The sequence below is a fragment of the Brevibacterium sp. UMB1308A genome (assembly GCF_030230605.1).
Taxonomy (GTDB): domain Bacteria; phylum Actinomycetota; class Actinomycetes; order Actinomycetales; family Brevibacteriaceae; genus Brevibacterium.
In genome coordinates this window covers 1-57,477 of sequence record NZ_JASPDO010000011.1, presented here as the reverse complement: position 1 = coordinate 57,477, position 57,477 = coordinate 1, and the positions used below count along the sequence as shown (strand labels likewise).

The following is a 57,477-nucleotide window of genomic DNA, read 5'->3' as shown; positions in this document are numbered from 1 at the left end:
GGTTCGAATCCCCTTACCTCCACAGTGTGAAGTCTCGGGACATCGTTCACTCGATGTCCCGAGATTTTTGTGTTCTGGAGCGTTGGTGTGTCGGGTCATCGTTCCCCCTTTTTTGGTCCGCAACCCAGTTACCCACTACACGCGAGTAGTTTTGGACTTGCTGTGTTGGGTAAAGGCCTGTTTTTCACCCAAAAACGTGAACAAAACGAACAAAAGGGGTGTTTACCCAACACATTGGATCGAGCTGTGTTGGGTAAATGCGGTCGGAGCGTGTGGTGATGTAGCCGACCTTAGGTGGCGCAAAGCTGAGCGGTGCGGAGGTGATGGCCCAATGACGGACAGCGCAAAGCGAACAGTACGACGCATTGCATTGCGTAGTTTTGCTCACTTGGGGGTGCGGACATTTTGTTAGACAGTTTCGGTTTCATGCTACTTTAAGTGCTCGGTGTTTGGCGATGGTGAGGCCGTTGAGGCTGGTTTTGATTCGGTGGTTGTTGTAGAACTCGATGTATGCGGCGATAGCGTTTTCGAGTTCTTGTGTGGTTCGCCATTTTTTGCCGTAGTACATCTCGTTTTTCATCCGCCCGAAGAACCCTTCGCATGCCGCGTTATCAGGGGTACAACCTTTTTTCGACATTGATCGAACGATCTGGTGTTTCGAAGTCAGTTGTTGCCAGGTTTTTCCGCGGTAGTGCGCGCCTCGGTCTGAGTGGATGATTAAAGACCCATCTGCTTCTGGCCGTTCTGCTGTGATTGCGGCGTGTAAGGTTTCTTCTGCTAGTTCCATGGTGGGGTGCGTGCTTGTTTTTGCTGCTACGACTTTGCCGTCAAAACAGTCGATAATGGCAGATAGGTAGACACGGCCTTCGTTGGCTGTAAACACACTGATATCGGTAAGCCACAACCGGTTTGGACGATTGGTGTGAAACTTACGGTTAACCAGGTTAGGCGGGGCTGGCGAGATTTCTCCTTGGTAACTGGAGTACTTCCACTTACGCTTCGGAAACCGTGGGGTGATCCCTTCTTCACGCATGAGTCGTCTCACGACTTTTTCACTCATGATGATCCCTCGATGACGCAACTCCCACCAGATACGCCTGTACCCGTAGGTGTTGTATGACTGGTCACTGATCTGATGGAGCATTTCACGAACATGAGCATGCTTATCAGGCCTGCGGTGCTGCTGTAGGTGGTAATAGAAGCTTGATGGTGCAAGACCAATAACAACCAGCAGTAATGCAAGAGGGTACGTGGTGCGTAAAGCGTCAACCACACAGGTCTTGTGACTATTGCTCAGCTGACCGGGGATGACGCTGTCGTCTTTTTTTATAAGTTCCAGCTCCTTTTCCAACACAGCTTTCTCGACAAGCAGCTGCGTCATCTGCTTCTTCAGCACAGCAGGGTCATCAGGCAAGGACTTTTCAAATGAGGCACGGGTCGGTGTGCGAGCACGTTGTGCGCGTTCTTTTTTAGACATCAACCCCCATTCTCCCTCTTCTCGGTGACATCGCACCCAGGAATACACATTCGACCGTGAACGCACACCACACTGGACAACAATCTCCTCAGGTCGCCAACCAGCATGAAAAAGCTCAACAACCTGCAACTTCACCTCAACCGGGTAACTAGCCGAAGCCTTCGCTTGCTTACGCCGACGTCGGGGTGACACGCCCTCACGCACCCACCTATGCATCGTCCGCCGCCCAGGATAACCAAGCTCACGAATCGTCTTCGTTACCGACTTCGTACGCTTAAAAACCCGCAAAGCCAAACGCCGCTGCTCCTTGGTATACGACATAACGGAATCCTCCAAGAATCCGTCCGCATCCCCCTTTGCGCCGTTTCACCAGTGGGTTTAGTACCCTTTAACTGTTCCCGGACGTGAAAGAGGACCATGAGCCAAGTTGTCGCCCGCTTGGGCAAACCCCACGGCATTCGCGGTGAGATGACCGTAGAGGTCCGCACCGACGACCCCGACGAACGCTTCACGCCAGGTGCGACCTTTGGCACCGACCCCGACATCGGCCCCCTCACACTGACGCGCGCTCGCTGGCACCGCGACCGCCTCATGTTGACGTTCGACGAAGTGCCGGACCGCAACCGCGCTGAAGAAATCCGCAACACCCTGATCACTGTGGACGTGAGCGAAACTGATGACGAAGACGCGTGGTACATTGACGACCTTGTGGGCGCCGAGGTCGTCCACAGTGGATCTGTCATTGGCACTGTGAGTGCGGTGACTCCAGGGGCGGCCCAAGACCTCATCCACGTGGAGCTTGCAGATTCCGGCCGGGAAGTGATGATCCCGTTCGTTGAAGAGATCGTGCCAGTGGTGGATCTGGACAACAACCGTGTGGAGATCGATCCGCCCGCGGGCCTTCTGGACATGTGACATGCGCATTGACGTTTTCTCGATTTTCCCCGAATACCTCACACCACTTCAGCTTTCCCTGATTGGCAAAGCGCAGGTAGACGGCCTGTTGCAGGTCAATGTTCACGACCTGCGCGACTGGACATACGACCGTCACCGCACAGTAGACGACACTCCCTACGGCGGGGGAGCGGGCATGGTCATGAAACCGGAGCCCTGGGGTGAAGCGCTCGACTCCGTGTTAAACACTCGCCCTGAACCGCGTGAAGGCGAGGGACAGGAACAGGTGGGGGACACCTCGGCGACGGTCATTGTTCCCAGTCCCGCTGGAACCCCTTTCACACAAGCACACGCGCGGGCACTTGCGGAAGAAGATCACCTGGTGTTCGCGTGCGGGCGATACGAAGGTATCGACCAGCGCGTGATCGACTGGGCCGGCGAGCAGGCGCGCGTGCAGATGTTCTCGATTGGCGACTACGTGCTCAACGGCGGTGAGGTCGCCACAATGGTGATGGTCGAAGCGATCGCCAGGCTGATCCCCGGAGTCATTGGCAACCCTGGGTCACTCGAAGAGGAAAGCTACGAAGACGGCCTGCTGGAATACCCGGTTTACACCAAGCCAGCGCAATGGCGAGGACACGAAGTGCCGCCGATTCTGCTGTCAGGCAACCACGGGGCGATCGCACGGTGGCGACGCGATCAGCGTCTGGAACGCACCTTGCGGGTACGGCCAGACTTGATCGAGAAGCTGAATTCGGACGACCTCGACGCGCACGACCTGGAGGTTGTGCGGAAGGCACAGGAGGAGCGCGAGGCGGGGCAGGCACCGGAACAGCGCGACGCATAACAGCGCGCCCACCCGCATTTGCCACCGCGCCCACCCGCGACTAAACTGGTGCCTTGCGTTTGCCGACTTTCGCCTGCCTCGGAGGGCAAGAAAGTCCCAGTGAGCAGACGACTCCATCTCTCTAGGGTCCAATACCTAGACTGATCGTGCTTGAGTGATCCGGGGCACTGCAAGTAGGAGAAAAACAATGCAGAAGCTTGATGCTCTTGACTCAAAGTCAATGAAGTCGGACCTGCCGGAATTCCGCGCCGGTGACACCGTGAACGTTCACGTTCGCGTTGTTGAAGGTAACCGCGAACGTATCCAGGTGTTCAAAGGTGTCGTTATCCGACGCCAGGGCCACGGCGTTTCCGAAACCTTCACCGTCCGCAAGATTAGCTTTGGTGTAGCGGTGGAACGTATTTTCCCCATCCACTCACCTGTTGTCGACAAGATTGAAGTTCTGAGCCGCGGTATTGTCCGTCGTGCGAAGCTCTACTACATGCGCGATCTGCGCGGTAAGGCTGCTCGTATTCGCGAGAAGCGCTAATTTCTGGTCGAATGACACAAACAACCACGGGTGTGCCTTTGAGGCGGCGCCCGTGGTTTTTGTTATCCGCAGTTGTTGTGGCCGCGCTGGTGCTAGCCGGGTTGGTGCGTGGGCTGGTGGTCCAGACTTTTACGGTTCCCAGTGAGTCCATGGAGCCCACGATTTCCGCGGATGACCGGATCGCTGTGTGGCGGCCTGACGCTCTAACGGGTTCCATTGGCCGAGGTGACATTGTGGTTATCGACGGGCGCGGGTCTTTCGTGTCGGGGCAGAATTCGTCGTTGGGACAGAAGGTGGGATCGTGGTTTGGTATCGGCCCGCGCGACGTGTTTTATGTCAAGCGCGTCATTGGTGTGGCCGGTGACCGCGTGAAGTGCTGTAACGATGACGGGAAACTCCTGGTCAACGGCGAACCGTTGGACGAACCGTACCTGGCGGGCGCAGGTGAGGAAGGCGCTGGAAGTGAGCCAGGTGACGGAGGCACTCAAGCCGCCCGCGCCTCGGACGTGGACTTCGACGTTGAAGTGCCACCGGACCGCCTATGGCTCATGGGCGACAACCGAGCCAACTCCACCGACTCACGTAATCTGCTCAGCCGCCCGGGCGGGGGCATGATCCGGGTGTCAGACGCTGTGGGCGTGGTGATTGGGCACGGTTCGTCTATTGACAGAACGGAAGAAGGGTAGAATTCCCGGTGATGGAAGATACGGCGGAAGAGCAGCACGAACCCAAGAAGTCCAAGAAAGCCAAGAAGGACTCACGCACGGCGACCCAAAAGTTCCTAGCGTCACTCAGGGAAATCGCGATCATTGTGGTGATCGCGCTGATCGTGTCCACGGCGTTGAAAGCATGGGTAGTGCGGTCGTTCTACATCCCGTCGGCCTCCATGGAAGACACGCTGCAAATCGATGACCGGATCATGGTCAACCAGTTGCCGTTCGCACACCCTAAACGCGGTTCCATCGTGGTGTTCAACGACCCAGGCGGGTGGCTGCCCCCTGGGACTGCGGAAGAATACAAGCCCAACCCGTTCCTTGAGTTCGTTGGCCTGGCGCCCTCAAACGCGGGCCAGCAACTGATCAAACGCGTCATTGGTGTGGGCGGTGACCACGTCGAATGTTGCGATGACCAAGGCCGCATCATGGTTAACGGTGTCGCGATCGACGAAACGTACATCAAACCGGGCGCCCCACCATCGGAAGTGGAATTCTCCGTCGACGTGCCGCAGGGCCACTACTGGGTCATGGGGGATAACCGAAGCAACAGCGCTGACTCACGCTTCAACGGCGACTCCGAAGGTGGCCCGTTTGTGCCAGAAGACGAAGTTGTTGGCACAGTGTTCGTGATTTCGTGGCCCACCAACCGGTTCTCGTGGGTGACAGCTCCTGACACTTTCGACAAGGTCCCCGACCCATCGTGACCAACTCGCCAGCACCTCGGGGCCGGGGGACACCTCGGGGAGGGCTTTCTGACGTAAGCGAGGAACGCGCGCTGTTAGACGCCGGGGTTACCAGCGTCGTGGGCATGGACGAAGTGGGTCGCGGTTGCATTGCCGGGCCAGTGGGCGTGGGAGGCGTGTGGTGCGACCTGGAGGCGCTGTGCGCCGGCGGGTTCCCAGCCGGGTTGCGGGATTCGAAGAAGTTATCCCCACGGCCGAGGTCGTTAGCAGCTGAGAGCGTCCGTGCCACCTGGGAGCATGCGGTGGTTGCGTACGCGAGTCCGCAGGAGATCGACGCGATGGGGATTTCTGCCGCGTTGAGCCTGGCGGGACGGCGGGCGCTCGCCCAGTTGCCAGCGGCTGATCTGGTGATGCTGGACGGGAAGTTCAACTGGTTGGGCACCGAACCGGGCCTGCTGGGCGGCGACGTGAGCCATATGGAGGTGCCCCCGGTGCGCATGTATGTGGGTGGGGATGACCAGCGGATTCCAATAGCTGCGGCCAGTTTGATCGCCAAAGTCGATAGGGACGCGGTGATGAGTTCGCTGGACCGTGAACACCCCGGGTACGGATGGGTGAACAATGTGGGGTACCCGTCGCCTGCGCACAAGCAAGCGATTGCGGACCTGGGCGTGACCTCGTGGCACCGGAAGTCGTTTCGCTTGGGGAAGTAGCTTGCGGGCGGCCAATTCGCTGACGCAGTGGGTAAGCTGAAGGCATGAGCACGGAGGACCTCGAAGAGTACGAAGCCGAACTCGAACTGGCGCTCTACCGGGAATACAGGGACGTTGTTGGGCTCTTTACGTACGTGGTGGAGACGGAACGGCGTTTTTATTTGGCCAATCAGGTGGATCTCAAGGCTCATCAGAGTGACGGTGAAGTCTATTTTGAACTGACGTTGCGCGACGCGTGGGTGTGGGACACATGGAGGTCCGCCCGGTTCGTCAAGACCGTTCATGTTCTGACGTTCAAGGACGTCAACATTGAAGAGATCGCGAAATCCGACTTTGAACCACCCCGTGGAATCCGGTAGCAGTCCAGTAAGAATCCGGTAGGTAACCGGGTAACTGAAGGCGAGCCTGGGGCGCGTCACTGGCGCAAGTAGTGCAACCGCGGTAATTTTTGTAGGCACACCTCTGTGTTGATGACCTAACCCCCAGTCGCAAGGAGCACCACGTATGACTGCGCAACCAGGTGGATGGAAGAACTACCGGTTCCCGATTCTGATCCTCACCGGCGTGGTCGTTGGTGCGATCGTGGGACTCATCATGGGCGAAAGCGCCACGGTTTTGAAGCCGTTTGGGACCGTGTTCATCAACATGATGTTCACCCTGGTGGTGCCCATGGTGTTCTTTTCAATCGCATCTGCCGTTGCGAACATGAACTCTGCTACCCGCCTAGGGCGCATCATGGGGTCCATGATGGCGGTGTTCATTGCCACAGGGATTGTCGCTTCGAGCGTCATGCTGCTGGCGTTGGGGATTTTCCGACCGCTCGACAACGTGCAGGTCAGCATGGACGAAATGCCTGAAGAGCAGGAAGAACTGTCTATTGGCGATCAGATCGTGGGTGCTTTCACGGTGGAGGATTTCAGCGACGTGATCTCCACGAAGCACATGTTGCCGCTGATCGTGTTCGCTGTTCTGGTGGGGCTGTCAGCCAACTTGGTCAAGGAAAAAGGCGCGGTGTTCCGCAGTTTCCTCGACTCCGGTAACGAAGTGTTCATGAAGATGACCGGACTGGTCATGTACTACGCACCTATTGGTTTGGGTGCGTACTTTGCGGCGTTGATCGGTGAACTGGGCAGCCAGCTGGTTGGCGGTTACGTCCGTGCCTTCGCCGTGTACTACCCCGTGGCGATCGTGTACTTCTTCGCGGCGTTCACACTGTATTCGTGGCTCGCGGGCGGCGTGGCAGGTATGCGTCGCATGTGGGCAAACATTTTGGCGCCAACCGCCGTGTCCTTGGGAACCGGAAGCTCTGTTGCGTCGATTCCAAGCAACTTGCGTGCGGCAAAGCGCATTGGTGTTCCGGCCGATATTCGCGAAACGATCATTCCGATTGGTGCGACAATCCACATGGAAGGGTCGTGCCTGTCTGCGATTTTGAAGATCGCGTTCTTGTTCGCTGTTTTCGAGCGTGACATTTTCACCCCTCAAGCGCTCGCGATCGCGGTGCTGATTGCGTTGCTTTCGGGAATGGTGATGTCCGGGATTCCGTCCGGTGGGTTCCTTGGTGAGCTCATGATCGTTTCCATGTACGGGTTCCCGCCAGCGGCCCTGCCCATCATTTCGGTGATCGGTACTCTGGTTGACCCGCCTGCGACCACCATCAACGCTGCCGGTGACACCGTGTCGTCGATGATGGTTGCCCGCGCGGTTGACGGCAAGGACTGGATGAAGAAAGAAACCCAGGCGTCTGACGGCACTGAACTTGGGGAAAGCGCCTGAAACAGGGGATGTTTCCCTGTGGATAGTGAGTTTTGCCTGGTAGCGGGGTTGCGTTGAGGTGGCGCCGTTCCTGTGGATGCCCGCGGTGTTTCCACAGCTAGCTGAGTGCGTCTAGGCGTGAGTGCGTTGTGCGTTCAGTGTTGAAGCATGGAACGCAATCAGACTCTTGGCGCGCTGGGTGAACAGTTCGCAACGGACCATTTAACAGGTCTGGGGTGGCACATCCTGGACCGTAATTGGCGGTGCCGGCGAGGCGAGATCGACATCATCGCCCGCGACGGTGACTCCGTTGTTTTTGTCGAGGTCAAAACCCGCAACACTGTGCGCGCTGGCCACCCGCTTGAGCACGTCAGTTATTTCAAGATGCGCACGTTGCGTGGGTTGGCGATTGCGTGGTTATCTGCTCAACCCGAATGGGTGCCTGAGTTCCGTGTCGATGTGATTGGCATTGTGTGGAACTCCGGTCAGCCTGTTCTCACTCACGTGAGGAATGCCCAATGAGTTTGCACGTCGGACGGTCTACCGCGGTCGCGTTGTGGGGAACACAAGGCACACCTATAGCCATTGAAGCCAGCATCAACAGTGGTCTGCCCGGAATTGACGTAGTGGGTTTGCCTGATACGTCCGTGAATGAGGCAAAGAAACGCGTGCGCGCCTCGGTGGCGAACCTGGGATTTGCGATGAGTGCTCAACGCATCACCGTGAACCTTTCACCAGCCAGCGTGAAGAAGTACGGGACCAATTTTGACCTAGGAATCGCGGTGGCGATCCTTCAAGCAGAACGCAGAATCCCGCAAGAAACAGACCGGGTGGTGTTTTGCGCTGAGCTGGGTTTGGACTCACGGCTCCACCCCGTCAACGGTGTCGTGCCCACGCTCATCGCGGCTAAACAAGCCGGGCTCACAACAGTGGTCGTGTCACAGGCGAACGAAAAAGAGGCGCGGATGTTGACGGGTCTTAACGTGATCGCCGCTAACTCGCTAGGCGAAGTGGTGAACCACTTTGGTGGGGACGTCCAAGTCCCTCAACTGCCGCCAGTGGAGCGGCACACGACTAAGGGACGAAAACCGCTGTCCGTAAACGACTTATCAGAGGTGCAAGGCCAGGACGAAGCACGATACGCGCTCGAAGTCGCGGCAGCAGGTGGCCACCACATTCTCATGATCGGGTCACCGGGTGCGGGAAAAACCATGCTCGCCGGTTGCTTGCCTGGCCTTTTGCCAGCGCTCAGTGAAGAGCAAGCCATCGAAACCTTCTCACTGCGATCCATCGACGGGACGTTAAACCCGGAATTCGGACTGGACACAACGCCACCGTTTGAAGCTCCGCACCACTCAACGACCTCGGCGGCCATGGTGGGCGGTTCCAAACCCACCTCGATAGGCGTGTTTTCCCGTGCTCACCGGGGCGTACTTTTCATGGACGAGGCCCCGGAGTTTCACCGCGACGTGCTTGAGGCGTTGCGGCAGCCGTTGGAGAACAGCCGGTGTGAGATTGGCCGGGCGTGGGGGACGGTGACGCTACCGGCGGAGTTTCAGCTGGTGTTGGCGGCGAATCCGTGTCCGTGTGGTTCGGCGGTGGGCGATGGGAAGGCATGCCGGTGTACGCCGATTGCCAAGAGGCGGTACCGGGATCGGTTGTCGGGGCCACTGTTGGACCGGATCGACATTCAGATGGATATGTTGCCGTTGTCCGCTGCAGACGTTCATGCGCGTGAAGTGCGGGAGTCTACGGCGGATGTGGCTGCTCGGGTAGCTGAGGCCAGGCGGATCCAGGTCAGTAGGTATGAGGGTCAGGCGTGGACGACGAATGCTCGGGCGCCCGGCAGTTGGTTGCGTGCTTTGTTCGCGTTTACGCCGCAGGAGACTGCGCCGTTGGATGTGGCGATGGACCGAGGTGATCTGACTATGCGGGGCTATGACCGGATTGTGCGGATTGCAACGACGGTGGCGGACTTGGCCGGCCGGGAACGCCCAACGGGTGACGACTTAGCGCACGCGTACACGTTACGGACCAGGGAAGGGTGAGCGTTGTGGATGATGTGGTTTTGGCGATGGCCGATGTCATGCGTCTGTCTGAACCGGGGGACCGGTTGTTGAGCGTGTGCGTGGACGTGGTGGGGCCTGAACAGGTGTTGGCGTGCGTGCGGGGCGAGGTCGCTGAGTCCCGGGTGGTGAGGGCCTTGCACGATGCCGGTGTCGAGGTTTCCTCGGCTGATTTTGCGACGGCTGTTGAGCGGTGGTCTGCGCGGGTGAACATGCTGGATGCTACAAGGGATGTGCGGGTGATGGGCAAGCTGGGGTGCAGGCTCATTGTCCGAGGTGGCAACGAGTGGGCGCCTGCGTTGGATGATCTGGGTGATGAGCGTCCGTTGGGTGTGTGGGTGCGCGGTGCTGGGTCGTTGAAGGTGATGGCGTCGAAAGCGATTGCGCTTGTGGGGGCGCGGGCGCCGTCTGACTACGGGGTGAGTGTGGCGAGGTCGTTGGGGTTTGAGTTGGCCCGGGATGGGGTCACGGTTGTGTCTGGTGGGGCGTACGGGATTGACTCGGCGGCACACGAGGGTGCGATGCGAGGTGCGAATGGGCCAGCGACAGTGGCGTTTATGGCTGGGGGAGTGGATTCGTTGTATCCCAAGGGCAATGTTGATTTGTTGCGCGCTGTTGCTGACGCGGGGTTAATTGTGTCGGAGTGCCCGCCTGGTGCAACTGCGATGAGGCACAGGTTTCTTGCGAGGAATCGGCTGATTGCTGCGTTGTCTGGTGCGACTGTGGTGGTGCAGGCGGGGTTTAGGTCGGGTGCGATCAATACGGCGCATCGGGCGGCCGAGTTGGGGCGCCCGGTGGGGGCTGTTCCGGGGCGGGTGACTGATCCTCAGTCGAGTGGTTGTCACCGGCTGTTGCGTGATGGGGCGGCGGTTGTGGTGACGTCGACCGAGGAGGTCAAAGAGCTTGTCGGTGGTTTGGACGCGGTGCGTGAGGGGGATTCGTATGCAACGCAGGCGGAGTTGAGGATCACGGATGATTTGGATGAGCGTGAGTTGCGGGTGTTCGCCGCGTTGCCCACGGTGCGGGGTGCAGGTTTGGATTCGGTGGCCAGCAAAGCTGGGGTGACGGTGAACGAAGCACGGTCGGTGGTTGGTGTGCTCATGATGAAAGGACGAGCGGCTAAAGATGCTCGCGGCTGGAAGAAGAGCAGCTAGAGGCGCCGTAACGCTTGATGATTCCGGGTGGTGTTGCGAGTTACCGTCACCCTCTTTTGTTTCTAACTGTTTACACATACACTTGATGTGTGTACATGTAGGAGGTGACCGACGTGACGACTATTAACCTGGCGCCGGTGTTCACACTCGAACAGGCACGTATGGCGGGACTGCGCAAGGACGAGGTATACGACCTGCTCGCGGCTGAGGAGATCGAGCGTGTGGGACGTGGCGTGTATCTGTACCCCGGCATGCTTGATGAGCGCTTTGTTTCTCTCGCCTCCGCGACCGCTGTGCGATCGGAGGCGACAATGTGTCTGACTAGCGCGCTCGCGCATCATGACCTCACCGACGTTATCCCGTTCGACACCGACATCGCCTTACCTCGCGGAACCAGGCATCCGGCCGGGTTCGACCACGTGACATGGCACAGCTTCGCCCCCGACACCTTCACCCTCGGACGTGAAACACACCGTGTTGCTCCGGGTGTGACGATGGCGATCTACTCGCCCGAGCGGACCATCATCGACTGTTTCCGACTCATGCATCACGAGGGCAGCGAGACTGCCTACGATGCACTCCGGCGGTGGTTGCCCCGCACCGGGTCAACGCCGGCGAGGTTGCTGCGCATGGCCGATGCCTTCCCCAAGGCGAAGCCGAGGCTGCGCCTGGCGTTGGAGGTGCTGCTGTGACTCCGGCGCCGAACCGTAACACCCGCGCCGGTCAGGTGTATAACGACTTGCGCAACATCGCCCGCGCCCACCGTCGCGATCCGGCAGAGTACTTCACCCTGTACGCCCTCGAAGGATTCCTCGTCCGCCTGGTTGCTTCAAAGGTTTCGAACGACTTCGTTCTCAAAGGTGGCGTGCTCATGGCTGCGTTCGCCGCGCGCCGACCCACCCGAGACATCGACCTCGCCGCCACCGGGTTCCCCAACTACATCCTCGACGTTGAGGCTCGTGTCCGGGAGATCATCGTTCAACAACCCGATGACGGCTTGGTCTTCGAACTCGGCTCTGTCTCCGGTGAGTCGATCCGTGATGACGCGGTCTATACCGGCGTCCGTGTCAAACTCAACGTTCGTCTGGCCACCGCACGTATTGCTTTGCACGTTGACGTTAACTTTGGCGATCCGATCTGGCCCGCACCGGTCGAGCAGGAACTGCCATGCTTACTTGGTGGAACGCTCCGCTTGCGCGGGTACCCCGACCACATGGTTCTTGCAGAGAAGATCGTCACCGCTCTCGAGCGCGGCGAGGTGAACACCCGCTGGCGCGACTTCGTCGACATTGCTTGGATTGTCGGCACACGCCGCATCACCTACGCCGACCAACGCGCCGCTCTCGAAGCCGTCGCAGACCACCGCCACACGCAGTTGGACTCAATGCGACCGCTACTGGAGACCATGCCCGACCTGGCCGAGCGGAGGTGGCAGAACTGGCGGCGTAAACAGCGCCTTGCAGCCACTACGCCAGAGCATTTCGCCGACCTCCTCGCCGAGTGCCTCGCATACGCCGAACCCGTGCTGGACCGCAGAGCAACGGGCACGACCTGGGATCCGCGGTCGCGGTCCTGGGAAATCCCACTGTGAGGGGCGCGGGTTTGGATTCGGTGGCCAGCAAAGCTGGGGTGACGGTCAACGAAGCACGGTCGGTGGTTGGTGTGCTCATGATGAAAGGCCGAGCTGCAAAGGACACCCACGGGTGGAAGAAGACTGGTTAGAGGCTCTGTTCTGTGCGTGGTGAGAGCGGCATCATGACAGCGCGTCGTACCCCGCAGTCGGTTGGCAACAAACCATCAAGAGCGCATCGACGCAGTAACTCGTATCATCCGCGTTTGACTTCCACAATTACAGTGCCATTGGTGCAAGTTGCGCGTGTTGCTTCGACCATGAGCACAGCAATTGTTGATGCCAGTGATAAAGACCATTCAGGAGCAGAAAATACTGCAGTACACAAGCTTTGCGCTTGTCGGAGCGCCCACCGGTTGTCAAGATTCACACGGTCCTGCGCCATTTCTAAGTTTTGCAAGGCTAGTGGCACCAGGTAGGTACTGTCGAACCATGTCGTAGCTTCTGAGGTCCACCGTTTGTGGTGCCTTCGGCACAGTAATTGCGCATGTACTTCAACAGCAGACCGCACATTGGCTAGCGCTGAAAACTGGTCCACGAGCTGCTGGATTGCTTCCTCACCAAAGCCGCCTCTCGCATGTGGCACTTGAACGCGGATGCTGTCGAAGCTGGAAGTGCCTAGCTGTTTGACAGCCTCTCCTGCAGCATGGACCAGTAGAGGGACGGATTGCAGTGCGACCGATGAGGTGTAAACGCCTGTTTGGAACCAGGCCAGTTCACCGCTGATTGTCTGGTCGATTTGTGCACCATCATCGAAGCACCAAAACGCTTCATGCGCCTGAAGCTGGTTTGAATCAAACCACTGCGGAGCCAAGGCGTGACACGTGCCAGAAAAACGTGCGAACGCTCCTTCTGGTTCCAACTCGCCTGACTCGATTGCAGACACGATCGGAGCAGAGAGTGTAACCGATCCAGTGAGGCTAACAATTAGAGGGTCTAGGTCATTCATGTGGTGCATCTAAGGGTTCTCGCAGGGCTGTAGTACTTGTTGGGAGTATCAATGTATCCGATCAGGTCGACGTCGACCTCTTCGCCGCGCGTCATAACAGTGTCTCCAAGGCGCGGATGATCGGAGTCTTGGCCCGGGGGAGCTGCAAGGCGATCTGAATCAGGTTGTTGGGCTTCCCTCCACGACGCAATCACTCCCTGAGTGAGTCTCGTGCGATCTCGTAGCCGAGCTGGCCGCGGAGACGGAACGCGTCGGCGATGCAACGTTCGGGGGAGTAGAGCCCGATCGATAGGTCTGCGCCTCTGACCGGCACTTCGTCGCGTCCGAGGTCGAAGGTCTCGGTGTCAAACTGGTGCCAGGTGATCGCCTGCTCGGTAATGGCCGGCGCGGAGTGGAAAGTGCACCTCCTTGAACAAGGAGAGAGCGCATGAACACATCGCGACACCAGCCAGGCGTCAATGCTCGTCCGGGCCGTACAAGTCGATCGATGGTCTATCCAGCCTACAAACAGAGCGGTCCCAAATCCCCTATGAGTCTCGAAGTGTTGCGCGTATGCAGGAAGTGCGGTGTGCTCTGAGGTTCGTAAGTCTCGGGTTTTCAAGCGACGTTGAGAATGATGTCTTTGTTCGCTCTCCACTCGATGATGCCCTCATCCATCGCTTTCGCATCGATGCCTCGTTCACGCAACCACACGGCGGCTTTGCTCAGCCCAGACATATTCTTCTCTTTCATGGAAAAGGGTAACGCTCTCGTGGTGGGAAGCAGTGAGCTTTCGCCTCAGCGCTGTTCGTTCCGTGCCCAGAAGAGAACGGAGATTAGGAGGGTAACGAGGGTGCCGCCGCCAATGGACAGCACCTGGTAGCTCGTGGCGTGCAAGACGGCCCCGGATGCCACCCCGCCGGCGGCGCCGGCGAGCGCGATGAGCACATCGATGGTGCCCTGTGTCTTAGGTCGGTTCTGCGGCACTGTTGCATCGACCACGAGCGCTGTGCCTGCGATTAGGCCAAAGTTCCATCCGAGGCCGAGCAGTACGAGCGCAAGGATTAGCAGTCCGAGAGAATCGGCAGGAGCAAGTGCTGCCAAGAGCCCGGCGAGCAACAGTGTGACTCCGGACGCGATCACCATTGGGGTGCGACCAAGTTTGTCGACGAGGGTGCCGGTGAATAGTGAGGGTAGCCACATCGCTCCGATATGGAGTCCGATCACGAGACCAATCGCGTCCATTCCGTAGTTGTGGGCTCTCATGTGTACCGGAGTCATCGACATGATCGCGATCATGACGATCTGCGTGAGCACCATTACCGTCGCGCCGACGTATGCGCTCACCCCGACTTTCGGTAGTGTCGTGGCCTGATCACTCTGGGCGACTTGGGTTGTTTCGTGTTGGGCTATGTCTCGTGCAAGCAGGTAGGGGTCGGGGCGGAGGAATGCGAACAGGAAGAGACCAGCCACGGTATAGGCAACCGCTGCCAGGATGAACGGACCCGCCAGAGTTGGCACGCCTATCGCGTCAGCGAAAACGCCCATTGGCTCGATGAGGTTGGGGCCTGCGACGGCACCGATCGTGGTGGCGACCATCGCCATGCTCGCTCCGAACCCGCGCCTGCTGGGCAGTGCCAGGTCTGTGCCAGCATAGCGGGCTTGCAGGTTCGTCGCAGTGCCTGAGCCGTAGACGAACAAAGCAACGAACAACAGTGGAGCGTTGTCTGCGATTGCGGCGATCACGACGCCGAGAGCGCCGATCCCACCGGTGATGAACCCGCAGGCCAAGCCCATGCGGCGACCGAATCGCTGTGTGGAGCGGCCCACAAGGTAGGCGGCGAGGGCCGAGCCAAGCGTGAATAGGCCAGTCGGCAAGCCGGAGAGAGCATCGGAGCCGAGCATGTCTTGCGCAAGCAGCGCTCCTACAGCGATCCCGGCAGCCAGGCCAGCACCCCCAAGGATCTGGCTCAGGATCACAACTGTGAGCGTGCGTTTGTGCACGCGGGCACGTTCGTGTTCACTAATCGGTGCGTGGAGTTTAGAACCGGTATTCATTCGGTATCTTTCGTGGTGAGTGACGAGCGTGGGTGCAAAGTCCAGTTGGTGCCGACGCAAGTCGGAATGTCTCTGCAAGCTGAATTAGCGATTCGAGGTCAGTGACGTTTCGTCCCGGGGCGGTGTGGTGCTTGACGGCTCAGAACACCAGTGTCTTGTCAGAAGCGAAAGTGAGGTCGGCGAGTTCGTTTATCGTTGAGCGGCATACGCCGGAGGTTAGCATGTCTTCACTCATACCCCGCGCATCGCCTCGACCGTGCAGCGGGGCGTGGGCATGAGCTGGGATCCGCGATCTAGGTCCTGGGAAATCCCACTGTGAGGGGCGCGGGTTTGGATTCGGTGGCCAGCAAAGCTGGCGTGACGGTCAACGAAGCACGGTCGGTAGTTGGTGTGCACATGATGAAAGACCGACCTGCAAAGGACACCCGCGGGTGGAAGAAGAGTGGTTAGGGGCGCCAGAAAGACGGCGGTTTGATCGTGCTCTTCCGTGCTAGCCTGTCACCCGTAGTTAATGATTCAAACAGGTGGGAGTTCCTGCTGGACCGAGGCGGTAGTGCAAAGGGGGCGCCAGAGTTGAAGACACTTTTAGCTGTGGAGGCGATGACCCTCGGCGTCAACAGGATGGCGGAGCACGCGCAGAAACGTGGTTACAAACTCAGGCTTCTTGCCTCGGACCCTTCGATTTATTCTGATACAGAAGGTGCTGACGTACTCACATTCCCCACAAACGATCACGAACAATTGCGCGCATACATTAGAGCCGAGCGAAATAACATAGGTGCCGTTTTTAGCTCTACTGACACATGGGGTGTGATTGCGGCTGAGTTACGTGAAGAGTTTGATTTTCCACGTCGATTTTCAAGCTCTCGTCTCAAGAATTTCCGTGACAAGGAGTGGGTGCAACGGGAACTCTCCGCGTATTCCGCCACGCCTGTCAGTGATTTTCCTAAAATAGTCAAGCCACGTAATGGAACTGGATCACTCGGCATTGACCTTGTTCACACCGAGCACGAACTGGAAGAACTTCGCGCTTCTGCGGGAGACCAGGACGCTTTCGTAACCGAACCCTACTATCGTGGACCGCTGTATTCGGCCGAGTTCTGGTCAAACGGCAACTCCACTGTTTTCTTCGGCATCACAAACCGAATTTTGACGGCCCCACCAGTCTTTCTCGAAAACGTCAAAACCTTTCCCCACGAGTATGGGACACCGTGGGAAGCTGAGGTCGAACAATGGGGGAAGAGCCTCCTTGCGAAGCTACAGTACGACGTTGGGTTCGCACACGTAGAGTTCATTGAGACTGCCACCGGGTTTGCGCTGGTCGAACTTAACGCGCGGATGCCCGGCGCTTTGATCACACCTGCAATTGACACATGCACCAACTTTGACCCGTACGCTCTGGCTGTCGCTGATGCCCTCAACATGGAACCTCACCTCCCTGAGATCCGTGAAGTTTGTGCAGGCCATAGTCATGTGAGCATCTATTCCACTCAAACTGGCCAACTTCGCGGTATAGAGAGGCTTGATAATCTGCGGTTTTATCCGGGGCAGCCCGGGTGGATTCCGTCAAAGTCGATAGGTGACCACATCACGGACACCACGTCGTACAAGGCGCGCATCGGAAACGTGTACGCCACAGCAGCAACTCCTGCCCTGGCGCAAGACAGAGCTCTTGCGGCCTCGCAAGCGCTAACGGTGGATGTCCAATGATGCCTGACCCTTCCAAAAATGGTTCAATAGAATCAGTTGATGCAGCGACATCATCCACCTGGGTGTTTCTCGTTGCAATTGTGATCAGCGGGATCACGACATTCATGTTCTACCCGCTGATCACTCTTGAACTCATCGATCGTGGTGTTGGTGCTGGCGCTACTGGATTGATTCTTGGCCTTCTCTCAGGCACCGGGCAAATTCTCTCTGGACTGATAGGGGCAGTCAACGCCAGATTAGGATCGAGAACACTGGCAATAGGTGGTTTGGCTCTTCGCAGCGTGGGCCTCCTCGTTTTTGCGTTTGACAGCAACGTACTGACGTACGCGGTTGGCGCCGTTGTTGCAAGCCTTGGGAGTTCTTCGACAGCTCTCGCATTGAAAACTGAACTCATGAGGGCTTCGTCTGACCGCCGAACGATCACAATGCGATCTATCGCCGTTAACCTTGGCGCGCTCGTAGGGCCGTCGATCGGCGGCGTCGTTTTTGTGGTTGCCTCGTTCTCCGTCATTGTTTTGTCGGTTGTTACTTCATATGTGTTGCTTGGTTTGGGTTTACTGTTTGTGAAGTTCAAACCACCGGAAGAAAGCGGCCAAGACACGAAAACTCGCATGCGAAGCGACAGGCGTCGGCTTGACCGACTGTTTTTCGTTTTGATTGGATGCACACTGGCGTACTGGGGGATTTATTCTCAGTGGCCACTCGTCGTGCCACTCTATGCGGAAAGTGGCTTTGGCACGCCACTTGGATCTCCATGGGTGTATACCGGAAACGCGATTCTCATCCTTGTTCTGCAATACCCACTGTTAGTGAAACTCCTCAAACCCGTTCGATCTTCTTATGTTTTGGCCATCGGGTTTCTGTTGTTCGTCGGAAGCTTTCTGGTTCTACCAATTCCAGCGGGGCCAGCGACAGTGATCCTCTTTGCAACACTCTTTAGTCTGGCTGAACTTCTTGTGAGTCCCACACTGGACGAAGTCACAGCTCAGCTCCGTAGAGAAGGAACTGGTTTGACACGTGCCTACGGAGCCACAGCCACCGCAGCAGGCGTGTCATCACTCATAGGTGCGAGCGCAGGCGGTGCTTTGATCGAACACTTCGATTCTCCTGCGTCAGTGATGTATTTGGCGGTCCCTTTAGCTGTATTGGGCTTTACCGGAGCAGTTGTTCTTTCACGTCGAAAGGCTGGATCATGAATTTCTATACTCTCACTCCGCGCCAGGAAGTGATTGATGCTGCCCACAATGCTGGTGCGGAGATTGTTCCTGTCGCGAACGCTCAGTTTTTGTCATCGCTCGAAAACTTCGACGGCGAAACAGTCGAGGTACATGACCCTCTCGACGCCCTCAGCGTGGTTAGGGCGCTCGAACCTTTCATTAGTGCAAAAGGTGAGCAGGGTGATGCACTGTGTGTTGGCCTAGGTGACGACACGTCTCAAGTAGCCGCACTTATAAACAGTGCATTGGGGCTTGCAGAAGGAAAGTTTGCTTCGTTTACAAGTCTTGAAATTATGCGCGATAAGCATCGGCTACGCGAAGCTCTTCCCGAGCGGTCACCTATAAACGGGCTGCATTCGATGCTCGACCTGACAACAGGCACAGACTCCAGACTTCAGGATTTTTTCCGACAGACACAGCACGGCCTCGTCCTTAAACCCAACTCGGGTTCTGGTAGTCGAGATGTCCGTAGCGTCGTTTCAGAAGTAGAACTCCAAGACCTGGCGGTTGAGCCCGGTCAATACCTAGTCGAACAACGGTTTGTCGGGCCGGAGTTTTCAGTCGAAACTATTTCGTGGGCAGGCCAACATAGCCCGCTGGTCGTGACCGAGAAAGTAACTGGCGGAATAACTGGTCTCGTTGAGACTGGACATCATCAGCCAGCTCGTATTTCTGAAGAGTCGCGTGATCGCTTGTTCGATGCTACACGAACCGTCCTCGATTCTGCCAACTATCAGTTCGGGCTCTCACACATCGAATTCATACTGGAAGATGGTCAGCCCCGTTTGATCGAAGCACATGGACGCGTTGGGGGAGATCATATTGCTGACCTCATGGAGTGGAGCGTCGGAGCAACAGCATTCAACATACTGTTCAGCGCTTACCAGCACCAGCGATTGCCAAACGATGCGCCGCGTGGCGAACAGTCAGCCGTATTCTTCCCGGACCTGAGTGAGTGCCCACATACCGACGAACAGTGGTTAGCCTGCGTTCGCCAACATGAGGATGTAAAAGATGCAGGGATCATGAAAGCCGCAGGTGACCGTGGTCCCATCACGTGCTCAGCGGACAGACATGCATACGTCATCCTTTCCGGCCAAAACATTTCTCGAACCGTACAGACCCTTCAAAGTCAGAAGGTACTGCCATAAACATGGAGCGCTGTCGCTAGAGATGCGAACCTGGCGTACCCTTAAAGAATGGCGACTTCCCCCCACAACGCCAACGCAACTGGCGAACCTCAGCATGACCGGTTGAGTGCCGAATACCTCGACGCACTCGACCGCTTTCACAACGAACTGACGGTACACAAGAACGCATCGGAACACACCGTGCGCAACTACATCGCCGACGCCACCAACCTCATGCAATTCCTCACCCACGACGGCAACGGTGACCCCATCCCTTTGGCCGACGTTGAAATCGGCAACCTCCGCCAGTGGCTCCTACACCTATCTGCTCAAGGTGCCTCGTCCGGAACCCTCGCCCGTCGCATCGCCGGTATCCGGTCGTTCTTCACCTTCACCACCCGGGCCGGCATCACCGCCACCAACCCGGCCAGCAGACTATCCACGCCCAAAAAAGCCACCCGCCTGCCCACCGTTTTACAGCAGTCCCACACAGAAGACGTGCTCACACAACCTTTTGAGCCACCCGCCGACGACGCGAACCTCAACAAGACCCAACGCGCTACACGTACACGCGACATCGCACTCGTCGAACTGCTGTACGCCACCGGCATGCGCGTATCCGAACTCGTCAATCTCGACACCACCGACGTCGACTGGACCGCCGGACTCATCACGGTTCTAGGAAAAGGAAACAAACAACGCCGAATCCCATTCGGTGGCCCCTCGCAACGAGCCCTCACCGAATGGTTAGAAGTCAGAAACCACCTGGCCAGTGAAGGTCAAGAAGCCCTGTTTGTAGGCGTCCGAGGTGGCAGAATCAACCAGCGCCAAGTACGCGATGTGGTCCACAAGGCGACGGCCAAACGAGCCAACTCACCGGAAATCTCGCCCCACGGTCTACGCCACTCGGCTGCCACCCACATGGTTGAAAACGGGGCCGACATCCGCCAAGTGCAAGAGTTCCTGGGCCACGCCACCCTGAGCTCAACCCAGATATACACGCACGTGAGCCTGGGCAAACTTAAAGATTCCTACACGCAGGCCCACCCACGCGCCTAAATTCACTTACTGTGCCAAGTACGCGTCCAAAGACTCAGCAAATGGGGTGTCACCGTCGAGGATGTCCAGGTCCTTCCCGTACGTGCGCTCATCGGTCACGATGTGCAGAATGAAGTTCGCTACATCGGCACGCGCCGTAGTCGAACCCTTACGCACCTCACCCTGGGAAACCGAAAGCTTCCCGGTCTCGGGCTCATCTGTCAGAAGCCCAGGCTTGACAATCGTGAAGTCCAAGTCAGATGCCCGAAGCGAGTCATCAGCAATACGTTTTGCATCCCAGTACGCGGCAAAGACCGGGTCAGTGCCTTCCGCAGTTGGGTGCTCGGCCCCAACGAACGACACCTGTACGAACCGGCTCACGCCCGCTTCCTTGGCTGCCTGCTGGGAAGTGATCGCGGCTTTCAAGTCCGAGGTGTATTTCCGGAACACACCCGAACCTCCGCCCGCACCAGCGAGGAACACAACGGCGTCGTGACCTTTAACGACCTGGGCCAGTTCTGAAACCGCCGCTGTCTCCACATCGAGAACTACTGGGTGAGCGCCCATAGCGTTGAGCTCATCGACATGATCAGGGTTTCTCACCACGCTGGTGATACTGACGTCACCTTTGCGTTCAGTGACCAGACGAGCAATTTTTCCGTGTCCACCAATGATTGCAATACGTGTGCTCATACTCGCGAAACACACACTTCGCGCGAACTATTCCATGTAGTCCATGGTCACTTTCTGTACCGAATCAGGGTATTCCTCACTCAGCCCGCCCGTTTAGCCCATGAATTCCCAGTGCCACGGCTCGGGCAATGACCCGCCTTGGCGTGCCCAGCCCGGGTGATCCCACCCGTACTTGGGGCCGTTCGCACGCAACCACCGGTGCTCCGCTGTTCCAAAGCGGTTGATGCCACCGCCGAGGTCCACGGCAAGGCCCCACCCGTGGTTCGACCTGCCCGGGGTGGCAGCCATCCTGCCTTTGCGCTTCTTCAAAATCACCTGCTGCTCATACGTGCGATAGGAGTCAGTGACCGAAATCGGCCGGCCAAATTTGGCCTTGAACGCTGCCGATAACTCATCGAAGGCCCGTGCTGCGTCACATCTGAGCATGTGCCCAGGCGCAGACTTCACAGCGCACATCGCGACTGAGGGGATTCGCCCGTTTTGGTGCCCACCCCACGGGCCTGCTCCTTTACCTTTGCCTTTATAACTCGGCTGTTGGTCGACCGCCACGGGCTTAGGCGCTTGTGCCTCTGGCAACAGGATCGATGCGCCTGAGGCGAAGAAATTCACCGGGTTGAGGTAATCCTTTGCCCGGTCCTTACGCCACACACCCACATGTACACACCCCTGCGGGCAGTGAGACGGTGAGGACACCTTAGCCATGTGCATCCCCGGAGTAATGTCGTCGCCCTTCTTCAAATCGCTGTCCACCGACTCATAACTCACCACATAGTTACCCACCTCGACACTCATCACGCGCTTCCCCGCGATCACTCCCACGAACCGCACCACGCCAAAACCTGGGGCACGCACGGGCTCACCGGGCAGCGCCAGGACATCGACACCTCGGTGCCCGGACTGCCAATTCTTGTCTGGCTTATCGAAACCACGGATCACTTCAAACCCAGGCACCGGAGTCATCCACGTGCCGGACGGTTCATCTGAGCGCTCACCGGGTGACGCATGCACCACGGAATCTGGAACATATGTGGCACTCATCAGCGTCAGTGCTAATACGAGCCACGAAACTACAGTCAAAATTCGAGAAATCATGTACTCATCGCACTATGTGATCAGCGCTGACAAAAGACCCGAACCCAACGCTGTGGAAACCGCGAAATCTTCCACAGTGCCTCTGCCACGAGAACGAAAAACAATCCACACGAGCTGTGCCTCAAGTAACTATTTGGCTACTCGCGCGTGACCTGCATAAAATAGGGCCAGCAGGAGTGTCAGAACTCTTGACTACGCGTATCCGACACACGAGCGGTGCCTCAGGTGCGTTTTATCCACACATAATCCTCCAGCAGGACACGTGGGTGAAGCGTGGGCTCCCGCCACGGATACCAGGAACAAACCGAAATCCGCACAGGGTCAACCCAGTTGGAACCTGTGCCCGAACGCGCGTAAGCGCCATGAAAGGAGGGCGTCGGCATGGCCGTCGTCACCACTCGCCAGTTGCTCGACTCCGGTGTTCACTTTGGTCACCAGACTCGTCGCTGGAACCCCAAGATGAAGCGTTTCATTTTCACGGAACGTAACGGCATCTACATCATTGACCTGCAGCAGACGCTGGGCTACATCGACACCGCATTTGAGTTCATCAAAGAAACCGTTGCGCACGGCGGATCGATCATGTTTGTCGGAACCAAGAAGCAGGCCCAGGAAGCTATTGCCGAACAGGCACAGCGCGTTGGTCAGCCATACGTGAACCAGCGCTGGTTGGGCGGTATGCTCACCAACTTCCAGACCATCTCCGGTCGTCTGCGCCGTCTGAAGGAACTCGAAGAAATCGACTTCGACGACGTAGCTGGTTCAGGTCACACCAAGAAGGAACTGCTCATCCTGTCGCGCGAAAAGGAAAAGCTTGAGCGCACCCTGGGCGGTATCCGCGACATGCAGCGCACCCCTTCAGCAGTGTGGATCGTTGACACCAAGAAGGAACACCTGGCTGTTGACGAAGCTAAGAAGCTGGGTATCCCAATCGTGGGTATCCTCGACACCAACTGCGACCCTGACGAAGTTGACTACCCAATCCCAGGTAACGACGACTCGATCCGCTCCGTAGCCCTTCTGACCCGCGTCGTTGCAGACGCAGTTGCCGAAGGTCTGCTCAAGCGCCACTCGTCTGACGAAGGTGAAAAGAACGTTTCCGCTGTTGACGTTGAACCAATGCCAGAGTGGGAGCGCGAACTCCTCGAAGGTAAGGGCGAAGACAACGCTAAGGCTGACGAAGCCAGGGCAGAAGAAACCAAGGAAGCCAAGGACGAAACCAAGGCTGCTGACGCTCAGGAAGAACCCAAGGCTGAAGCAGCTCAGGCAGAATCCAAGGAAGAAGCCGCCGCTGACGCCGACAACAAGTCGACTGAAGCCTGACACGTTAGTGCTGTAACCCTAAGCACATAAATCCTCTCGACTTTAGGAGATCACATGGCAAACTACACCGCCGCTGACATCAAGGCTCTGCGCGAAAAGACCGGTGCAGGCATGATGGACGTGAAGAAGGCTCTTGACGAAGCTCAGGGCGACCAGGCTAAGGCTATTGAAATCCTGCGCGTTAAAGGCCTCAAGGGTGCCACCAAGCGCGAAGGACGTTCCACCTCGGACGGTCTTGTTGCTATCAAGACCGACGGTGGCGTCGGAACCATGATCGAATTCAACTCCGAAACCGACTTCGTTGCTAAGTCCGACAAGTTCATCAGCCTGGCTGATGAAATTCTGGAACTGGCAGTTGCGAACAACGCTTCGGACGCTGAAGAGTTCAAGAACGTGGAAATCGACGGCAAGCCTGTCTCCCAGATCATCACCGAAGGTGGTGCCTCCCTGGGTGAAAAGGTTGACCTCAAGAAGGTTGTACGCCTCGAAGGTGCCAAGCTCGCTTCCTACCTGCACCGCACCAACAAGGACCTGCCTCCGCAGGTTGGTGTGTTGCTGGCTTACGAAGGTGACAACGACCAGGCTGCACACGACGTAGCTGTGCACATTGCTGCTCTTGCACCTAAGTACTTCAGCCGCGAAGACGTCCCAGCTGACCTGGTTGAAAAGGAGCGCGAAATCGCTCTGGAAACCGCAAAGAACGAAGGCAAGCCAGAAGCTGCTCTGCCAAAAATCGTTGAAGGTCGCGTGAACGGATTCTTCAAGGAAAACGTTCTGCTGGACCAGGGCTTTGCCAAGGAGCCAAAGAAGTCGGTTCAGTCCGTTCTGGACGAAGCTGGCATCAAGGCAACCGGTTTCGCTCGCGTGCGTGTTGGATCCTAATCTAAGCGCTAGCTAACGCAACGTGCCACCACATTTTTGTGGTGGCACGTTCTGTTTTGCCGGGTGCCCTGTAGGGACGTGCCACGTTGGGATGAAGCCCCCAAGTTCACGTGGTCTTTACCCAAGCGGGACCTGATCTTTACCGCGCCGCGAGCCCAAAGTCACACCCAGCGCATAGCCTGTAAGGAACACCCGCAATCGAAAGGACCAACGATGACCCTCATGCTCGGTGACGTAGCCCCTGATTTCACCACCGAAACCTCGGCCGGTGAGATCTCCTTCCACGACTGGGCTGGTGATAGCTGGGTGGTGTTCTTCTCACACCCCGCAGACTTCACCCCCGTATGCACCACCGAACTGGGTCGCGTTGCGCAACTGAGCGAGGAATGGGCAATGCGTGGCGTTAAGCCAATCGCCCTGTCCGTGGACTCCAATGAAGAACACACCAGCTGGATCCCGGACATCAACTCCTACAACAACACCACCGTGGAGTACCCCATCATCGCGGACCCAGACAAGACGGTCGCTGAACTTTACGGCATGATCCACCCCAACGAGGGGGACACGTCGTCCGTGCGTTCGGTGTTCGTCATTGACCCGGCCAAGCAGATCCGCCTGACCATGACCTACCCCAAGTCAACCGGGCGTAACTTTGACGAAATCCTGCGCGTGATCGACGCCCTCCAAACCGCTGAGCGCGCTGAAGTCGCAACCCCAGTGGACTGGAAAGACGGCGACAAGATCATCGTCCCAACAGGCATCACAACTGACGAAGCCCGCGAACGTTTTGACGACGTCGAAGAGGCCTTCCCTTATCTGCGCACGGCTCGGATCCGCGAAAACTAGAACGACCTCGGCGGCGCTTACACAAAGACCGCTGGCGAACGTTAGTATTAGAGGTGGCCCGCAAGTTCTGACGTGAGGATCCCATGGAATCGCCTGTTCATTTTTCTAGCCACGCAATGCATCCGGTTCGTACTGATCGCAGGCGAGTGCTTCTGAAACTGTCAGGTGAAGTTTTCGGTGGGGGATCCGTCGGGGTGAACCCAGATATTGTTGCGTCAATCGCTAAGCAGATTGTGCCCACCGTGCCCGAGGTGGAAATCAGTATCGTCGTAGGTGGCGGCAACTTCTTCCGCGGGGCGGAACTGCAGCAACGCGGAATGGACCGTACTCGTGCGGACTACATGGGTATGTTGGGCACCGTGATGAACTGCCTTGCTCTGCAGGACTTCTTGGAACAGCAAGGATTGGATACGCGCGTCCAGACCGCGATTCCTATGAGCCAGGTGGCTGAGTCGTACATTCCACGTCGCGCCATGCGACACATGGAAAAAGACCGCGTGGTGATTTTCGGTGCGGGTGCTGGACTGCCGTTCTTCTCAACCGACACCGTGGCGGCACAGCGTGCACTCGAAATCCACGCCGACGAAGTTCTTATCGCCAAGAACGGCGTGGACGGCGTGTACACCGCGGACCCAAAGAAGGACCCGTCGGCAACCAAACTCGACCACATCACGTTCCAGGACGCACTGACCCGAGGTCTCAAAGTTGTTGACGCGACCGCGTTCAGCTTGTGCATGGACAACGCCCTTCCCATGCGTGTGTTTGGCATGGAAGGCGACGGGAATTTGCGCCGCGCGATTATGGGTGAAGACATCGGCACGGTCGTCAGCGCTTAAAGCAGGTCAGCGCTTAACGCTAGTCGCCCAGATTCGCCCAGGTAGGATTAGACATAACGTCCCAAGGAGAAGACAGTGATCAACGGAATTCTTAAAGAAGCCAGCGCCAAAATGGACGGTGCTATCGAAGCCACTCAGGCCGCTTTCGGCAACGTGCGTACCGGTCGTGCGAACCCCGGCCTGTTTGCCAACATTCCCGTGGAGTACTACGGAACTCCCACACCTATGCAGCAGCTGGCCTCGTTCCAGGTGCCTGAAGCGCGCACCATTCTCATCACCCCATATGACCGAGGTGCTCTGACAGACATCGAGAACGCCCTGCGTAACTCCGACATCGGTGCCAACCCCGCTAACGACGGAAACGTTATCCGCGTGACTCTCCCGGAACTCACCGAAGAGCGCCGTAAGGAGTACGTCAAGATCGTTAAGGGTGACGCTGAAGAAGGCCGCATCTCAGTACGCAACGTGCGCCGTAAGGCCAAAGAGCAGCTGGAACGCATCCAGAAGGACGGCGAAGCCGGAGAAGACGAAGTCAAGCACGCTCTTGGTGAACTCGACGAAATCACCAAGAAGAAGGTTGACGAAATCGACTCGCTTCTGGCCGCTAAAGAAAAAGAGTTGCTTGAAGTCTGATTTGTCGTCCTACGACGAGCGCCAGTCGAACGCTTCGACTGGCGCATCTTCGACTTCTCAGAATCGCATCACTGGGACTGAACCCAACCCGCAGGCACCCCAACCGCCTAAACAGGATTACGGGCGCGCCGGACGCAACCTGCCTGCGGCTATCGCGGTTGGCCTGGTGCTGGGTGGCGCTGTTCTTGCCAGCCTGGTATTCATCCCTGAGCTGTTTTTGATTGTGGCGCTGGTCGGTGTCATGGCAGCGACGTGGGAACTGTCGAATGCGCTGAGCCGGTCCGGATCTAAAGTGGCGCGCGTGCCCACCATGATTTCGGCGGGAACCATGATTCTTGCTGCCTACTTCCTAGGGCGTGAAGCACTCTGGGTGGCGTTCAGTTTAGGGTGCGGGTTCATCCTCATCTACAACCAGATTCGCCGTCACCGGCTCAATCCGGTGAAAGATGTGTGCTTGAGCATCTTCGCCCTCACGTATGTGGGGCTCATGGGTTCTTTTATCGCCTACATGCTGTCCTTCCCCATGGGCAACATGTTGGTGATCACCTTCCTTGCCATGGTGGTTGCTAGTGACACGGGCGGTTACACCTTTGGTGTTCTGTGGGGCAAACACCCCATTGCGCCAAGTATTTCGCCTAAGAAGTCATGGGAAGGGTTCGCTGGTTCGGCACTGTTCTCCACTGTTGTGGGCATCTGCATGGTGGTATTGGCGTTCGGTGCTCCGTGGTGGGCAGGCCTTGTTTTGGGAGTAGTTATCCCCGCTTTTGCCACCCTGGGTGACTTCTCCGAATCCATGATCAAACGTGACCTTGGCCTGAAAGACATGGGCACCCTGCTACCGGGGCATGGGGGAGTCATGGACCGGCTGGACTCGATCCTTCCAACTGCACCCGTGGCCCTCGCACTGTTCCACTTCCTGCCGGGCCTCCTTCTCTAAGGAACCGTGCACCACGTGAAGTGTTTGTCTGAGCCGATTCGTGCGATACTGGGAGGGCCATGGCCCAGAATTTAACACCTCGTCAGGTACGCCCAGTTGTCGAACATGAGGACGGAACGACCTCGAAAACCCCCATGCGGGACGGTCGTCCGCTCCTAAACTTCCGTTCGCCTCGGGTAAAACAACCCCCTCAGCACTTAGCAGACCTGTCGCTCGAGGAACTGACGCAAGCTGTAAAAGACAAAGGGCTTCCCGGGTTCCGTGCCAAGCAGCTGGCCACCCATTACTACGTACACAACACCACCGATCCAGCTGACATGACAGATTTGCCAGCTGATCAGCGTGAGGAACTCGCCGCAGAGTTCTTCCCACCATTGCTCACCGAAGTCAGGCGCCTACGCACAGAAGACGGCGACACGATTAAGTTCCTGTGGCGACTTTTCGACGGCGCCATGGTTGAATCCGTGCTCATGCGCTACCGCAACCGCATCACCTTGTGCGTGTCCTCCCAGTGTGGGTGCGGAATGAACTGCCCATTCTGTGCAACCGGCCAGCAGGGCCTCACCCGCAACATGTCAACGGCTGAAATCGTCGACCAAGTCATCCAAGCCAACCGCGTAATCGCAGCCGGTGAACTGGCCCCCACCGCCGGGGCAACCACTAACTACCTTGGCGAAGAAGCCGCGGAAGTTGGCTCCGAAGCCGATGCCTCCGAAAACTCAGCCACCTCGGAAGCCACCCCCAACCCCGAAAACTCCACAACCACCTCGGCCGGGGTACACGACCGCGTGACCAACGTGGTGTTCATGGGAATGGGCGAACCGCTAGCCAACTACAAGCGCGTCATGAACGCGGTACGCCGCTTCACCACCCCTGCGCCAGCCGGCCTGGGCATGTCGCCGCGCCGCATCACCGTGTCAACCGTGGGTTTGGTGCCGGGAATCAAGAAACTCGCCGCGGAAAACATCCCGGTCACCTTCGCTCTGAGCCTGCACGCACCGGATGACGACCTGCGCGACGAAATGATCCCGGTCAACACGCGGTGGAACGCAGACGAAGCGATCGACGCCGCATATGACTACTACAAAACCACCGGCCGGCGCGTGTCGATCGAATACGCGCTCATTAAGGACATGAACGACCACGCGTGGCGCGCCGAGCTACTGGCTAAGAAGCTCAACGCCCGAGGTCGTGGCTGGGTTCACGTGAACCCCATTCCGCTGAATCCCACGCCGGGTTCCGTGTGGACGGCTTCCGAGCCCGAGGTCGCCGCTGAGTTCGTGCGCAGGCTCGTCAAGGCGGGGGTTCCGACTACAATTCGAGACACACGCGGTAAAGACATCGACGGCGCGTGTGGTCAGCTGGCTGCTGAGGATGAGGACTAAGGAGACGCTTTGGAACAGAACTTCCCCAAGATGTCGGGGTGGAAGAACGGTTATGACCCTGCTCAGGTCGACAGCTTCTTCAAGCGCGCCCGCGAAAGCTTTGAGCGCGAAACCCCTCAGCCTGGTGACTTGGATGCGCGCGCGGTGCGCACGGTCGGTTTTGACTTGAAGCGTGGCGGCTACCACGTGGGGGTTGTCGACGCTGCTCTTGACCGTTTGGAAGACGCGTTCGCTAAGCGTAGCCGTGAACAGTTGATTACCACATCTGGTGAGCAGGCCTGGGTTGATGAGCTCACCCGTGCGGCTGGCTCCCTGCGGGGGCGTTTGAGCCGTGAGCCGGGAGAGCGTTTTAACTTGGCGGAGCGTGGCGCCATTGGCTACGACATTGAAGAAGTCGACAAAATGTGCGACAAGATCAACGCCTACTTCACCGATGGCTTGGCGATGAGCGTTGACGAGGTTCGTCGCGTCCTGTTTAAGATCCGCAAGGGTAAGAAGGCTTACAACGAAGACCAGGTTGATGCGTTTATTGACCGTGTTGTTGAAGTGATGGCTTCGGTTGACTGATATCCACTGGTTTGCCCGGCCCGGGGTTCGCGGGGAGGGCCATCCGGGGCTCATGAACCCGGTGTATGAGCTGTTGGATTTTCCCGTTGCGATGGGGCGCGCTGATGACGTGTTTGTGCGCGACCGCAACTGTTTTGGGGAGCTGGTGGAGCTCACCTTCGCCGAGGTGTTAGACCGCTGTGCTAAGTTCGCCGGCGTTTTGCGCCTCATGGATGTGGGTGAAGGGACGTGCGTTTCCGTTGCCTCTGACGTGTCCCCGCTGACTGCTCACTTGGTGAGGTTGGGCGCGTGGCGTGTGGGCGCGTGTGTGGCGCCCGCAGACCCAGATGCCTCGGTTCGGGTTGTGGCGGGGGAGACTCCAGCTCAGAGTCCCAGCGAACGAGGTGCTCACCAGGCGTTTTCTAAGCCTGTGAAGGCGTTGCCCAGTCATTTTGAGGGCGCTGTTGCCCTGTTTGAAGGTAACGAGTTTGTTCTAGACACGGTTGTGCGTGACGCGCGCGTTGAACCGGCTGCTGTGGTGGAGCTTCGCCCCGATGCGGTGGTTCAGTGCCCCGGCCAAGACGTGCCCCAGGCTCAACGCCTGACCGCCTTGGAAGCAATCGCGACTTACGCTTAGGCGACGAGCCACCCTAAAACGTGAAGCCAAAACGCGAAAGTGGCCAGGAACAGCTCAACCGTTCCCAGCCACTTCAATCTATGTGATCTATGCGTGTCCCTTTACGCGAACGCGTTGATGCCGGTGAGCGACCGTCCCAACGTGAGCTGGTGAACCTCGTGGGTTCCTTCGTACGTGAGAACGGTTTCCAGGTTGATGGCGTGGCGCAGTGGCGAGTATTCGCTGGTGATACCCGATCCACCGAACAGCGCACGCAGGTCACGGCAGATGTTCATCGCGGTGTCAGCGGTGACCATCTTGCCCAGGCTGATCTGCTCAGGACGAACACCCGTGGTGTCCTTGAGCTTGCCCAGGTGGGCTGCCAGCAGGGTGATCTGCGAGTACTGGCCAAATGCCTTTGCCAGCTTCTGCTGCGTGATCTGGAATGCCGCGAGTGGCTTGTCGAACTGGATGCGTGAACCGGTGTACATGAGCGCCTGCTCAAGCGCGTCGCGCGCAGCACCCGTAGCACCAAACACAATCCCAAAACGAGCCTCAGACAAGCACGTGAGCGGCCCACGCAGACCCTTTGCCTTAGGCATCATGGCGTCAGCTGGGAGGCGCACGTTGTCCAGCACGATTTCACCCGTGATGGAAGCGCGCAGCGACAGCTTGCGCTGAACCTTGGGGCACTCAACACCAGGTGTGTCGGTCGGAACTACGAAACCGCGGATCACGGGGCGACCCTTGTCGTCTTCTTCGTCGGTCTTGGCCCACACAACGGCGACATCGGCAACAGGGGAGTTGGTGATCCACATCTTTGCACCGTTGAGCACCCAGTCGTCACCGTCGCGCTTTGCCACGGTGCGCATGTTGGACGGGTCAGATCCCACATCGGGTTCGGTCAGACCAAAGCACCCAATGGCTTCACCCTGTGCCATGCGTGGCAGCCATTCGTTCTTCTGTTCTTCTGAACCCCAGTGGTGGATCGCGAACATCGCAAGCGACCCCTGCACGGACACCAGTGAACGCAGCCCGGAGTCCACAGCTTCGAGTTCACGGCACGCCAGACCGTACTGGGTCGCGCTGGACCCTGCACATCCGTAGCCTTCCAAGTGCATTCCCAGAACGCCCAGCTGTCCCAGTTCCTTGGCGAGTTCACGAGCAGGGATAGTGCCTTCTAAGTACCAGTCGCCGATCTTGTCGCGCAGGTTGTCATCGGCCCACTTGCGAACCACACCGGCCCATTCGAGGTCTTCTTTGCTAAAAACCGAGTCGATTTGCAGGATTTCGTCCGGCGTTTGCGTCTTTGCCACGTTTGTCTCCTTGTTTCCGATGATGTGTTTGTGCGAATGCGTATCTGAAACGTCTATCTGCACTGTACATTGCGTGTTCCGTGTCACTAAAACCGACCCGAGGTGCCAAGGCTGGCTCAGCGTCTTCTGCAGTTACCGTGTCAAGATTGTCAGGTGGCTGTTCGACAAATCGCGATTCTAGGTTCTACTGGTTCGATCGGAACGCAGGCGTTAGAGCTGATTTCTGCTCACCCTGACCGTTTTCGTGTGTCCGCGCTGTCTGCGGGCGCCAACGTTGAGTTGTTGGCCCGTCAGGCTGTTGAGTTCGGGGTGCCTGTCATTGGGTGTGCTGCCCACGCCGAGGCGGTAGTTGCCTCCGCTGTAGACGCAGCTGCCAGCGAAGCAGGTAAACCGAACCCGGTGCGTGAGATTGTGTGTGGCCCCGAGGCGGCCGCAAGGATCGCAGCCATGCCCACCGACACGGTGCTCAACGCCATCACGGGAGCGGCCGGACTGACCGCCACCCATGCCAGTTTGCAGGCCGGAACAGACACGGCCTTAGCGAACAAAGAGTCCCTCATCATCGGGGGCACCATGATCACTGACCTGGCAACCTCAACGGGCGCTCGCCTTCTGCCCGTCGACTCGGAACACTCTGCCCTGTGGCAAGCCTTGCGCGCGGGCACTCACGGGGAGGTCGACAGGTTAGTCTTAACCGCCTCGGGCGGTCCTTTCCGAGGCATGACCCGCGAACAGTTAGAGCGTGTGACTCCGCAACAGGCTCTTAAACACCCCACGTGGGACATGGGGCGGGTGATCACTACCAACTCCGCGAGCCTGGTGAACAAGGGGCTCGAAGTGATTGAAGCGCACCTGCTGTTTGACGTGCCATACGACCGGATCGACGTCGTGGTTCACCCGCAGAGCAACATTCATTCCATGGTGCAGTTTGTGGACGGCTCCACGCTGGCGCAAGTGTCGCCACCGGACATGAAACTTCCGATCGCGTACGCCTTGGGATATGAAGAGCACATTCCAGCAGCCACGGCGCCAAACGACTGGACACAACCCGTGACGTGGACCTTTGAGCCGGTGGACCACAATGCGTTCCCAGCCTTGGGGTTGGCGGCCCGGGCAGGGCGAGCCGGTGGAGTGCACCCCGCGTGGTACAACGCCAGCAATGAAGTTTTCGTGGACGCGTTCCACGACGGGCACATCACCTTCACCGCAATCAGTAACGGCCTGGCCGCAGCCTTGGACAAGGCAGACCAGCTGAACGTAGAAAACAACGTCACCGGTGGCCTTACACTTGAACAAGTTTTGGAAGCTGACGCACACGCCCGCACCTGGGCACACGAATGGGTGAACGCATGACAGTCCTGCTGTACATTCTGGGAGTCATCCTGTTCTTGGCCGCAATTGGCCTGTCGATCGGACTCCACGAAATCGGCCACTTGGTGCCTGCCAAGAAGTTCGGCGTCAAGGTCACCAATTACATGATTGGCTTTGGCCCAACCCTGGTGTCCTTTAAACGCGGCGAAACTCGCTACGGAATCAAACTCTTGCCCTTGGGCGGGTTTATCGCGATGCCGGGAATGTACCCGCCCAAAGAAGCCACGCACACGCGCGCACAAGACGTGCCAAACGAAAAAACCGTTCAAGGGATCGTGCGTGAGGCAGCCAAGAAACGTCACGCAAACCAGGAGCTGGCTCATTCGCAGGCCCAGGACCACACCGACCCCCAACAACCCGTGGTGACCGACACGCGGGAGGACGGGACACCTCGGAAGGGGCGCCTGTTTGAAAACACCCTGGCCGACGCCCGCGAATTTTCCAACCGCGGCATCGAACCAGGTGAAGAACACCGCACGTTCTACGCGTTGAACCTGCCCAAACGCCTGGTGGTGATGTTCGGTGGGCCGTTCATGAACCTGCTGTTGGGAATCGCAATCCTGGCGCTCGTGCTTTTAGGAATCGGGGTGCCTGGCCCTTCCACCACCGTTGCGACCGTGGTCGAATGTGCCGTCCCCGCCTCAGAAGCTCAAGCCCGCCAAGCGGCAGGAAACGACGACTGCACACCTAAAGACCAGCTCACCCCAGCGTGGGAAACCGGCATCAAACCCGGCGACAAAATCCTCGAAATCGGGGGAACCCCGGTTGAGTCCTGGGATCACATGACCGAACAGATCCGCGCAGCCGCTGGAACCACGGTGCCCATTAAACTGGAGCGCGACGGCCAGGTGATCACCAAGGACGTGCCGATTATCACCTCGGAACGCCCCAAAACTGACGAAAACGGCGCCCCCATCGTCAACTCCGACGGCATCCCTGAAACCGAACAAGCCGGGTTCCTGGGAGTCTCACCCACACAAGAGCTCAACCCCATCCCGGTAAGCGAATTCCCCGCCACGGTATGGTCCTCGATCACTCAGACCTTCAGCGCGCTGTTCCACTTGCCGCAGCGCCTGGTCGAAATCGGTCAGATCGCCATCAGCGGGGGAGACCGGCCTGCTGACGGACCAATCGGTGTTGTGGGAATCGGGCGCGTCGCCGGCGAAATCGTGTCCACGGATCTGTTCGATGTCGTGGACAAAGTTCAACTGGGCTTAAGCCTCGTAGCCTCCTTGAACTTCTTCCTGTTCGCCTTCAACCTGGTGCCATTGCTGCCCCTGGACGGCGGTCACATTGCGGTCGCGCTGTACGAAGGCGCTCGCCGGCGAATCAACCTGGCCCGAGGTCGTGGCATCGTTGGTCCGTTCGACACCGCCCGTTTGCTACCGCTCACCTATGGGGTCGTGGGAGTCATGCTGGTCATGACATTCCTGTTGCTCTATGTGGACCTGTTCAATCCGATTACCTTGCGTGATCTGTTTGGCGGATAGGCCCAGCACACATCGCACTCACGAAGACATAGAATGAACTCATACCGCGTGGAAGGGAAAGAATGCCTGCCGTAAATCTTGGAATGCCATCGACTCCCACTGTTTTGGCGCCTCGGCGCAAAACCCGCCAAATCAAAGTTGGAAGTGTGGGTGTGGGATCAGACTATCCCGTGAGTGTGCAGTCCATGACAACCACCAAAACCACGGACATCAACGGCACGCTCCAACAGATCGCTGAACTCACCGCCGCCGGGTGTGACATTGTGCGCGTGGCCTGCCCAAGTGCCGACGACGCTGAAGCTCTCCCGGCGATCGCCCAGAAGTCCCAAATCCCAGTCATCGCTGACATCCACTTCCAGCCCAAGTACGTGTACGCCGCGATCGAAGCCGGGTGTGCCGCTGTACGTGTGAACCCCGGAAACATTCGCAAGTTTGACGACCAGGTCAAAGAAATTGCCCAGGCTGCCAAAGACCACGGCACCTCGATCCGCATTGGTGTCAACGCCGGGTCACTGGACAAGCGCATCATGCAGAAGTTCGGAAAAGCTACTCCAGAGGCCCTGGTCGAATCGGCCGTATGGGAAGCCTCACTGTTCGAAGAGCACGACTTCCACGACTTCAAAATCTCCGTGAAACACCACGACCCCGTCATCATGGTGGAGGCCTACCGCCAGCTTGCCGAACGCGGAGACTGGCCGCTCCACCTCGGCGTGACCGAAGCCGGCCCAGCCTTCCAAGGGACCATCAAATCTGCGACCGCGTTTGGCGCGCTGTTGGCAGAAGGGATCGGTGACACGATTCGCGTGTCGCTGTCTGCCCCGCCGGTTGAAGAAGTCAAGGTGGGAACCCAGATCCTGCAGTCGCTCAACCTCAAACAGCGCAAGCTGGAAATCGTGTCGTGCCCGTCATGTGGGCGTGCGCAGGTTGACGTGTACGAACTAGCCGACAAAGTCACTGAAGGTCTCAAAGGCCTGGATGTGCCGCTGCGTGTGGCCGTCATGGGGTGCGTTGTCAACGGACCCGGTGAAGCTCGCGAAGCCGACCTGGGTGTCGCATCTGGAAACGGCAAGGGCCAGATCTTCGTCAAGGGTGAAGTCATCAAGACTGTGCCGGAATCCAAGATCGTGGAAACCCTGATCGAAGAAGCCCTGCGTATCGCTGAAGAGAACGGCGACCCGTCCGGTGAAGCAGAGGTTGTCGTCGGTTGATCCGACTAGCGCCCCTGCTTCACCATCACACACCGTGGGTGCAGGGCGTATGCGCGGGCGACCCAGCAGGCACCATCACCATTCAACGACTGGTTGACGGTGCTGGAACCGCCCAAATTGACGCACCTTCCGGAGTCATGTGGGGTGCCCCCAGCGAACAGGGGAGTGCGCTGACACCAGAGTCAGCGTTTTGGATTGGGTATTCCGTCACTCCGCTCACTCCGTCACTTAACGGAACCGCTGATGTAGCTGCGGTCCTAAACCGCCGAGGTCGTTACACGTGTTCCGTAGTAGGGCACCGGGCCCCGGTATTGGATGTGTACCGCAGGCTGACATGGGGGCCGCCACGGGGTATCCGACCGCATCAACCGCTACTTGTGGCTTGTGAGCGGCCGGCAGTTGACGAAATCCCGGTGCGAGTCGCAATGGCTGAAGACTATGAACAGGTGTACGCGGCATCTGTGGCAATGTTCACTGAAGAAGTGGGATTCTCACCTGAACGCCCGAACCCTTCCGGGTACCGGGCGCGCGTGCGATCACTCTTGTCCGGTGGCCACACGCTGGTGCTCACCGACGCTGACACAGTGATCTTCAAAGCCGACCTAGGCATCATCTCCAGTCGAGCCGTTCAAGTACAAGGCGTGTGGGTCCACCCCTCCTACCGCGGCCAAGGTATCGCCAGCCGAGCCATGGTTTCCGTGACACGACACGCCCTTGCGTACGCACCCACGGTGAGTCTGTACGTCAACTCGTTTAACACCTCGGCACTGGGCGCGTATGCGCGCGCGGGCTACCGCCAAATAGGCGAATTCGCCACAGTCATGTACTGACACCGGGCCACCCTGAGGCGGTTCAATGCGTGGGACGAGACCGCTCACGCTGTCACATAAGGTGGGCCAATGCACATGGAAATCTCAGAATGATCTAGCATTGAGGTGTTTGAATTCGGCCTTTGGCCGGTACCTGTCGGTCGAGGCGCGCATGCCTCCCTGAACATACGGACGTTAAATATGATGATGGCAACTTCGAATAAGAAGAAGAAAAAGAAGAAGGGAAAGAAGGGGAAGAAGGGCGCATCCTTTGATCCCAAGTCCCTGATCAAGCCCGCAATCTGGGCAGGCGTAGCAATTGTCGCGATTGTCATCGTGGTACTGATCGCCAACTGGTTGCGGAGCCTCGACTCTGTTGCAGCTTTCATTGAGAAGTACCCAGGTGAGTACGAACTTCCAGAAGGCGCGCCAGTAGGGTTCCCCGCATGGTTGAACTGGCAGCATTTCCTCAACATGTTCTTCATGCTGCTGATCGTGCGTTCGGGTTGGCTCATTCGCACCACGCCTAAACCAGACTCGTTCTGGACACGCGACAACACCAAGTTCATCAAGACTAAGGGTGAACCCAAGAAGATGTCGATGAACCACCTCATCCACTTCTCGTTCGACACGCTGTGGGTGCTCAACGGTGTCATCTTCTTTATCCTGCTGTTCGTAACAGGCCAGTGGATGCGTATCGTACCTACCAGCTGGGAAGTGTTCCCCAACGCGCTGTCGGCTGCCCTGCAGTACGCCTCCATGAACTGGCCAATGGAGAACGGTTGGATCAACTACAACGGTCTTCAGCAGCTGGCTTACTTCACCACCGTGTTCATTGCTACCCCGCTGGCCATGATCACCGGTCTGCGCATGTCGGAAGTCTGGCCAATCAAGGGCAAGTTCAACGACGTGTACCGTGTTGAACACGCAGCGAAGATCCACTTCCCAGTCATGATCTACTTCGTTGCATTCACCGCTGTTCACGTGTTCCTGGTGTTCGCAACTGCGATTGCAGCAGGCAAGGGGCCGTTCGCAAACCTGAGCCACATGTTCGCTGCCGCACCAGACAAACCAATTCTGGGTCTGATCTTGTTCCTGGTTGCACTCGTCGTCATGGCTGCCGCTTGGGTAGTGATCCGCCCAATCTTCATGGCCCCAGTAGCCGGCAAGTTCGGAAACGTAACGACCCGATAAGGGCTTCGTGTCTAGCCGCTAAGAGCGAGGAGCCGGGAGCCTGGCTTAGAAGGAGGACCGTCCGCGTAACTTATCCAGTGCGCGGCGGTCCTTTTTCGTGGGCCGGCCCGTGCCCTTGTCGCGCCGCGGGACGGGGGCACGGAGAAGCGGGCTGGGTTCGGGGGAGTTGTCCACGTAACATGCGCGCGCAACCGAGGCGGGACCTCGGGTAGCTAAAAACCCTTGCACCACCAGAATCCGGTCAATTCCGTGGCGGCGGATGTGGACTTCGTCGCCAATTTTGACCTTGTACGACGCTTTGACTTTTTCACCGTTAACCCGCACGTGACCACCCTTGATAACGGAAGCTGACAAGGTGCGGGTCTTGAAAATGCGCACTGCCCACAGCCACGAGTCGATGCGCTGCGAACCGTGAGAGTCAAACGTGGGCTCAATCATGCATTCGAGCATAGAACACCAGGTGGTAATCTGTGCCCAGGCCCGGTTTTGGCCAATCAATGAGTTGAATCAGGAGTTAGATCTATGCCCTTGCGGATGTCCACGCTTTTTGTGCGCACTCTCAAAGAAGAGCCCGCAGACGCAGACGTCAAGAGCCACAAGCTGTTACACCGTGCGTCCTACATTCGCCGTTCAGCTCCAGGAATCTACACGTGGTTGCCGTTGGGCTTGCGGGTGTTGGACAAGGTCGAGGCTATTGTTCGCGATGAAATGAACAAAGCTGGCTCGCAGGAAGTCCACTTCCCTGCGCTCTTGCCCGCTGAGCCTTATGATAAGTCTGGCCGCTGGGAAGCTTTTGGTGAAGGTATTTTCCGCCTTCAAGACCGCAAAAAGGCCGACTACCTTCTAGCGCCCACCCACGAAGAAGTGTTCACGCTTCTGGTCAAGGACCTGTATTCGTCATACAAAGACTTGCCCGCCAGCCTGTACCAGATCCAGACCAAGTACCGTGATGAAGCCCGGCCACGTGCGGGTCTGTTGCGTGGGCGCGAATTCATCATGAAAGACGCGTACTCTTTCGACATTGACGAGGCGGGGCTGGACGCTGCGTACGAAAAAATGCGCAAGGCCTACATCAACGTGCACAACCGGTTGCAGCTGCCGTTCGTCATGGTGGAAGCCACCCCCGGCGCTATGGGTGGTTCCGGAACCCACGAATTCCTGTACCCATCCGAGGTGGGTGAAGACACCTACGTACGTACCGACGGCGGATACGCCGCAAACGTCGAGGCTGTCACCACGGTTGTGCCTGAGGAACTGGACTACTCCGACGCCCCAGCGGCCCAAGTGGTACACAGCCCTGGAACCACCACGATCGCTACTCTGGTGGACTTTGCTAACACGCACCACCCGCGTGAAGACCGTCCGTGGACCGCGGCCGACACGCTGAAGAACGTCGTGTGCACAGTGGTTCACCCTGACGGTGAACGCGAAGTGGTTGTTATCGGTTTGCCCGGTGACCGTGACGTTGATCTGGGACGTGCCGCTGGAACCGGCATGCTGGGATCCGGCGAAGTCGATCTGGAACCGGCAACGGATGAGGACCTGGAAAAGCACCCTGAGCTGGTGAAAGGTTTCATTGGGCCAGGAAACAGCCTGGATCAGGCGGTTCTGGGTCTGGAAGGCTCCACCAAGATTCGCTATCTGCTGGACCCGCGCGTGGTCAAGGGCACCCGCTGGGTCACAGGTGCAAACGAAATCGATAAGCACGTGTTTGGTTTGGTTGCGGGCCGTGACTTTGTGGGTGATGAGTTCATTGAGGCCGCCGAGGTCGTCGCTGGTGACCCTGCCCCCGACGGCTCGGGTGAGCTTCAGCTGGCGCGCGGTGTCGAAGTTGGTCAGATCTTCAAGCTTGGAACCCGTTACGCAGAAGCCTTGGGGCTTTCTGTTTTGGATGAAAACGGAAAAGCTCGCGTGGTGACGATGGGTTCATACGGAATTGGCGTGTCGCGTGTTCTGGCCTGCATTGCTGAAGAACACGCCGACGACAAGGGCCTGGTGTGGCCAGCAAATGTGGCACCTGCCGATGTTCACATTGTTGCGACCGGAAAAGACGCACAGGTCTTTGACGTGGCTGAAGAGCTCACGGCAGAAGTTGAGAAGGCCGGATACACGGTCCTGCTGGATGATCGTCCAAAGGTGAGCCCCGGTGTGAAGTTCGGTGACGCTGAACTTTTGGGTATGCCCACGGTCGTTGTGGTGGGCCGAGGCCTCAAAGACGGCGTGGTTGAACTGCGTGACCGTGCTACTGGCGAAACCACGAACCTGCCCGTTGACACTGCCGGTCAGAAGATCATTGACGCTATCGCGCAGAAGCTGGATGCGATTAACAACATCGAATTGCTTGAACAGTAAGAATGCTGACCGCGATCCTCAGCCAGCCTGAAGCTCTTGCTGTCGCACATGTTGATCTAGACATCACCACGATTCTTCTCCTGGTGTTGGCAAGCGCTTTGGCTGGCTGGATCGACGCTGTTGTAGGTGGCGGTGGCCTGATCCAGTTGCCTGCGCTTTTGCTGGTGCCAGGCATGACGCCGATCCAGGCTGTCGCCACCAACAAGATTGGTTCGATCTGTGGCACGACAGTGTCTGCCACCACGTACTTAGCCAAAGTGAAGGTCGACAAATCGGTCACCGTGCCGGGCGCGATTTTCGCGTTGATCGGTGCCGTAATGGGCGCTCTGGTTGCTTCACAGATCCCTGAAAAAGCGTTTACCCCCATCATTCTTGTCGTGCTCATTGGGGTGGGTGTTTTTACGCTGGCCAAACCGTCTTTGGGTACTGAGGCGCGTTTACGGTTTAGTGAGCGTCCGCGTATGCATCACGGGGTGTCGTGGCTCATTGGCCTGCTGGTGGGCATGTACGACGGCGCACTGGGGCCCGGGACGGGTTCGTTCTTGGTCATTGGTCTTGTCGCGGTTGTGGGCTTTAGTTTCTTGCAGGCTTCAGCGAGCGCAAAGGTGATGAACTGGGCCACCAACTTTGGGTCGCTGCTGTTCTTCGTGCCTGCTGGCTTCGTTGTGTGGAAAGCTGGGCTCGCAGTGGCTGTGGGGAACGTGATCGGCGGGTTCTTTGGTGCCAAACTCGCGATTTCTAAAGGTTCCAAGTTTGTGCGCGTGGTGTTCGTGGTTGTGGTCAGCGCCCTGGTGCTCAAACTGGGTTTCGACATGATCCGCGAAAACCTGTAGGTGCCTTCACCCCAGTTTCTTCAGGGAGTGCGCATTGACGCCATAAGACCCCATTCCGGCTAGCGCGCGGGCAACCCACAAACTGCGGTCGGCATCTCCGTAGGCTTTCTGGGTACCACCTCGGGCGGATTTGAGGTACCAAAACATGTTGGCAACTTCGCGGGCGATCGACGCTCCCAACCCAAACTGTGGGTCAATCCCGGCGTGCTGGCACAGCGAGACCGCAAAGTCATACAGCCACTTGGCTTGTTGCGCGGGATCAGGTGTGGGGATTTCGTAGAGCCGGTTCCACAGCATGGGCGCCACCATATACGCTGCGGGCCCCAGAAGCGGTTGCGGGTCAATTGCCTTCCACGTGGAGATCCCGTTGGCGTCGGGGTGGCCGGCCAGAATGTTGTAGTAGTGCAGGTCGGCGTGCAGCAAGTACGACTCTTGTGACTGCGCCAGCCGCGTGGTCCACATGTGCGCCTGGTCAATGACTTGGCGGTCTTCGGGGCGGAAGCTGCGGTAGTCGGCAAGTGCCTGTACGTTGCTGTTGAACTTGTTGAGCCACCCTTGTGCAATGTCTTGCACGCGAACAAATCCACGCCCCCCGTGCACGGTGAGGACTCGAACCAGTTGCCCCCAAATGGGTGGCACCTGGTCAAGCGGGACCGTGGAGAGGTTTTCAGCGGTGATCAACCGTTCTTGCAAAGTTGCGCGGAAAGACGAGTCTTCTTGGATGATCCGCACCGCACCGCGTCCGTTCCATGCACGCAGAGCTTCTAGTACTTGCGCGTGGACATGCGGGTTCGCGGAGTTAGGGGAGGCGAAGCGCACAATCGCCTGGTAGTTCTCTTTTGTCAGGACCGGGACAACCAGGCTTTCGGCTCCTGCCCAGGGTGAACCGGGTACGGGGTCTGGAGTGAGTGACCACCTGTCGCACAGTTCGTTGAACATGAAGGGGAGTGCTGCAGCCCATGCGTCGGCGCGTTCGGGGCCAATGAGTTCGCCCACCGCACCTAGTAGTGACTCCGGAACCTTCACAGCTTCTCCTAAAACCTCAACAGCTCAAACTTACCCGCCTTTTGGGTTGCGCGGGCGGATTCGTACAGGTGGCGCAGGGCAAACGCGTGTACTTCCTTTTCAGTCTGCGGGTCTTGGGGGTGTGCAAAAGTGAAAACGCTTGGGAGAGTCGCGGTGAGGAGGCTTTCGGCTTCTATTGCGAGTTTTTTGGTGTCGCGCGGGTCGCTGGGGAGTTGCCACGCGGGTTTGTTAGCGGGCAGGTTTTCGACTCCGACCGAGGTGGCAAAGGACCTGGCTTCTTCTGCCGCGTGGGCCAAGAGGTCGTGACGGTCTCTCACAAACATGCCGTATGGCGATTTTTCGTCTTCAAACACGGCTAAGCGTTGGTACGCGTACGAACTCTTGTGGCAGGCGGAAATGAATTCCGCCAAGCCGTCGGTTTTCTTCCCTTCTTCGTCTTCTGATTCGTCCTTGTGTTCGTCAGCCTTGTCCTCTTCGGAGTTTTGTTCCGGTGCTGGTGTGGGGTTGACAACCGGGGAAAAGGAGTCGACGAGCTTGCGTTCCTCGGCTTTGAAGTCGCGCAGAAGGACCAGGGCTGCGCCTACTGCTACGTCGGCAAGGGTCGCCGAGGTGGCCCCTGCGAGGCTGGTGAAGTCGCCTGTGATTGCGGAATGGATTTCGGTAAGCGCGTCTTTGAAATTGCGTTGGGGTTCAGGGGAAGGGGACTCGGTTGCAAGTTCGCTGGGTGGGGCCCACACCGGGCCCACCGCTTTGCTCAACCGGTCGCGAACCGACGTCTCTTCTCCCGTCGCTTGCGTGTTCTCAAGGATCCGTGCCACACGGTTGCGCACCGTGTCGGTTGGGGTGAGAGTGGGAAGCTCGGGGTCGGAATCAACCCGGATTCCGCACCCACTTGTCAGCGCAACTGCGGCTGTGAGGGCCAAAAAACTCCTGCGACCCAGCGTCCCTTTTCCTTGCATAATGGCAATCTTAGCGAAGGGACAGGCCCAGTGAAATGAACTCAAAAGGTCGCTTGACGTGCCTTGTGCCAGTAGAGTCTCGTGTAACGGTTCTGGAAGGAGTCCACATGAAGAATGAAGCTCAACAGGTCACCGATCTGATCCGCACTCCACTGTCAGAAGAGGGACTCATTGTCGAAGACGTGAAAGCTCACGCCGCGGGACAGTACCGCAAGGTCACTGTCGTGATCGATTTGGACACCGACACCTCGGACCCGGTCTCTTTGGACACGATCGCCCAGGCCACAAAGATCGTGTCAGAACTCATTGACGACGTGGAATTGTTTAACGACAAGCCCTATGACTTGGAGGTCACATCGCCGGGAGCAACCCGAGAACTTACTGAGAAACGTCACTTCCTGCGGAACCGAGGCCGCAATCTGGATGTGCGTACCAATGGCCCCGCTTATACCGGTGAACTCGTCGATGTGACGGATAAAGGCATCACGTTGATGGACGCGAAAAAAGTAGATTATGTGATCCCGTTTTCAGACATTACGAAAGCAAAGGTCGTTTTAAAATTCCGCTAGCCTCGTGAATCCATTAGGGTTACACCTACACGTTCATTCGTGAACAGCTGACATTTCAATAGAGCCGGATAAGCGGCAAAACGGAAGGCCAGATACGTGGACATCGACCTGAGCGCGCTAAGAATGATCGAGCGTGAGCGCGAAATTCCAATGAAAGTGCTCGTGGATCTGATCGAACAGGCTCTTCTCATTGCGTATCAGCGCACAGAAGGGTACTACCCTGACGCCCGCGCTGAACTCGACACGAAAACCGGCAAGGCTACCATTTGGGCAGTCGAATTCGATGACGACGACAACCCGATTGGCGAATTCGACGACACTCCCGAAGGCTTTGGGCGCATTGCCGCTCAGACTGCCCGCAACGTGATCCACCAGCGTTTGCGTGACGTTGAAGACGAATCGGTTTTGGGTTCGTTTAAGAACCACGAAGGTGAGATCGTCTCTGGCGTGATCCAACAGGGCAAGTACGAAGACATGGTTCAAGTGAACCTCGGTGATGTGGAAGCTGTGCTACCGCCGCACGAACAGGTGCCAGGGGAAACCTATGAACACGGTCGTCGTATCCGCGTGTACATCACCGATGTGCACAAAGGCCAAAAGGGCCCATCCGTCACCGTTTCACGTTCACACCCAAACCTGGTGCGCAAACTGTTCGCACACGAAGTCCCAGAAATCGCTGACGGTCAAGTGGAACTCGTGTCACTTGCCAGGGAAGCGGGACACCGCACCAAGATCGCAGTAGCGGCCAAGGTGCCGGGCCTGAACGCAAAGGGTGCTTGCATTGGTGAGTACGGTTCCCGTGTGCGCGCTGTCATGGGTGAACTTGGTGAAGAAAAAATCGACATTGTCGATTACAACGAAAACCCGGCCAAATTCGTGGCCAACGCTCTCTCGCCTGCCAAAGCGTCCAAAGTAGAAGTGCTCGATGAGTCTGCGAAGATGGCGCGCGCTTTTGTTCCGAACGACCAGCTTTCGTTGGCGATTGGGAAAGAAGGCCAGAACGCGCGTTTGGCAGCGAAACTGACCGGGTGGAAAATCGACATTGTAGGTACTGATTAGAGCCATTTGGCGAATGTGTAGAATGGATAGGTGTCTTGTGAACCTATCCGCATGTGTGTGGGGTGCAGAAAAGTAGAACCCACAAGCAAACTCTCACGGTTTGTCTCTGTTCAGGGTTCGTTGACTGCAGACACCCAACGCACACTCCCTGGCAGGGGAATGTGGATTCACCCTACACAAGCGTGTTGGAAAACAGCGCGAAAAAAGAACGCGTTCGCACGGGCGCTTCGGGTGCGTAACCTAGAAGTTCCCGATCTACCGATTACGGAAAGTAGTTAGCGAAATGGAAACCACGTAGTGAGTGCTCAGAAATGACACCCAGACTTATTGGTTGTGAGCAGTGAAATGAGATCTGTTCACTTACGATGAGGTTCCTTCCTGTCCGGAAGGAACCCGGACAGGAGAAATGTGGCTAAGCCCCGTGTCCATGAGCTCGCGAAAGAGCTCGGCACTACCAGCAAAGATGTGCTGGCAAAACTTGAATCACTGGGCGAGTTTGTTCGCTCAGCATCTTCAACAGTTGAAGCGCCTGTTGTTAGGCGTGTGAAAGAACTGTACGCGTCAAGCAACGCAGACTCTGCTGGTGACAAGCCAGCAAGTGGCTCGAAGGCTGGCGCTAAGAAAACAGCAACGAAGACGGCAGCAGCCAAATCTTCCGCGGCAAAGCCCGGAGCGGCCAAGTCGACTACCGCTAAAACTTCTGCCACTAAGACTGCGGCAGCCAAGCCAGCGGCACCTAAGCCCGGAGCCCCCAAGGCAGGAGCAAAGGAGACCGCACCTAAGGAAGCGCCTGCCAAGAAACCTGCAGCTCCTAAACCAGCACCTGCTGCTGGCAAGCCAGCTACAGAAAAACCAGACGCTCAGAAGCCAGCTGCTTCGACCTCGGCGCCCAAACCAGGCGGAGCCACTCCTAAGCCTGCACCCAAGCCAGGTGTTCCAAAGCCAGGCGCGGCCGCCTCGGGAGCTAAGCCAGGACCCAAGCCGGGTCGCCCAGGAGCACGCCCGGGCAACAACCCGTTTGCGTCTTCGCAGGGCATGCCTAAACCAGGCGCCAAGCCAGGTCCTAAGCCGGGTCGCCCAGGAGCACGCCCAGGCAACAACCCGTTCGCTTCCTCGCAGGGTATGCCTAAACCAGGCGCCAAACCAGGACCACGCGGTGGTGACGACCGCGCACCACGCCCGGGACGCGGGCCACGCCCAGGCGGCGGCCCCAAGCCAGGCGCACGTCCAGGCGCACCACGCCCCAACCCTGCGATGCTCAAGAACTCCGCTCTGGCTAAACCAGCACCGTCACGTGGTGGCGGCCACGGTGGCCCAGGAGGACCCGGTGGTCCAGGTGGACCCGGCGGACCGGGAGGACCAGGTGGCGGTCGCCCAGGTGGCGGCGGTCGTCCGGGTGGACGCGGAGGTCGTGGCGGCCGAGGTGGCACCCAGGGTGCATTCGGTCGCGGAACCGGACGCTCGAAGGGACGCAAGTCCAAGAGGGCGAAGCGCCAGGAGCTCGAAGAAATGCAGGCTCCCGTCGTCGGCGGTGTCAAGGTGCCCCGCGGCGACGGCGAAACACCCCTGCGTTTGCGTCGTGGCTCCTCGCTGGCTGACTTCGCAGAAAAGATCAACACTGATCCAACCAACCTGGTGACTGTGCTTTTCCATCTGGGCGAGATGGCAACCATCACCCAGTCGTTGGACGAAGACACATTCAAGATTTTGGGTGAAGAACTGGGCTACAAGATCCAGATTGTGTCCCCAGAAGACGAAGACCGTGAGCTTCTTGAAGCCTTTGACATCGACCTTGATGCAGAAGCAGAAGAAGATGAAGAAGACATGGTTCCACGTCCGCCTGTCGTCACCGTTATGGGTCACGTTGACCACGGTAAGACCAAGCTTTTGGACGCGATCCGTTCGTCGAACGTGGTGTCTGGGGAAGCCGGTGGTATTACCCAGCACATCGGTGCATACCAGGTGAGCGTGGACCACGAAGGCGACAAGCGCCCCATCACGTTCCTTGACACCCCAGGTCACGAAGCGTTTACCGCGATGCGTGCCCGTGGTGCCAAGTCCACCGACGTTGCGATCCTGGTGGTCGCAGCTGACGACGGTGTGATGCCACAGACGATTGAAGCGCTCAACCACGCTCAGGCGGCAGATGTCCCGATCGTGGTGGCAGTGAACAAGATCGATAAAGACACGGCGAACCCGTCGAAGGTCATGCAGCAGCTCACGGAATACAACCTGGTTGCTGAAGACTACGGTGGTGACACCATGTTCGTGCCGATTTCGGCGCTTCAGCGTAAGGGTATTGACGACCTTCTCGAAGCTGTTCTGCTTACCACGGACGCTGCTCTTGACCTCAAGGCCAACCCTGATAAGCCTGCACGCGGTATCGCGATCGAAGCCAAACTGGATAAGGGTCGTGGTGCAGTGGCAACGGTTCTGGTCGAATCGGGAACCTTGCGCCAAGGTGATGCGATCGTGTGTGGAACCAGCTTTGGTCGTGTGCGTGCCATGTTTGATGAAAACGGTCAGCAACTGGAAGAAGCAGGACCTTCGCGCCCTGTCCAGGTGCTGGGTCTGTCGAGTGTTCCGCGGGCTGGTGACAGCTTCCTGGTCACCGATGACGACCGTACAGCTCGTCAGATCGCTGAAAAGCGTGACGCTATTGAACGTAACGCTGCACAGGCTCGTAGCCGCAAGCGCATTAGCCTTGAAGACTTCACCAAGGCCCTTGAAGAAGGCAAGGTTGACATGCTCAACCTCATTCTTAAGGGTGACGTCTCCGGTGCGGTCGAAGCTCTGGAAGACTCGTTGCTCAAGATTGATGTTGGCGATGAAGTGGACCTGCGCATCATCCACCGTGGGGTGGGTGCAATTACCGAAAACGATATCAACCTGGCGACCGTGGACAACGCGATCGTTATTGGTTTCAACGTGCGTCCGGAAGCCAAGGCTCGCGACCTCGCGGATGCCGAAGGCGTGGACGTGCGCTACTACTCGGTGATTTACGATGCGATCGACGACATCGAATCTTCGCTCAAGGGCATGCTCAAGCCAGAGTACGAAGAAGTCCACACCGGATCCGCCGAAATCCGCGAAGTGTTCCGTTCTTCCAAGTTCGGAAACATTGCAGGTTGTATGGTCAAGGACGGTGTCATCAAGCGCAACGCTGGTGCTCGCGTCACACGCGACGGGGTCGTTGTGGGCGACAAGCTCACGGTCGAATCCTTGCGCCGTTTCAAGGACGACGCAACAGAGGTTCGCGAAGGCTTCGAATGTGGTATCGGTCTTGGAAGCTTCAACGACATTCGTGAAGGTGACATGATCGAAACCTTCGAAATGCGCGAAAAGCCACGTGACTAACTGGAAGGACACTACTCATGGCTGATTCCACACGTGCCCGCAAAATAGCGGATCGCATTAAAGTGATCGTTGCGCAGACGCTGGAGAAGCGTGTCAAGGACCCGCGCCTGGGCTTCATCACGGTGACCGATGTTCGTGTCACGGGTGATCTGCAGAACGCGACCGTGTTCTACACGGTGTTCGGGGATGACGACCAGTTAGCTGCGACGAAGGCTGCTCTGGACTCCGCTAAGGGACTCATTCGTTCCGAGGTGGGGAAAGGGCTACAGATTCGTCTCACGCCTAGCTTGGAGTTTGTTGCAGACTCGGTGCCTGCAGCTGCCGCTGAGCTTGACACGCTCATCGCGAAAGCGCAGGAATCCGATGCCCGTGTGGCGGAACTCGCAAAGAACGCTAAACCCGCTGGTGAGGCTGATCCGTACCGGAAGCCTCGCGAAAGCGAAGAGGGTGTCTAAGCGACATTCTTGACCCAGAGGCCCCTTGTCGTTTGACAAGGGGCCTCTGGCCGTTAAACTTTTCATTGGTAACGAAATGATCACGAGCGTATTAAGGGACTGTATCGATGGGTAAACACTCAGCACCTCAGAAGTCGAAGACCTCAGTCAGCGACTTTATGTGGGCGGTAGTTGGTGCCAAGCCTCGTGGTCGCCGCACGGATGACAAGGCGACAACCGCAACTGGCGTTATGCGAAGCGTGCGCCGTCGTCCCATGCTCGCTGCCGTTGTCGTTCCCGTGGCTGCAGGTGCAGCACTGGTGACAACTGCCACCATGGTTGCCGGTGGTAATGACTCTCAGGACTCCCAGGTCGTAGCCGAATCGCACGCTCCTGAGAATAAAGAACAAGACTTCACCGCATCGGAAGGCATTTCGGTTGACGGTAAGGACCAGGACATGTCAGCTTTTGCTTCTGGCCTGTCCAAGGTTGAAGCAAAGTCGGCTCCAGAAGAGACGAAGTCTGCATCGTCAGGATCGTCTAGTTCGTCGGGATCGGCCGCAAGTGCAGGCGGTGGCGACTCTGTTGACCCTGGAAGCTCTGACAAGCCAGTGAGCGGAGCTCCATGTGGCGTCTCCGCATCCATTGAAAGCGGACTCACTCCAAATGCAATTTCGGCGTACCGCGCAGTGTGCGCGAACTTCCCTCAGGTCAAGTCCTACGGTGGACGCCGTAACGACCCGGGTTCGGACCACAACAACGGTCAGGCTGTCGACGCGATGATCCGTGGCCAGGTTGGTGACGAGATCACTGCGTTCCTCATCAAGAACCGCAAAGAACTCAACATTAAGTACGTGATTTGGGAGCAGAAGATTTACGCTCCATACACCGGTTGGAAGGGTCGCCCCATGGAGAACCGTGGTGGCGATACTGCTAACCACTTTGACCACGTTCACATTTCGGTGAACTGATTCGTGGGCGCTCCCGGCCCCACGGGCATCCTTGTCGTCGACAAGCCCGGTGGCATGTCGAGCCACGCCGTTGTTTCGCGGGTTCGTAAATGGTTTGGCACGTCTAAAGTTGGGCACGCGGGAACGCTCGACCCCATGGCCACAGGTGTTTTGGTCCTGGGGCTAGGTAAAGGAACCAAGCTCCTCACGTATTTAGTGGGCGCTGATAAGACATATTCGGCCACCATCCGTTTGGGGGCCTCGACTCCCACCGATGACGCTGACTCTGCACCTGACAGATTTGCTCCCGCAGATGCTGTTCGTGGCCTGGATCAGGCGTCGATTGTGCGTGAGGTTGAGCGCTTAACGGGACAGATTGAGCAAGTGCCCAGCGCTGTTTCCGCGATCAAGGTGGATGGTAAGCGGGCATATGATTTGGTGCGTGCTGGAGAAGACGTGCAGCTCAAAGCGCGCCAGGTGACGGTCTCGCGTTTTGATGTTTCTGCGCCTGAGCTGGTGGCGTGTGAGTATGAGGGTTCACCTGCGTGTGAATGCGTGGACCTTGAGGCGAGCGTGGACTGTTCTTCCGGCACGTATATCCGCGCCCTTGCCCGCGACCTCGGAGACTATCTGGGGGTGTATGGGCATTTGACTCGGTTGCGTCGTGACCGGGTTGGGCCCTTCACTCTCGATCAGGCTGTGGACCTGCCGTCTTATGAAGCGCTGGGGGAGGGCGTTGCGCCTGTGCCCCTTGTGTCGCTGGCCGAGGTGGCAAGAGCTGTCCTGCCCACCGTGGAGTTGAGTGGGGAGCAGGCGATCGATGTGGCCCACGGTAAATTTATTGACGCTCCAGCAGGTAGTGGTGGGCAGCTGTGTGCCGGTTTGTATCAGGGAACATTGGTTGGCGTGCTGGAGCCACGCGCTGGTGGGCGTGCATTGAAAGTTGCCACCGGTTTTGCTCAGCCCTCCGATCTACACAACCATTAGAGGTTGTATTTCGTTTTACAACCTGAAAAGGTTGTTTGTCTGTGAATGTGCGCTACACTCCTACTATGTTCGTTCTGACCGTCGACCAGCAGGGGTCACGCACCGCGCCGGACCGCATTCCTGAGCTCCTCAGTGCTCTGAAAGGCGTGCCCACGGTTCTTCCGTTTGTGCGAACTGTGGGCGATGAAGCGCAAGCTGTTTTTGACTCGGCGCTTCACGTCGTTCAAGCGTGTATCGGCATCGCGCGTGCCGGGCAATGGTCTGTTGGAATTGGGGTAGGCGAGGTGGAACAGCCGCTCCCAGACAGTTCGGACCAAGCCCGTGGTGAGGCTTTTATTGCGGCCCGTAGCGCTGTAGAGGCCGCAAAAAACTCGTGGTCACCTCTGTGTGTCCACACATCGATGTCGCGCGAAGAAGCTGTTCAAGATTCCCAAGATGCACAGACTGTTCTACGACTTTTGTTCGACTTAATTGCCCGAGCCACAGATACTCAGTGGCGTGTGATTGACGCGTTTCGAGATGCGCCTAGTCCTTCTCAGGCGGACATTGCTCAGAGCCTAGGGATCTCGCAACAGGCCGTGTCGAAGTCTTTGCGAGCTGGACGGGCTGCAGGCATCATGGAAGCGATCGACTGCGCTGAACGATTGCTTCACCGAGCTCATCAACCTTGGGAAACACATGCTCATTGACCTGCTTATCGCCGCTGGTGCCGCGCTACTCGCGGCAGCTGTGGGTGTGCCTGTAACTTCTGGAGTCTTGCGGCTGGCGGCCCGCGAAGACGGGGCAGGTGAGAGCGACCTCGGCGAGCTAGAAAGTGACGAGGGCGCCACCCCGGAAACCAACTCAGATGCGCAACCGGATGCCAGCACGGGTGTGATGCGTGGTGGCCTCATGATCGGAGTGCTGGAACGCGCGCTAGCTGCGGCGGCCGTAGCGCTGGGGCGTGGAGAAGTGTTGGCCGTCATCATCGCAGTAAAAGGTCTGGGGCGGATTCCTGAACTGAAGAGTTCGCGTGCCGCAGGTGAGCGGTTCATCATTGGTACGTTCGCGTCCTTGGGTGTGGGCTGCGGTGTTGGGGCAGTCGCCTTCTGGCTGGCGCAGGTTGTGTAAAGTAATCCCTGGCTAACGCTTGGGAGTCGTAGTGCGTGTGTGCGCAAAAGGAATGCGCTGAGAAAAGGAGTGCGTGTGGAGGTTATTCGGTCCGCTGATGAGGCCGCCCATCTATGCGCGCTCACTCTGGGTAATTTCGACGGTGTGCACATTGGTCATCAAGCGGTTTTACGAACGCTTGTGCGCGTGGCTGATGAGCGAGGTCTCACCAGTCTGGCAATGACATTTGATCCGCACCCGGCGGCCGTGCACCGCCCTGATCACAAACCCCAGCTCATTACTGGGCTCGATGAAAAGCTCAAGCGCATCGCAGCGACCGGCGTGGACGCTACCCTGGTGCAGCCGTATTCGCTTGAGTTCGCAGACCAGAGTGCTGAAGAGTTTATTGAGTTTTTGGCTCGCGACGTGGGAGTGCGAGCCATCGTGGTAGGTCGCGATGTGCGTTTTGGTCGCGGGAACGAAGGCGATTTGGCCACCCTGCAAAACCTGGGGCGGCGTCACGGTGTCGAAACTGTGGTGGCGATCGACGACCTCGGCGACGGTGAGGGCCTTTCCCGGGTTTCTTCCACGCACATCCGCTCCCTGCTGCTGGACGGCAATGTAGAAGACGCCGCGCGCATGTTGGGCAGGCCCCACGTGGTTACCGGAACGGTGGTCAATGGCAATGCCCGAGGTCGTGAAATGGGATTCCCTACCGCCAACATCGGTGGTGACGTGGCTGGTTTGATTCCGTCTGACGGCGTGTATGCAGGGTGGGTGTACTTTGCCGATGGTCGGCAACAGCCTGGCGCAATTTCGGTGGGGTCAAACCCCACGTTCGACGGTGATGACCGCCGTGTTGAGGTCAATGTTGTGGGTGTTGAGTTCCCCGATATGGACGTGTACGGCGAACCTGCGCGCGTGGAGTTTGTTGCGCACATTCGCGGGCAGATCGAGTTTTCCGGCATGGACGCACTCATTGAGCAGATGCGTGACGATGTGAAAAACGTGTCTGCGGTTTTGGAAGCCGAACGGCAAAAGGCCTAAAAGCGCGCTGTGAGGTCAGCTCAGCGCGGCTCAGGGCGGCCCGAGGTGGGGGACCGCTGAGTTCGCAGTGGCCACAAGATTCGTGTTAAGGTAGTCCTTGCCGTTTTTCCGGCCGCGGTTCCATAGTGCTCGATGTGTAAGACTCGGGCGCCGCGCAACGAACATGTAAGGAGTAGCCAATGGCTCTTGATCCTAAGGTCAAGCAGGAAATCATCAAAGAATACGCAACCCACGAGGGCGACACCGGCTCTCCTGAGGTTCAGGTTGCTGTTCTGTCACGTCGTATCTCCGACCTGACCGAACACTTCAAGACTCACAAGCACGACCACCACTCACGCCGTGGTCTGCTGCTTCTGGTCGGTCAGCGTCGTCGTCTGCTCAAGTACCTGGCCGACACTGACATCGAACGCTACCGTTCGCTGATCGCACGCCTGGGTCTGCGTCGCTAAGGTTTCATCGTTTACGTATGTGAATGCATAGGTGAACGAACTGCTGAAATCCCTCACCCCCTGTGGGTGGGGGATTTTTGTTGCCCTCTTGATAGACTGGCAAAGTCCATGTCGCGGGAACATGATCCGGTGGTCGACAGTGGCCTCCGCGGTACGCATCGCGTGGGTCTCGATCGATGACCGGGTAGACGCGCACAGAAGAATAGGCGCCCCGCGGTCCATCAATGAACGGAGACATCTTGGGAATCAATCCCGAAACCGCTGTTGCAGTTATTGACAACGGCAAATTTGGAAAGCACGAAATCGAATTTGGCACCGGACGTTTGGCCCAGCAGGCCGCAGGATGTGCCACCGCAACACTTGACGGCGAAACCACGCTGCTCTCAGCAACAGCCGTCAGCAAGAACCCACGCGAAGGGTTCGACTTCTTCCCACTCACAGTTGATGTGGAAGAACGCATGTACGCAGCCGGCAAAATTCCTGGCTCGTTCTTCCGCCGTGAAGGACGCCCAACCACTGACGCAATCCTGGCGTGCCGCCTGATTGACCGTCCTCTGCGCCCCTCCTTCGTGAAGGGACTGCGTAACGAAGTTCAGATCGTGGTCACTGTGCTGTCCATGCACCCAGACCACCTGTACGACACGCTCGCAATCAACGCAGCATCCATGTCCACACAGCTGGGCGGACTTCCATTCTCTGGTCCTATCGGTGGTGTGCGCATCGCTCTCATCGACGACCAGTGGGTTGCATTCCCCAACTACTCACAGCTAGAAAACGCTGTTTTCGACATGGCTGTTGCCGGTCGCGTCGTTGGCGACGACGTCGCCATCATGATGGTCGAAGCAGAAGCAAGCGAAAACTCTTGGGACCTCATCCAGGGTGGAGCACGTAAGCCAACGGAAGAAGTTGTCGCTGAAGGTCTCGAAGCTTCAAAGCCGTTCATCCGTGAACTGGTACGTGCACAGCAGGAACTCGCTGACCGCGTTGCCAAGCCAACCGCAGAGTTCGAACTCTTCAAAGACTACGAAGACGACGTCTACGAAGCCGTGCGCGAACTCGCGTGGGACAAGCAGACCCAGAACTTCCAGATCGCTGACAAGCAGGAACGCGAAGCAGCGGGAGACGAACTTCTCTACTCACTCTTGGACGACCTCGGCGAGAAATTCGAAGGCCGCGACTCTGAGATTGTGGGTGCGCTGAACTCCATGACCAAGGAGATCGTGCGCAAGCGTATCCTCACTGAACGCGTCCGCATTGACGGACGTGGGCTCAAGGACATCCGCCCGCTAACAGCAGAAACCAACATTCTGCCTCGCGTGCACGGTTCGGCACTGTTCGAACGTGGCGAAACCCAGATCATGGGTGTCACCACGCTGGACATGCTCAAGATGGAACAGCAGATCGACTCACTGACCCCAGTGACGTCCAAGCGTTACATCCACCACTACAACTTCCCGCCATACTCCACCGGTGAAACTGGCCGTGTGGGAAGCCCTAAGCGTCGCGAAATCGGACACGGTGCGCTTGCAGAACGCGCTCTCGTTCCTGTTATCCCATCGCGTGAAGACTTCCCATACGCAATCCGTCAGGTGTCGGAAGCACTGGGGTCGAACGGATCCACCTCCATGGGTTCGGTATGTGCGTCCACCATGTCCCTGCTTTCGGCAGGTGTCCCACTGCGCGCACCTGTTGCTGGTATTGCCATGGGGCTCGTGTCTGATGTCATCGACACCGACCAGGGCAAGCAGACCGCTTACGCTGCGCTGACCGACATCCTGGGTGCAGAAGACGCCTTTGGTGACATGGACTTCAAGGTCGCCGGAACCAAGGACTTCATCACCGCGATCCAGCTGGACACCAAGCTTGACGGAATCCCAGCCTCGGTTCTGGCCGCAGCCCTCAAGCAGGCTCGCGAAGCCCGCCTGGCCATTCTGGACGTGCTCACGGAAGCGATCGCCGAACCTGGCGAGATGGCCCCAACGGCACCACGCATCATCACCGTCAACATCCCAGTTGACAAGATCGGTGAAGTTATTGGTCCTAAGGGCAAGATGATCAACCAGATCCAGGAAGACACCGGTGCTGACATCTCGATCGAAGATGACGGAACCGTATTCATTGGTGCAACGGACGGGCCAGCAGCTGAAGCTGCACGTTCAGCAATCAACGCGATTGCTAACCCGCAGGTTCCAGAAGTCGGTGAACGTTACCTGGGTACCGTTGTGAAGCTCATGAGCTTTGGTGCGTTCGTATCGCTCACCCCAGGCAAGGACGGCCTGCTCCACATTTCTGAGCTCAAGAAGCTCAACGGTGGCAAGCGTGTCGAAGACGCAGAAGACGTTCTGGGCGTTGGTCAGAAGATCCAGGTGGAAATCACCAAGGTTGATGACCGTGGCAAGCTCAGCCTGCAGCCTGTCATCGACGAAGACGCTGAATCTTCTGAAGAAGCTAAAGAAGAAGCTAACGAAGACTAAATCTGCTGGTTGACTATTGCTAACAGAAACTCTCCTTGGGGAGGGTAGTGGGATTTATCGCACTACCCTCCCCAACGGCATTCGCGTTATTTCAGAAACAATCCCCGGGATCCAGTCCGAGACCGTAGGGGTGTGGGTCGGATCAGGTTCGCGCGACGAAACTGACGACAACGCTGGCTCCACGCACTTCCTTGAGCACATGCTGTTCAAGGGCACGGCCACACGCAGTGCAAAAGATATTGCGCGCACATTCGACCGTACAGGTGGCGAAGCCAATGCGATGACGGCCAAAGAATGCACGGCCTACTATTCGCGGTGCTTGGTCGCTGACCTGCCAGATGTGTGCGCAACCCTGTGGGACATGGTGCTGGCATCCACCTTGGACGTCGCCGAATTTGAGCGAGAACGCACCGTGATCCTGGACGAACTGGCCATGGGCGCAGACGACCCAGAAGATGTCCTGTTCGAAGCGTACGACGAACTCATCTACGCAGGTTCACCTTTGGGCCGGCCCGTTGGTGCCACAAAAGAACGTATCCAGGCACTGGTCCACGACGAACTTCAGCACCACTACCGGGATGCGTACGTAGGACCCCGGTTGATCTTCTCAGCCGCTGGCGGGGCTGACCATGAAGACCTGGTTGACCTTGTCTGGCGCGCAACCCAGCACCTGCCGGAGGCGGCAGCGCCAGTGGGAACGACCTCGGGCAGGATGACCCCCGTCTTTTCACCGGGGGAGCGGCACATTGCCCGCCCCACCGAACAACAGAGCCTCATCATGGGTGTTGCGGGGTTGCACGACGGCCACGACGACCGGTTCACCCTCACCGTCCTGGCTTCGTTGCTGGGCGGTGGCATGTCCAGTCGCTTGTTCCAGACCGTGCGCGAAGAACGTGGCCTGGCGTATGCCGTGCACACCACGGGGTCGCAGTATTCGGACGTGGGGGACTTTGGGATCTACGCCGGTTGCGCGCCCGCGGTTGCCCAGCAGGTTGTGGACTTGTGCGTTGAGCAGTGCCAGCGGTTGGCTAGTGAGGGTCCCATGGCCGCCGAGGTGGCAGACACCGCCGCGCAAGTGTCGGCTGCCACTGTGTTGGGGATGGAGTCGACCGCGATTCGGATGAACCGTTTAGCTAAGAGCGAATTGTCCAACCGGCCACTGGTCGATGCGGCTGAACTAGTTGAGCGGGTCCGTGGCGTGACGGCCGAGGACGTGCAGGCCCTGGCGCAAAGATTGTTTGGTGGGCCGTGGGCTTTGTGTTCCTTGGGGCCTGCGGACAACGTGCGGTTGAAGTAGGCGGGCGCGGTTGCGGTGAGTGAGACGCATCGAACTCTGACGATAGTCTCAGTTGCGCAAACGTTGTAACGTCATCGTTTGCGCGATAGGCTCAAGTTAGTGGTGGTCAGACGACTACCAGTACCTTTTTTGAGGAGGAAAACATGGTTGAGCAGTACACGCTCCCGGACCTGCCCTACGACTACGCCGCACTTGAGCCACACATTTCGGCCAAGATCATGGAACTTCACCACGACAAGCACCACGCCACCTACGTCAAGGGCGCAAACACCGCTCTTGAACAGATGGCTGAAGCTCGCGAAAAGGGCGACTTCTCCACGATCGGCAAGCTGTCGAAGGACCTGTCCTTCAACCTGGGTGGACACGTCAACCACTCGATCTTCTGGAACAACATGAGCCCAGACGGTGGCGACAAGCCAGAAGGCGAACTCGCTGCTGCAATCGACGACCAGTTCGGTGGCTTCGACAAGTTCCAGGGCCAGTTCACTGGTGTTGCTACTTCGATCCAGGGCTCCGGTTGGGCAATCCTGGGTTGGGACATGCTGGGTCAGCGCCTTACCATTGAGCAGCTGTACGACCAGCAGGGCAACGTCCAGGTTGGATACGTCCCACTGTTGCAGCTGGACATGTGGGAGCACGCGTTCTACCTCGACTACCAGAACGTCAAGCCTGACTACGTCAAGGCATGGTGGAACGTTGTGAACTGGGAAGACGTAGCGGCTCGCTTCGACCGCGCACGCAACCAGACCAAGGACGTTTTGCTGGGCTAAGAGCTCACATCTGACACGTGCCGGGAACCTTGCGGGTTAATGCTCAAAATGTGTGTATGGGCCTGGCGTGTCAGGGGTGTCTTCCTGCCCATCCTTGTCGGAG

At 57.9% G+C, this 57,477-nt stretch carries 59 protein-coding genes and 1 tRNA gene (1 of these 60 only partly in view); 50 read left to right on the top strand and 10 right to left on the bottom strand.

The genetic code is table 11. The annotated features are described in order from the left end of the window. A tRNA-Ala gene (locus tag QP868_RS06525) sits at positions 1–22 on the top strand; it begins 51 nt to the left of the window's first position. Positions 23–424: 402 nt separating this feature from the next. On the opposite strand, the gene QP868_RS06520 is transcribed toward QP868_RS06525, so the two are convergent. Then, on the bottom strand, positions 425–1,693 hold the full coding sequence (locus QP868_RS06520) for an IS3 family transposase (RefSeq protein WP_284925808.1): 1,269 nt from the start codon (positions 1,691–1,693) through the stop codon (positions 425–427). 201 nt (positions 1,694–1,894) lie between these two features. Between QP868_RS06520 and rimM the strand changes: the two genes are divergently transcribed. The 14 genes from rimM (at position 1,895) to QP868_RS06450 (ending at position 12,556) form a co-directional block, all read left to right on the top strand. Continuing rightward, positions 1,895–2,392, top strand: a complete 498-nt coding sequence (gene rimM, locus QP868_RS06515; RefSeq protein ID WP_284925793.1) for a ribosome maturation factor RimM — start codon at positions 1,895–1,897, stop codon at positions 2,390–2,392. 1 nt (position 2,393) lies between these two features. Further along, complete coding sequence (gene trmD / locus QP868_RS06510) at positions 2,394–3,218, top strand: tRNA (guanosine(37)-N1)-methyltransferase TrmD (protein ID WP_284925792.1); 825 nt, start codon at positions 2,394–2,396, stop codon at positions 3,216–3,218. Between the two features lie 187 nt (positions 3,219–3,405). Next, the gene (gene rplS, locus QP868_RS06505; protein WP_284925791.1) at positions 3,406–3,747 is read left to right on the top strand and encodes a 50S ribosomal protein L19; all 342 of its coding nucleotides are present in this window, start codon (positions 3,406–3,408) and stop codon (positions 3,745–3,747) included. An 11-nt stretch (positions 3,748–3,758) separates the two neighbouring features. Then, a complete protein-coding gene (gene lepB, locus QP868_RS06500; protein ID WP_284925790.1) occupies positions 3,759–4,433 on the top strand; it encodes a signal peptidase I in 675 nt (224 codons plus the stop codon). 11 nt (positions 4,434–4,444) lie between these two features. After that, a complete protein-coding gene (gene lepB, locus QP868_RS06495) occupies positions 4,445–5,167 on the top strand; it encodes a signal peptidase I (RefSeq protein ID WP_005885022.1) in 723 nt (240 codons plus the stop codon). Continuing rightward, positions 5,164–5,859, top strand: coding sequence for a ribonuclease HII (locus QP868_RS06490; protein ID WP_284925789.1), 696 nt, complete (start codon positions 5,164–5,166; stop codon positions 5,857–5,859). Before lepB (QP868_RS06495) ends, QP868_RS06490 begins: the two co-directional genes overlap by 4 nt. A 44-nt stretch (positions 5,860–5,903) precedes the next feature. After that, positions 5,904–6,218: a DUF2469 family protein gene (locus QP868_RS06485; RefSeq protein WP_005885026.1), complete on the top strand. Its 315-nt coding sequence runs from the start codon at positions 5,904–5,906 to the stop codon at positions 6,216–6,218. Between the two features lie 145 nt (positions 6,219–6,363). Then, on the top strand, positions 6,364–7,635 hold the full coding sequence (locus tag QP868_RS06480) for a dicarboxylate/amino acid:cation symporter (protein ID WP_284925788.1): 1,272 nt from the start codon (positions 6,364–6,366) through the stop codon (positions 7,633–7,635). 147 nt (positions 7,636–7,782) lie between these two features. Beyond that, positions 7,783–8,136, top strand: coding sequence for a YraN family protein (locus QP868_RS06475; RefSeq protein ID WP_284925787.1), 354 nt, complete (start codon positions 7,783–7,785; stop codon positions 8,134–8,136). Then, entirely contained in the window at positions 8,133–9,662 is a 1,530-nt protein-coding gene (locus QP868_RS06470) for a YifB family Mg chelatase-like AAA ATPase (RefSeq protein WP_284925786.1), read from the top strand. The genes QP868_RS06475 and QP868_RS06470 overlap by 4 nt, the downstream gene beginning before the upstream one ends. After that, complete coding sequence (dprA, locus tag QP868_RS06465) at positions 9,659–10,834, top strand: DNA-processing protein DprA (RefSeq protein ID WP_284925785.1); 1,176 nt, start codon at positions 9,659–9,661, stop codon at positions 10,832–10,834. Before QP868_RS06470 ends, dprA begins: the two co-directional genes overlap by 4 nt. 113 nt (positions 10,835–10,947) lie before the next feature. After that, entirely contained in the window at positions 10,948–11,526 is a 579-nt protein-coding gene (locus tag QP868_RS06460) for a type IV toxin-antitoxin system AbiEi family antitoxin domain-containing protein (protein ID WP_284925784.1), read from the top strand. Continuing rightward, positions 11,523–12,425: a nucleotidyl transferase AbiEii/AbiGii toxin family protein gene (locus QP868_RS06455; RefSeq protein ID WP_284925783.1), complete on the top strand. Its 903-nt coding sequence runs from the start codon at positions 11,523–11,525 to the stop codon at positions 12,423–12,425. Before QP868_RS06460 ends, QP868_RS06455 begins: the two co-directional genes overlap by 4 nt. Continuing rightward, a complete protein-coding gene (locus QP868_RS06450; protein ID WP_284925782.1) occupies positions 12,422–12,556 on the top strand; it encodes a hypothetical protein in 135 nt (44 codons plus the stop codon). The genes QP868_RS06455 and QP868_RS06450 overlap by 4 nt, the downstream gene beginning before the upstream one ends. A gap of 104 nt (positions 12,557–12,660) precedes the next feature. On the opposite strand, the gene QP868_RS06445 is transcribed toward QP868_RS06450, so the two are convergent. The 3 genes from QP868_RS06445 to QP868_RS06435 all read right to left on the bottom strand — a co-directional run bounded on the left by QP868_RS06445 (position 12,661) and on the right by QP868_RS06435 (position 15,510). After that, entirely contained in the window at positions 12,661–13,350 is a 690-nt protein-coding gene (locus QP868_RS06445; RefSeq protein ID WP_284925781.1) for a hypothetical protein, read from the bottom strand. A 660-nt stretch (positions 13,351–14,010) separates the two neighbouring features. Beyond that, complete coding sequence (locus QP868_RS06440) at positions 14,011–14,145, bottom strand: hypothetical protein (RefSeq protein ID WP_284925780.1); 135 nt, start codon at positions 14,143–14,145, stop codon at positions 14,011–14,013. Between the two features lie 45 nt (positions 14,146–14,190). Continuing rightward, positions 14,191–15,510 (bottom strand): MFS transporter, encoded by a 1,320-nt coding sequence (locus QP868_RS06435; protein WP_284925779.1) that lies wholly within the window; start codon positions 15,508–15,510, stop codon positions 14,191–14,193. 255 nt (positions 15,511–15,765) lie between these two features. On the opposite strand from QP868_RS06435, the gene QP868_RS06430 reads away from it, so the two are divergent. From QP868_RS06430 to QP868_RS06410, 5 genes are all read left to right on the top strand, one after another. Next, complete coding sequence (locus tag QP868_RS06430; protein ID WP_284925778.1) at positions 15,766–15,900, top strand: hypothetical protein; 135 nt, start codon at positions 15,766–15,768, stop codon at positions 15,898–15,900. A gap of 123 nt (positions 15,901–16,023) precedes the next feature. After that, complete coding sequence (locus QP868_RS06425; RefSeq protein ID WP_284925777.1) at positions 16,024–17,160, top strand: ATP-grasp domain-containing protein; 1,137 nt, start codon at positions 16,024–16,026, stop codon at positions 17,158–17,160. Continuing rightward, positions 17,157–18,356, top strand: coding sequence for an MFS transporter (locus QP868_RS06420; protein ID WP_284925776.1), 1,200 nt, complete (start codon positions 17,157–17,159; stop codon positions 18,354–18,356). Before QP868_RS06425 ends, QP868_RS06420 begins: the two co-directional genes overlap by 4 nt. Next, positions 18,353–19,528: an ATP-grasp domain-containing protein gene (locus tag QP868_RS06415; RefSeq protein WP_284925775.1), complete on the top strand. Its 1,176-nt coding sequence runs from the start codon at positions 18,353–18,355 to the stop codon at positions 19,526–19,528. The genes QP868_RS06420 and QP868_RS06415 overlap by 4 nt, the downstream gene beginning before the upstream one ends. A gap of 48 nt (positions 19,529–19,576) precedes the next feature. After that, complete coding sequence (locus tag QP868_RS06410; RefSeq protein ID WP_284925774.1) at positions 19,577–20,566, top strand: tyrosine recombinase XerC; 990 nt, start codon at positions 19,577–19,579, stop codon at positions 20,564–20,566. A 6-nt stretch (positions 20,567–20,572) separates the two neighbouring features. Here QP868_RS06410 and QP868_RS06405 read toward each other — a convergent pair whose 3' ends face one another. Together QP868_RS06405 and QP868_RS06400 are read right to left on the bottom strand one after the other, a co-directional pair. Then, positions 20,573–21,238 carry an SDR family oxidoreductase gene (locus tag QP868_RS06405; protein ID WP_284925773.1) on the bottom strand — a complete coding sequence of 222 codons (666 nt, stop codon included), beginning with the start codon at positions 21,236–21,238 and terminating at the stop codon, positions 20,573–20,575. Between the two features lie 93 nt (positions 21,239–21,331). Then, positions 21,332–22,330 carry a D-alanyl-D-alanine carboxypeptidase family protein gene (locus QP868_RS06400; RefSeq protein ID WP_284925772.1) on the bottom strand — a complete coding sequence of 333 codons (999 nt, stop codon included), beginning with the start codon at positions 22,328–22,330 and terminating at the stop codon, positions 21,332–21,334. A 381-nt stretch (positions 22,331–22,711) separates the two neighbouring features. On the opposite strand from QP868_RS06400, the gene rpsB reads away from it, so the two are divergent. From rpsB to QP868_RS06355, 9 genes are all read left to right on the top strand, one after another. After that, the gene (rpsB, locus tag QP868_RS06395) at positions 22,712–23,653 is read left to right on the top strand and encodes a 30S ribosomal protein S2 (RefSeq protein ID WP_284925771.1); all 942 of its coding nucleotides are present in this window, start codon (positions 22,712–22,714) and stop codon (positions 23,651–23,653) included. A gap of 54 nt (positions 23,654–23,707) precedes the next feature. Further along, positions 23,708–24,535, top strand: coding sequence for a translation elongation factor Ts (gene tsf / locus QP868_RS06390; RefSeq protein WP_284925770.1), 828 nt, complete (start codon positions 23,708–23,710; stop codon positions 24,533–24,535). Positions 24,536–24,748: 213 nt separating this feature from the next. Next, entirely contained in the window at positions 24,749–25,381 is a 633-nt protein-coding gene (locus QP868_RS06385) for a peroxiredoxin (RefSeq protein WP_284925769.1), read from the top strand. Between the two features lie 83 nt (positions 25,382–25,464). Then, the gene (pyrH, locus tag QP868_RS06380) at positions 25,465–26,217 is read left to right on the top strand and encodes a UMP kinase (protein WP_005885628.1); all 753 of its coding nucleotides are present in this window, start codon (positions 25,465–25,467) and stop codon (positions 26,215–26,217) included. Between the two features lie 111 nt (positions 26,218–26,328). Next, positions 26,329–26,850, top strand: a complete 522-nt coding sequence (gene frr, locus QP868_RS06375; protein ID WP_473964633.1) for a ribosome recycling factor — start codon at positions 26,329–26,331, stop codon at positions 26,848–26,850. Next, positions 26,840–27,787: a phosphatidate cytidylyltransferase gene (locus QP868_RS06370; RefSeq protein WP_284925767.1), complete on the top strand. Its 948-nt coding sequence runs from the start codon at positions 26,840–26,842 to the stop codon at positions 27,785–27,787. Before frr ends, QP868_RS06370 begins: the two co-directional genes overlap by 11 nt. Before the next feature lie 59 nt (positions 27,788–27,846). Next, entirely contained in the window at positions 27,847–29,172 is a 1,326-nt protein-coding gene (gene rlmN, locus QP868_RS06365) for a 23S rRNA (adenine(2503)-C(2))-methyltransferase RlmN (protein WP_473964631.1), read from the top strand. 9 nt (positions 29,173–29,181) lie between these two features. After that, complete coding sequence (locus QP868_RS06360) at positions 29,182–29,739, top strand: DivIVA domain-containing protein (RefSeq protein ID WP_284925766.1); 558 nt, start codon at positions 29,182–29,184, stop codon at positions 29,737–29,739. Beyond that, positions 29,732–30,355: an AMP-binding protein gene (locus QP868_RS06355; RefSeq protein ID WP_284925765.1), complete on the top strand. Its 624-nt coding sequence runs from the start codon at positions 29,732–29,734 to the stop codon at positions 30,353–30,355. The genes QP868_RS06360 and QP868_RS06355 overlap by 8 nt, the downstream gene beginning before the upstream one ends. A gap of 101 nt (positions 30,356–30,456) precedes the next feature. On the opposite strand, the gene QP868_RS06350 is transcribed toward QP868_RS06355, so the two are convergent. Then, positions 30,457–31,650, bottom strand: a complete 1,194-nt coding sequence (locus tag QP868_RS06350; RefSeq protein ID WP_040348945.1) for an acyl-CoA dehydrogenase family protein — start codon at positions 31,648–31,650, stop codon at positions 30,457–30,459. A 153-nt stretch (positions 31,651–31,803) separates the two neighbouring features. On the opposite strand from QP868_RS06350, the gene dxr reads away from it, so the two are divergent. From dxr to QP868_RS06325, 5 genes are all read left to right on the top strand, one after another. Further along, positions 31,804–33,003 (top strand): 1-deoxy-D-xylulose-5-phosphate reductoisomerase, encoded by a 1,200-nt coding sequence (dxr, locus tag QP868_RS06345; RefSeq protein WP_284925764.1) that lies wholly within the window; start codon positions 31,804–31,806, stop codon positions 33,001–33,003. After that, the gene (locus QP868_RS06340; RefSeq protein WP_284925763.1) at positions 33,000–34,511 is read left to right on the top strand and encodes a M50 family metallopeptidase; all 1,512 of its coding nucleotides are present in this window, start codon (positions 33,000–33,002) and stop codon (positions 34,509–34,511) included. The genes dxr and QP868_RS06340 overlap by 4 nt, the downstream gene beginning before the upstream one ends. 62 nt (positions 34,512–34,573) lie before the next feature. Continuing rightward, entirely contained in the window at positions 34,574–35,719 is a 1,146-nt protein-coding gene (gene ispG, locus QP868_RS06335; RefSeq protein ID WP_284925762.1) for a flavodoxin-dependent (E)-4-hydroxy-3-methylbut-2-enyl-diphosphate synthase, read from the top strand. 38 nt (positions 35,720–35,757) lie between these two features. Continuing rightward, positions 35,758–36,549, top strand: coding sequence for a GNAT family N-acetyltransferase (locus tag QP868_RS06330; RefSeq protein ID WP_284925761.1), 792 nt, complete (start codon positions 35,758–35,760; stop codon positions 36,547–36,549). 186 nt (positions 36,550–36,735) lie between these two features. Further along, on the top strand, positions 36,736–37,722 hold the full coding sequence (locus QP868_RS06325) for a cytochrome b/b6 domain-containing protein (protein WP_473964632.1): 987 nt from the start codon (positions 36,736–36,738) through the stop codon (positions 37,720–37,722). Between the two features lie 45 nt (positions 37,723–37,767). On the opposite strand, the gene QP868_RS06320 is transcribed toward QP868_RS06325, so the two are convergent. After that, complete coding sequence (locus QP868_RS06320; RefSeq protein WP_284925759.1) at positions 37,768–38,160, bottom strand: RNA-binding S4 domain-containing protein; 393 nt, start codon at positions 38,158–38,160, stop codon at positions 37,768–37,770. An 84-nt stretch (positions 38,161–38,244) separates the two neighbouring features. Here QP868_RS06320 and QP868_RS06315 point away from each other — a divergent pair, with 84 nt between their 5' ends. Then, positions 38,245–40,074 (top strand): proline--tRNA ligase, encoded by a 1,830-nt coding sequence (locus QP868_RS06315; protein WP_284925758.1) that lies wholly within the window; start codon positions 38,245–38,247, stop codon positions 40,072–40,074. 2 nt (positions 40,075–40,076) lie between these two features. After that, a complete protein-coding gene (locus QP868_RS06310) occupies positions 40,077–40,907 on the top strand; it encodes a TSUP family transporter (protein WP_005885655.1) in 831 nt (276 codons plus the stop codon). Positions 40,908–40,913: 6 nt separating this feature from the next. Here the strand turns inward: QP868_RS06310 and QP868_RS06305 are convergent, their stop codons facing one another. Together QP868_RS06305 and QP868_RS06300 are read right to left on the bottom strand one after the other, a co-directional pair. Then, a complete protein-coding gene (locus QP868_RS06305; RefSeq protein ID WP_284925757.1) occupies positions 40,914–41,933 on the bottom strand; it encodes an aminoglycoside phosphotransferase family protein in 1,020 nt (339 codons plus the stop codon). An 8-nt stretch (positions 41,934–41,941) separates the two neighbouring features. After that, complete coding sequence (locus QP868_RS06300) at positions 41,942–42,856, bottom strand: hypothetical protein (protein ID WP_284925756.1); 915 nt, start codon at positions 42,854–42,856, stop codon at positions 41,942–41,944. Between the two features lie 143 nt (positions 42,857–42,999). Between QP868_RS06300 and QP868_RS06295 the strand changes: the two genes are divergently transcribed. The 14 genes from QP868_RS06295 to QP868_RS06235 all read left to right on the top strand — a co-directional run bounded on the left by QP868_RS06295 (position 43,000) and on the right by QP868_RS06235 (position 57,374). Beyond that, positions 43,000–43,461, top strand: coding sequence for a ribosome maturation factor RimP (locus QP868_RS06295; protein ID WP_284925755.1), 462 nt, complete (start codon positions 43,000–43,002; stop codon positions 43,459–43,461). A gap of 96 nt (positions 43,462–43,557) precedes the next feature. Beyond that, the gene (gene nusA / locus QP868_RS06290; RefSeq protein WP_284925754.1) at positions 43,558–44,520 is read left to right on the top strand and encodes a transcription termination factor NusA; all 963 of its coding nucleotides are present in this window, start codon (positions 43,558–43,560) and stop codon (positions 44,518–44,520) included. Between the two features lie 51 nt (positions 44,521–44,571). Next, positions 44,572–44,799 carry a YlxR family protein gene (locus tag QP868_RS12095; protein WP_083801448.1) on the top strand — a complete coding sequence of 76 codons (228 nt, stop codon included), beginning with the start codon at positions 44,572–44,574 and terminating at the stop codon, positions 44,797–44,799. Between the two features lie 129 nt (positions 44,800–44,928). Beyond that, entirely contained in the window at positions 44,929–47,877 is a 2,949-nt protein-coding gene (infB, locus tag QP868_RS06285) for a translation initiation factor IF-2 (RefSeq protein WP_284925753.1), read from the top strand. 17 nt (positions 47,878–47,894) lie between these two features. Next, entirely contained in the window at positions 47,895–48,332 is a 438-nt protein-coding gene (rbfA, locus tag QP868_RS06280) for a 30S ribosome-binding factor RbfA (protein WP_284925752.1), read from the top strand. Positions 48,333–48,439: 107 nt separating this feature from the next. After that, positions 48,440–49,282 (top strand): VldE C-terminal domain-containing protein, encoded by an 843-nt coding sequence (locus QP868_RS06275; protein ID WP_284925751.1) that lies wholly within the window; start codon positions 48,440–48,442, stop codon positions 49,280–49,282. 3 nt (positions 49,283–49,285) lie between these two features. Beyond that, the gene (truB, locus tag QP868_RS06270) at positions 49,286–50,248 is read left to right on the top strand and encodes a tRNA pseudouridine(55) synthase TruB (protein WP_284925750.1); all 963 of its coding nucleotides are present in this window, start codon (positions 49,286–49,288) and stop codon (positions 50,246–50,248) included. 65 nt (positions 50,249–50,313) lie between these two features. Next, positions 50,314–50,937: a MarR family transcriptional regulator gene (locus QP868_RS06265; RefSeq protein ID WP_284925749.1), complete on the top strand. Its 624-nt coding sequence runs from the start codon at positions 50,314–50,316 to the stop codon at positions 50,935–50,937. Then, positions 50,927–51,358, top strand: a complete 432-nt coding sequence (locus QP868_RS06260; RefSeq protein ID WP_284925748.1) for a hypothetical protein — start codon at positions 50,927–50,929, stop codon at positions 51,356–51,358. Before QP868_RS06265 ends, QP868_RS06260 begins: the two co-directional genes overlap by 11 nt. Positions 51,359–51,433: 75 nt before the next feature. Continuing rightward, entirely contained in the window at positions 51,434–52,384 is a 951-nt protein-coding gene (locus QP868_RS06255) for a bifunctional riboflavin kinase/FAD synthetase (RefSeq protein WP_284925747.1), read from the top strand. Between the two features lie 179 nt (positions 52,385–52,563). After that, positions 52,564–52,833, top strand: a complete 270-nt coding sequence (gene rpsO / locus QP868_RS06250) for a 30S ribosomal protein S15 (protein ID WP_005883569.1) — start codon at positions 52,564–52,566, stop codon at positions 52,831–52,833. 224 nt (positions 52,834–53,057) lie between these two features. Further along, on the top strand, positions 53,058–55,307 hold the full coding sequence (locus QP868_RS06245; RefSeq protein ID WP_284925746.1) for a polyribonucleotide nucleotidyltransferase: 2,250 nt from the start codon (positions 53,058–53,060) through the stop codon (positions 55,305–55,307). Between the two features lie 16 nt (positions 55,308–55,323). After that, positions 55,324–56,604 carry a M16 family metallopeptidase gene (locus tag QP868_RS06240; protein WP_284925745.1) on the top strand — a complete coding sequence of 427 codons (1,281 nt, stop codon included), beginning with the start codon at positions 55,324–55,326 and terminating at the stop codon, positions 56,602–56,604. Positions 56,605–56,747: 143 nt separating this feature from the next. Next, positions 56,748–57,374 carry a superoxide dismutase gene (locus QP868_RS06235; RefSeq protein ID WP_005883575.1) on the top strand — a complete coding sequence of 209 codons (627 nt, stop codon included), beginning with the start codon at positions 56,748–56,750 and terminating at the stop codon, positions 57,372–57,374. Positions 57,375–57,477: the final 103 nt, after the last annotated feature.

Excerpts from the sequence above, each read along its gene's own strand:
- QP868_RS06520 (WP_284925808.1), bottom strand. The coding sequence starts at position 1,693 with ATGCATAGGTGGGTGCGTGAGGGCGTGTCACCCCGACGTCGGCGTAAG.
- rimM (WP_284925793.1), top strand. The coding sequence starts at position 1,895 with ATGAGCCAAGTTGTCGCCCGCTTGGGCAAACCCCACGGCATTCGCGGT.
- trmD (WP_284925792.1), top strand. The coding sequence starts at position 2,394 with ATGCGCATTGACGTTTTCTCGATTTTCCCCGAATACCTCACACCACTT.
- rplS (WP_284925791.1), top strand. The coding sequence starts at position 3,406 with ATGCAGAAGCTTGATGCTCTTGACTCAAAGTCAATGAAGTCGGACCTG.
- lepB (WP_284925790.1), top strand. The coding sequence starts at position 3,759 with ATGACACAAACAACCACGGGTGTGCCTTTGAGGCGGCGCCCGTGGTTT.
- lepB (WP_005885022.1), top strand. The coding sequence starts at position 4,445 with ATGGAAGATACGGCGGAAGAGCAGCACGAACCCAAGAAGTCCAAGAAA.
- QP868_RS06485 (WP_005885026.1), top strand. The coding sequence starts at position 5,904 with ATGAGCACGGAGGACCTCGAAGAGTACGAAGCCGAACTCGAACTGGCG.
- QP868_RS06480 (WP_284925788.1), top strand. The coding sequence starts at position 6,364 with ATGACTGCGCAACCAGGTGGATGGAAGAACTACCGGTTCCCGATTCTG.
- QP868_RS06475 (WP_284925787.1), top strand. The coding sequence starts at position 7,783 with ATGGAACGCAATCAGACTCTTGGCGCGCTGGGTGAACAGTTCGCAACG.
- QP868_RS06470 (WP_284925786.1), top strand. The coding sequence starts at position 8,133 with ATGAGTTTGCACGTCGGACGGTCTACCGCGGTCGCGTTGTGGGGAACA.
- QP868_RS06440 (WP_284925780.1), bottom strand. The coding sequence starts at position 14,145 with ATGAAAGAGAAGAATATGTCTGGGCTGAGCAAAGCCGCCGTGTGGTTG.
- QP868_RS06420 (WP_284925776.1), top strand. The coding sequence starts at position 17,157 with ATGATGCCTGACCCTTCCAAAAATGGTTCAATAGAATCAGTTGATGCA.
- QP868_RS06415 (WP_284925775.1), top strand. The coding sequence starts at position 18,353 with ATGAATTTCTATACTCTCACTCCGCGCCAGGAAGTGATTGATGCTGCC.
- QP868_RS06410 (WP_284925774.1), top strand. The coding sequence starts at position 19,577 with ATGGCGACTTCCCCCCACAACGCCAACGCAACTGGCGAACCTCAGCAT.
- QP868_RS06405 (WP_284925773.1), bottom strand. The coding sequence starts at position 21,238 with ATGAGCACACGTATTGCAATCATTGGTGGACACGGAAAAATTGCTCGT.
- QP868_RS06400 (WP_284925772.1), bottom strand. The coding sequence starts at position 22,330 with ATGATTTCTCGAATTTTGACTGTAGTTTCGTGGCTCGTATTAGCACTG.
- rpsB (WP_284925771.1), top strand. The coding sequence starts at position 22,712 with ATGGCCGTCGTCACCACTCGCCAGTTGCTCGACTCCGGTGTTCACTTT.
- tsf (WP_284925770.1), top strand. The coding sequence starts at position 23,708 with ATGGCAAACTACACCGCCGCTGACATCAAGGCTCTGCGCGAAAAGACC.
- QP868_RS06385 (WP_284925769.1), top strand. The coding sequence starts at position 24,749 with ATGACCCTCATGCTCGGTGACGTAGCCCCTGATTTCACCACCGAAACC.
- pyrH (WP_005885628.1), top strand. The coding sequence starts at position 25,465 with ATGGAATCGCCTGTTCATTTTTCTAGCCACGCAATGCATCCGGTTCGT.
- frr (WP_473964633.1), top strand. The coding sequence starts at position 26,329 with ATGGACGGTGCTATCGAAGCCACTCAGGCCGCTTTCGGCAACGTGCGT.
- rlmN (WP_473964631.1), top strand. The coding sequence starts at position 27,847 with ATGGCCCAGAATTTAACACCTCGTCAGGTACGCCCAGTTGTCGAACAT.
- QP868_RS06340 (WP_284925763.1), top strand. The coding sequence starts at position 33,000 with ATGACAGTCCTGCTGTACATTCTGGGAGTCATCCTGTTCTTGGCCGCA.
- ispG (WP_284925762.1), top strand. The coding sequence starts at position 34,574 with ATGCCTGCCGTAAATCTTGGAATGCCATCGACTCCCACTGTTTTGGCG.
- QP868_RS06325 (WP_473964632.1), top strand. The coding sequence starts at position 36,736 with ATGGCAACTTCGAATAAGAAGAAGAAAAAGAAGAAGGGAAAGAAGGGG.
- QP868_RS06320 (WP_284925759.1), bottom strand. The coding sequence starts at position 38,160 with ATGATTGAGCCCACGTTTGACTCTCACGGTTCGCAGCGCATCGACTCG.
- QP868_RS06315 (WP_284925758.1), top strand. The coding sequence starts at position 38,245 with ATGCCCTTGCGGATGTCCACGCTTTTTGTGCGCACTCTCAAAGAAGAG.
- QP868_RS06310 (WP_005885655.1), top strand. The coding sequence starts at position 40,077 with ATGCTGACCGCGATCCTCAGCCAGCCTGAAGCTCTTGCTGTCGCACAT.
- QP868_RS06295 (WP_284925755.1), top strand. The coding sequence starts at position 43,000 with ATGAAGAATGAAGCTCAACAGGTCACCGATCTGATCCGCACTCCACTG.
- QP868_RS12095 (WP_083801448.1), top strand. The coding sequence starts at position 44,572 with ATGTGTGTGGGGTGCAGAAAAGTAGAACCCACAAGCAAACTCTCACGG.
- rbfA (WP_284925752.1), top strand. The coding sequence starts at position 47,895 with ATGGCTGATTCCACACGTGCCCGCAAAATAGCGGATCGCATTAAAGTG.
- QP868_RS06275 (WP_284925751.1), top strand. The coding sequence starts at position 48,440 with ATGGGTAAACACTCAGCACCTCAGAAGTCGAAGACCTCAGTCAGCGAC.
- QP868_RS06265 (WP_284925749.1), top strand. The coding sequence starts at position 50,314 with ATGTTCGTTCTGACCGTCGACCAGCAGGGGTCACGCACCGCGCCGGAC.
- QP868_RS06260 (WP_284925748.1), top strand. The coding sequence starts at position 50,927 with ATGCTCATTGACCTGCTTATCGCCGCTGGTGCCGCGCTACTCGCGGCA.
- rpsO (WP_005883569.1), top strand. The coding sequence starts at position 52,564 with ATGGCTCTTGATCCTAAGGTCAAGCAGGAAATCATCAAAGAATACGCA.
- QP868_RS06245 (WP_284925746.1), top strand. The coding sequence starts at position 53,058 with ATGAACGGAGACATCTTGGGAATCAATCCCGAAACCGCTGTTGCAGTT.
- QP868_RS06235 (WP_005883575.1), top strand. The coding sequence starts at position 56,748 with ATGGTTGAGCAGTACACGCTCCCGGACCTGCCCTACGACTACGCCGCA.